Genomic DNA, 51,591 nt, shown 5'->3' on the forward strand with positions numbered 1-51,591 from the left:
GCCGTCCGTCGGTGTGTGCCAATTTTCCCCCCGGAAATTTCGCTGACACCCATATTGGACCCCACCGCCGACCGCTGCGCTGGACAGGGGGCGACGGTGCCCACTGCAGTGGGCACCGTCGCCGCCTTCAGGGGGTGCTTCTCGACGCCGCTTCCGCGCGGGCCCTATTCGCAGACGGTGCCGTCGTTATCCCCGTCGCGGTACCAGTCGTATTCGGCATGAACTCCGGCGACATAGGGCCCGTAACCGGCGTCCTTCGCCTTCGCACAGCTGCTGAAGCGGGGGTCCGTACCGGCCCCGACGGGAGCGGCCAGGGCCATCGGCTGCGTGGCCGGGTCCTCGAACACCGGCACCTCGGCCGTGGTGGTGGTGTTGATCCGGTAGGTGGTCTGCTCGTCGGGCAGCGGATGGTCGGGGCAGTCCGCGAGCACCCGGCCCATGGCGTCCTTCTCCGCGGCGGTCACCCACAGGTCGTAGCGGGCCTTCACCGCGATCTGCCGGGCGACGTAGTCGCAGCGGAAGGAACGGTTGGCCGGCAGCCAGGTCGCGGCATCACCGTCGCCCTTCTGCATGTTGGCGGGACCGTCGACGGCCAGCAGGTTGAGCGGGTCGTTGGCGAACTCGGTGCGTGCGGCGGTGTCGAGCTGCTGGGCGCCCTTCTGCCACGCATCGGACAGCGCGACGACGTGGTCGATCTGGACTGCCGTGGAGGTGTCCTGGCCGCGCTGGAAGTGGATCTCGGTGGCTGTGTAGGGGTCGTCCAGCACGCCGGTGAGCACCACGCAGTCGTGGGTGCCGGGGCGGAAGGTCTCGGACTCCAGGTCGCGGGCGAGGATGTCGTTGCGGGTGTCGCAGCCGTTGTGGTCGGTGTCCGACCAGGCAGGCCCGAACTCCTCACGGTCATAGCCGGTCTTCGGGGCCCGGCCCTTGACAGCGAGGGCCTCCAGCGCAGCGGCGGCACCACCGGTGGTGGCAGCGGTGCTGGTGGTGGGGGCGGGCGTGGAGTCTGTGGCCACCGGTTCGCCGGAGGTGCAGCCGGTGACGGTGAGGGCCAGAGCCAGGACGGCTCCGGCAACGGTGTGCGGTCGACGCAGCATCATGATGTTTTCCCGGGGTGGTACTGAAACTGATAACCGTTGCAGTATTCCACGCGCGGGAAACACGGAGGTCAGCGGCCACCTGCCTCCGCCTCAGTCCACGCCGACGACCTGTACCTCGGAGATCTCCGCCGGGGCGGTGAACCACACGAGGACTCCCCCGCCTGTCTGCCGTTCCAGCTCCAGGCTGTTGCGGCCTTCGTGGAGGGTGGTCTCCGCCAGCAGGGGTAGCCCTGCCGGGTCCTGCGTCTCTGCGCCCTCTGCGCCCTCCGGCACCGCGTAGACCGCCACCGGCACGTCCCCGTCCGGGACGTGGATGACCAGGTGCTGCAGTTCGGCGGGCTCCTCGAGTGTCAGGGTGACACCTGCCGGGACGGTGGTGGTGGACCAGACGGTGCCGGTGTCGCCGTCGATGAGCTCGGGGGCGGTCGCGGCGGTGACCTCCTGGACCCGGCCCAGCGGGCGGGGTGCGGTCTCGGTCGCGGAACCCTGGATCGACTCGGAGGTGACCGGGGATTCCTCCCTGCCGCCGCTGAGGAAGCTGACCAGGTAGGTGGTCAGACCGGCGACGAGGACGACCGCGCCGATGGAACCCACGGCGAGCAGCGTGGCTGATTTCCGCGAGTAGGCCTTGGCGCCGAAGCCACCGGACTGGTCCTCGGGCTGCGGGTCCTCATCGTCCTCGACGACGAGGGCCTCGGGCTGTTCGTCGTCCACGCCGGCGAAGGCACGGAGCCGGGCGGCGAGCCTGCCCATATCGGTCTCGGTGGTGAAGTCCTCCAGGCCCGAGCAGGCCCCGGAGAGTAGTTTCAGGGCGGAGGTGACGGCGGCCTGGTCGCGTTCGACGGTGGCGTCGGTAAGCACCGCCGGGAAGGCCAGGACGGCCTGCCCGTCCGTGGAGATGCGGATCCGGGCCCGGTTGTCCAGGCCGATGGGGCGGGTGCCGGTGGTGGCGTCGGCGAGCGGGGCGATCGCCGCGGCGACGGCGTGCGGGTCCAGGGGGCCACCGTCAGCCACCACCCGCAGCGCGGAACCCGGTACCCAGTCGGCCACGACGAGGCAGCCGTTGCGGTACGCCAGGACCTCGATGTTGCCGGCCACACCCGGGGTGCCGGCAATGTTGCGGGTGCGGCGGGAGACCTCGGCGGCGGCGCCGGCGGCCGCGGCCGGGGAGGCCGGGGCCAGTGGTGCGTTGCCGGAGGTGTCCACGAAGGTCAGTGCCACCTCACGGCCGGTGGCCTGCTCGCGGGCGTGCCAGAAGCGGGCTCCCGGCACCGAACCGTGGTCGGCCAGCAGGCGGAACCGGCCGTCGGAGACCGGCGCACCGGGTACCAGCCGCGGGCCGCGGACGATGCCGGCGGACATGGGGGCCGGTGGCGGAGAGGAGTTGAAGGGGTCCATCGCCACGTACTGGGCGGAGATCTCCTGGGGGTCCGGCTCCTCGACCTTGATCTCCTTGCTCGTGTCCGGCCGGATGAAGCGGGAGGCACCCGGGATGCGGGTGAGGGCCCGGCCGAGGTTCTGCACCTCCGGCAGGCCGGAGAAACTCAGTGCGATGCCGGTGGCGATGAGGAAGATGATGCCGTCGATGCCCACGCGGACCAGCACGCCGAGGGAGCCCAGACCGTCCAGCGGGCCTGCGGCGAAGGTGCGCAGGAGGAAGTCGGCGAACAGGGCCACGGCCACACCGATGAGGGAGGCTGCACCGGCCCACATCGTCGTGCGGATCTGGGAGCGGGTGCCCAGGTGGCCGAGCTTGCGGCGCAGCAGCAGTGCACCGATGACCGCACCCGCGACGAAGCCGAAGCCGTTGGCCGCACCCAGCAGGATGACCACCCGGGAGGGTGAGGTGGCCACCAGCGGGGCCAGCAGGGAGAGGACGATCTTCGTGGCCGTGATACCGGCGATGATGAAGGTCGGGGTCCAGGCTTCCTCGCGGGCGTAGAAGACACGCAGGTGCAGCAGCACCAGGGCGTAGGGCAGCAGCGTGAAGGCGGAGAAACTGAGTGTCAGGCCCAGCAGGGTGCCCGATTCGGTGTCGAAGTTCCGGTAGGAGAACAGCGCCACACCGATCTGCGGGCCGAAGGCGGTGAAGAAGAAGACGATGGGGATGAGCGCGATGAACGTCAGCTTCGTCGACAGGTTGAGGTCGTCGACCACCGCGCGGTCGTCACCGTCGGCGGCGTTGCGCGACAGGCGCGGCATGATGGCGGTGAGCAGGGTGACGCCGATGATGCCGTAGGGCACCTGCAGCAGCAGCCACGCCTGCTGGTAGATCAGCGGGGCCGCCTTGTCGGACAGGGAGGCGATCTGGGTGGTCACCGCGTAACCGACCTGGGAGATGGCCACGTAGACCACGATGGCCAGGGCCATGCCGCCGAACTGTTTGAGGCGGGCGTCCATCCCCCACAGCGGGCGCAGGTCGACGCCCGCCTTCTTCAGGTAGGGCAGGAGAATCAGGGCCTGCACCACCACGCCCAGCGTGGTGCCCAGGCCGAGCAGGAGGACGTGCGGGTCGGTGATGCCGGCGGGGGCGTCGTCAAGCAGGGCCCCCGGCAGCGTCATGTAGGCAAGCAGCACGGTGATGGACACGACGTTGTTGGCCACCGGCGCCCACGCGCCGGGTTTGAAGATGCCGCGGGTGTTGAGCACCGCCATGAACAGCGCGAAGATGCCGTAGAAGAAGATCTGCGGCAGCAGCAGGTAGGCGAAGGACGTCGACTGGACGATGTTGACCTCACCGTCCGGGTTCAGCAGCATCCGCGTCAGCAGGGGCGCGCCGATCACCGAGAGCAGCGTCACCGCAACCAGCAGCGTCGCGGAGAGGGTGAACAGGCGGCGGAAGAAGGCGGCACCCCGGTCGGGATCCTCCTTCTCCGCGCGCACCAGCACCGGCACCACCAGGGAGGTCAGCACCGCGCCGAGCACGATCTCCGTGATCAGGTTCGGCAGCGTGTTCGCCGTGTTGAAGGCGGAACCCACAGCCGGTCCCAGTGTCGCACCGATGAGCAGGTTGCGGATGAAGCCGGTGATCCGCGAGATGAGCGTCGCGATCGCCATGGAACCGCCGGCGCGCACCACATCCGCATCGGAGGCCACCTTCGTACTTCCGGTGGGGGCCTCCTCGACGGGTGCGCCGGGTGCGGCCGTCAGCCGCGAGCGGTCAGGGGCGGGGGCCGGCGGCGGCGCCGGCACCCGTTGCTCCGGCACGGGGGACGGAGGTTCCGGGATGACGAAGCGTGACCGCTGGCCGGATGAGAGGTTGTCGGTGGAATTCACTCACAAAGCCGTTCTAAAGGTTTTCAGGGGCGCTGCCGGTTGCCGCGGCGTTGGCGGCCGAGGCGGAAGAGCAGCGCCAGGGACAACCCCACCACCAGGAGCAGGGCGATGCCGTAGGTGCCGACGATACCGGTCCGTGTCTGCACCGTGATGTCCACCGCCGTGGAGATGGGCGAGCCGTCACGGGTGGCCAGCCACAGCGTCAGCTGCGTCTGATCCTGATCGGCGGGCAGGTCCGCGGTCATCTGCACCGTAATGGATCCGTGCGCCGGAATATGCACCCGCCCGGGCACGTCGACAGTCGCCCCCGGCGGACCGTCATGGACCAGCTCGGTATCCACCGGCAGCGGCAGGCCGTTCTCCGCGACGATGAGCAGTGGTGAACTCTCCGAGGCCCGGGTGTAGACGTTGCCCGGCGGGATCAGCGCCACCGAACCCCGCAGATCCTGCAGGGTCCGCCGGTTGCCGTCCAACCGCCGGTCCGTCGCCGCCACCGCCGCCTCGTGGTGCCCGAGGCTGCTTCTCGACGTCGCCGACAGACTCATCAGCACGTCGCGGCGCAACGGCAGCGTGAAACCATAGCGGGTGAGGTTGATACCCCGGTCGTTGACCATCATCCGCGTGAGATCATCGGTGTAGCGGGCCTGCTGGCTCGCGCGCAGCACCTCCGTGTCACTGAACACCGCCGGATCGGCGTAGGGCGAACCGAAACGCGTCACCCCCAGCGTCGGCGGGGACAACGGCTGCGCGTCCAGCGTCTCCGCCTGCTCCCGCGCCGGGGTCACCGCCTGGTCCAGCGGCAGCGGAGTCGCCGCATCCTCGGCGAGCAACCCCGCCGTGGCGGTCAGGAGAGCGGCGGCGGTGGGGGCGTCGATAAGCGAGGCCGGGAGGATGAGCACCGGCTCCGGTGACTGCGCCCAGTCGGCGGGCAGCGTCTGCTCCGCCACCGCCAGCCGCACCGCCGAACCGGCCGTCAGCGCACGGGCGAGGGGGGAATCGAGGCGGGCGTCGAAACGTGCATCCGGGTTGGAGTAGCCCGCGGTCTGCGGTTCCGGGCCCGTCGCCGCCAGCAGTGCCCCCAACGCGCCGGGGTAGGTCACCGCGTTGATGCCCGGGGCCAGGCGGGCGATATTGTCCACCTGGGGCACCCCCCAGACCGTGTTGTCGGCCACGAGCACCTGCACCGGGGTCTGCGGCACCGGCGCACCCGGCTCCTCCGGCAGCACCGGGGACTCCAGCGAGGAATGATCCGCCCCCGCCTGCTGCGGTGCCCGGCGCGCCACCGCGGCCTCCCACGTCGCCTGCATCCCATCCTCCAGCACCGTCGAACCCGTCTGGTCCGCCCAGCCCAGGGCCGTGGCCGCCTGCTCGGTGACGTAGCCGACGGCGGGGATGACGACATTGCCGGAGGGGGCGGCACCCAGCTCCGCCTGCAGGGTGGCCGGGCCACGCTGCACGGCCTCCCGGAACAGCCATTCATCCTCCGTGGCGGCCACGGCGTTGAGGTCCGCGTTCGCCCAGGGCAGCGCCACGGTGCAGCCCGCACCCGCGGTCGTGCTCAGCCGTGTCAGCCACTCCTGCGCGTCCGCCGCACCCCGGCCCGGCTCCCCCGGATCGGATTCACCGGCGGAACCCCAGCTGTCGCGCAGCCGCTGGGCCTTCTTCGTCAGGGAGGGTCGTTCCGGTGACACGGTATAACCCTCCGCCATACGCGCGACGGTGTCCACCAGGGCCGGGTCAATGGCCAGGCAGGCGCCCTGGCTCAGCTCCGCCGCGTTCGGACCCGTGGTCGTCGCCGTAGCGTAGGTGTTGAGCAGGTCATTGAGCCGCCCACCGGGGGCCAGCTGGTCCGCGAGCTGCTCCGATTCGAGGATCAGCGGGGGATCCTCCGCCGCCCGGCCCGTCTCACCGGGAACGATGTCCACCGGGGCGGTCAGCGGCACGATGAGGCTGACATCCGGGACCTGGGCCTCCTGCCGCTCCCCGGCCGTCGTGGTGAACAGCATCCGTTCCGTGCCCAGCTGTCCCACCCCCTGCTGCCCCACCGCACCCGTCAGCGCGAACATCAGCGGGTAGGTCGCGCCCGGCTGCAGCGCCAACGGATCCACCGGGATGGACACCTCCCGGCGCTCCCCCGCCGCCAGCTCCCCACCCAGGGGCCGGGCCGTGCCGAAATAGGGGTACGCATCCCTGCCCAGGGCGAGGATCCGGCGGGCATCGCCCACCGTGGCGGCGGCGTCCGCGCGCCGGGGCGTGACCGTGAGGTCCGAGACCGTTTCCCCGGAGTTGTTGAACACCGAGAGCACGACCCGCGCGGCATCTGCCTCGACGAGTTCCACACCGACGTCGGTGGGCTCGTCCGGGCGGGCGAAGGGATTGGCCCACTGGGCGGCGACGGCGGGGTCCGTCGGGGAGACCGGGGTGGGGAGGGCATGGGCGGGCATCGACAGGCACAACGCCGCCGCGACCAGCAGCCCCCCGACCCTACGGATCACCGCGGGGTCGCCCTTCCTGCGGCCTTCTCCTCCCGCGCCAGGTCCGGCAGAAGATCATGCGCGGTGCGCGCCAGTTTGCGTTCATCCGCATAGGCCAGATGCTCGATGAGTTCGGAGACCGGGATCCACGCCACCTCGGTGACCTCCGGGTCCTCGTCATTGAGGTCGCCGTCGATGAAACGCAGCAGATGGTGGTGCACCGTCTTGTGGATGCGTACCCCCTCGGAGACGAACCAGTAGTCGATCACGCCGAGATCCGCGAAGGTCTCACCGTGGACACCGGTCTCCTCCCACACCTCACGTTCGGCGGTGGCGCGGCGGTCCTCCCCCGGCTCGACGTGGCCCTTGGGCATCGACCACAGCAGGCGTCCCCGGCGGTCCAGGCGGCCGATCAGTGCCACATAGATGCGGCTGAGATCGACCTCGCCGGCGTCATTGACGGCCTCCGCCAGGCCGGAGACCACCAGGCCGCCGGCGGAGGTCTCATCGCGGGTGACCATCCGGTTGTTCTGTTGCGCGCGGTTGGGCGAGCGGTGCTGCGACTTCTGCGGGTTACGCTGCGGGCGGCGCCGGCTGTTGCGGCGGCGGCCCTGCTGCGGCTTCTGCTCACCGTCCGACTTCTGCTGGGGTGCCTTCTGCTCGCCGGACTGTTTCTGCTGCGTCTGCGCTGTGCCTGACTGATTTCCGGAACCACGACGACGCGAGCGGCGACGGCGCCGACGCTTGGGGCTCTGGGAATCATTCTCAGTCATCCCCATGATCGTATCCGCTGGACCCCCCTTTCGAAATTCCCTGGCCGGGGCGTGTCCCGCTAGACTCAGCGGGTGTGACTCCCGACGAATCTCTGACTCCCCTGGCACTCCTGGCGAAGGCCGAGCAGGCGATCTCGTCTCTGGAGGATGTGCTCGTCGACCTCGTCGCCGAGTTCGCCGCCCGTGACCTGCCGCTCTACCTCGTCGGTGGTTCCGTCCGCGACGCCCTCCTCGGCCGTCTCGGCAACGACCTCGACTTCACCACCCCCGCCCGCCCCGAGGTCCTGACCGAGATCCTCAGCTCCTGGGCCGGCACGGTGTGGGACACCGGCATCGACTTCGGCACCGTCTCCGCGCAGCACCGCGGCCAGCAGATCGAGATCACCACCTTCCGCTCCGACACCTACGACGGGCAGAGCCGCAACCCCGAGGTCGTCTTCGGCGACACCCTCGAGGGTGATCTGGTCCGCCGTGATTTCCGCATCAACGCCATGGCCGTCGAACTGCTTCTCGACGACACCGGCTCCCTCACCGCACGCTTCCATGATCCGGTCGGCGGTCTCGAGGACCTCGTCCACCGGCGCCTGGACACCCCCGACACCCCGGAGATCTCCTTCCGCGATGACCCGCTGCGCATGCTGCGCGCCGCCCGCTTCGTCTCCCACCTGGGTTTCGGCGTCGCCGGGCGGGTGCAGCAGGCCATGGTGGACATGGCCGAGGAGATCAACCGCATCACCGTCGAACGCATCCAGCAGGAGCTGAACAAGCTCATGGAGGGCACGGAACCCTGGACGGGGCTGGACCTGCTGGTCAGTGCCGGCATCGCGGCGCACATCTTCCCCGAGATCCCCGCCATGCGGGACATGCAGGACGAACACCGCCAGCACAAGGACGTCTACGCCCACTCCATGCAGGTGCTGCGCCAGGCCATGGACCAGGAGGAGGACGGCCCCGACCTGGTCCTGCGCTGGGCTGCCCTGCTGCACGACTGCGGCAAGCCGCAGACCCGCGCCTTCAACGAGGACGGTCGCGTCACCTTCCACCACCACGAGGTCGTCGGCGCGAAACTCGTCCGCCGTCGCCTGCGCACCCTGAAGTACTCCAAGCAGATGGTCGCCGACATCAGCCAGCTCGTCTACCTGCACATGCGCTTCTACGGCTTCGGCGAGGGCCAGTGGACCGACTCCGCCGTGCGGCGCTACGTCACCGACGCCGGCCCGTTGCTGCCCCGCCTGCACAAGCTTGTCCGGGCGGATTCCACCACCCGCAACCAGCGCAAGGCGGCCCGCCTCCAGCGCACCTACGACCACCTCGAGGAACGCATCGCCGACATCGCCGCCCGCGAGGACCTGGCACGCGTACGCCCCGACCTCGACGGCAACGAGATCATGCAGATCCTCAACCTGCCCCCCGGACCCCAGATCGGCCAGGCCTGGACCTTCCTCAAGGAACTGCGCCTCGAGCGCGGCCCGCTGGAGCGGGAGGAGGCCATCGGGGAGCTGAAGAAATGGTGGGCCGAGAAGGGTGAGTAGGACCGCCGCAGAGATCCGGGGCGGGATCACCGAGACCTGGGCGGTGGGCCTCGGCCTCATCCCGCTGGGTCTGGCCTTCGGCCTGCTCATGGTGCAGTCCGGCTACGCCTGGTGGTGGACGCCGATCTTCTCCGTCATCATCTACGCCGGTTCAATGGAATTCCTCGCCATCGGGCTGATCTCCGGCGGCGTCGGCCCCTTTGCCGCGGCGCTGACCGGGCTGATGGTCAACTTCCGCCATATCTTCTACGGGCTGACCTTCCCCCGCCACATCATCGCCTCCCGGGCCGGAAAGGCCTACTCCACCTACGCGCTGACCGACGAGTCCTACGCCATCGTCTCCGCCCGGCCGCCAGGCAGGATCAGCGGCGTCCGGGTGCTGACGATCCAGCTGACCTGCCAGTTACTGTGGGTCATCCCCGGCATCATCGGCGCGGTGGCCGGTCAGGCCGTCCCCGATGATGTGCAGGGCATGGAATTCGCGCTGACCGCCCTCTTCGTGGTCCTGGCCTGGGAGTCCTTCGCCAACAGCCGCGACCTCTCCCTGCCCCTGATCGCCGCAGGACTGGCCATCGGCTCCGCCTTCATCGCGCCGGCCCAGATGCTCATCATCGCCCTGAGCCTCTACTTCCTCCTCCTGCTCGTCCGGTTCCGGATGCCGCGTCTCGACGCCGCCCTGACCCTGCACATCGGAGGCGCCGACCGTGGGTGAATTCGGCCTGCCCGAGGGCGTCACCCTGGCACAGGTCTTCGGCGTGCTCATCCCCGTCGCCGTCCTCACCGTCCTGCTGCGCCAGCTGCCCTTCTCCGCACTGAAGCTGCTGCGCACCAGCCACCTGGTCGGTGCGCTGGGCACGACCATGCCCATCGGGGTGATGACGGTCCTGGTCATCTACACCCTCGTCTCCCAGGTGGAGGCCCCCGGCGGGCTGCTGGCATCCCTGCTCGCCGTCGGCGTCACCGTCGTCCTGCACTGGTGGCGTCGCTCTGCCGGATTGTCCATCGTGGGTGGCACCCTGGCCTACATGCTGCTGGTCAACGTGGTTTTCTGAAGCCGGATTTTCTCAGCCGACACCCTGTTGAGGGCTGCTCCCGCCCGGTAGCATGAGCCCCATGACCAAGAACCTCATCCGTAAGATCGGCGCCGTCGCCGTGGCCCTCGCCTTTTCCTTCGGTGGGGTAGCCACCGTCACCGCAGCCCCTGGTTCCGCCATCGTCGAATCCGTCGGTTTCGCCGGCACCTGGACCGCCGACGGGCCCAAGACACCCCGCGTGACCTTCAACGTCGACGGCACCTACGGCGGCAACGACGGCTGCAACACCATGAGCGGCCGCTACACCGTCGTCGACGGCCGCGTCCACCTGGGCGACGCCATCAAGACGAAGATGTACTGCGGTGATGACGTCTGGTTCGAGAAGGCCGACAGGCTGGAGCGCGACGGCGATCACCTCCGTGTCCTGGACAAGGAGGGCAGGGGGATCGGCACGCTCAAGCGCGACGGCGATGCCCCAGATCCCATCCGCGGTCTCTCCTCCGAGATCCTCAAATTCTAGGAGACATCATGAAAACCTCCCGTATCGGCCGCCTCGGTGCCCTCGCTTTCATCCCGCTGCTGCTCGTCGGCTGCGCCACCGAATCCTCCGCCGTGGAACCCGAGGGCACGTGGGGCACCGAGGCCCAGGGCGAACCCCACCTCGTGCTCGCCGGGGACGGCCGCGTCAGCGGCAGCGACGGCTGCAACCGCCTCACCGGAACATGGGAGCTGGTCGATGACCAGGTGGAACTCGGACCCCTCGCGTCCACGATGATGGCCTGCGAGGGTGTCGAGACCTGGCTCGGCGGTGCCGAGACCCTGACCTTCGACGGCGACACCATGCACGTCCTCGACGGGCAGGGTGCGGAGCTGGGCACCCTGGAACGGCAGTAGCCCCGATCCCTTTGCAGAACTTCACCTGTGATGGGAAGCTGGATACTCATAAGTCAAGCCCCCACAGGAGGTAGTCGCCGTGTCGATGTCAGATTTCTACGCCGACCGTCTCTTCAACGCCCTGGAACGCAACGATCCCGCCCCCGGCATGCTGCTGGTGGCGGCCCCGGGCATGCTCTCCGACGAGTTCAGCCGTTCGGTTGTGCTCGTCATCGAGCACAACGAGAACCTGACCTTCGGCGTCAACCTCGCCTCCCGCAGTGACCTGGCGGTGTTCAACGTCATGCCGGACTGGCTGCCGGCGGTGTCCAAACCGCAGGCGCTGTATATCGGCGGCCCCCTCAACCAGCAGTCCGTCGTCGGCCTTGCCATGACCAAGGCGGGCGTCGACATGGATGAGGCCCCCCAGCTCAACCGCCTGGCCAACCGCCTGGCGCATGTTGACCTGCGTGCCGATCCGGGCGACATCGTCGACCTGGTCGAGGGGATGCGCCTGTTCGCGGGCTATGCCGAATGGGCGCCCGGGCAGCTGGCCGGGGAGATCGAGCGCGGCGACTGGTTCGTCACCCCGGCGCTGCCGACCGACGTGATCGTGCCCGGCCGGGCGGATCTGTGGGGCGACGTGATGCGCCGCCAGCAGATGCCCCTGCCGTTGTTCTCCACCTTCCCCTCGGACCTGGTGGACAACTAGAAATCAGGGAAGGCAGCCATCGCCTCAGCCCACAGTCCCTCGAATTCCTCGGCGCTGAGCGCCCGGTGTTCGATGTCCGGGAAGTCGGTGTAGGTGTCGGGGTGGGGCACCACCGGATTCGGGGCGTTGGCCATGCCGACAGACTTCTCCTGGGTGGCGCAGCCACGGATGGTATCTGCGGGATCGAGTTCGATGATGCGGACCAGTGCGCAGGTCTGCGCATCCATCTCCGCGAGCTCAGCCACGTGGATGACCGAGCCGGCCCCGGGGATCGACAGTTCAATGCGGACGTGGATATTTTGCTTCACGTCGAACATGGTGCGTCGCGGGGCGTCGAAAAGCAATCAGGCGAGCTGGCGCGCATAACGCGCGGCGAGCCACGAGCACATCATCAGCTGAACCTGGTGGAAGATCATCAACGGCAGGATGAGCAGGCCGATGCTGGCGCCGCCGAAGATCACCGAGGCCATCGGCAGGCCCGTCGCCAGCGACTTCTTCGTGCCGCAGAACTGGATGGCCTTCATGTCCTTCTGGTTGAAACCCAGACGCAGCGACACGGAACGCGTCAGCCACAGCATGATCGCCACCAGGACGATGGAGAAGACGATGAGGAAGATGATCTCACCCACCGTCACCTCCGACCACACACCCGCGACCATGCCCGCCGAAAAAGCCGAGTACACCACCATCGTGATGGAACCCCGGTCGACGATCTTCGTGGCCTTGTTCGCGGCGATGCCCTTGACCCACCTCCGCAGGAGCTGACCCAGGACGAACGGCAGGAGCAGCAGCACCGCGATGTCGAGGAACACCTGCGTGTCCACGTTGATGCCGTTACCGGTCGACATGAACAGCATCACCAGCAGCGGAGTGAGGAACACACCCGCCAGGTTCGAGGCACTCGCCGCCACGATCGCCCCCGCGTAGTTGCCCTTCGCGATGGAGGTGAAGGCCACCGAGGACTGCACCGTCGACGGCACCAGGCACATGAAGAGGATGCCCATGTACAGCTCATCCGAGATCACCAGCGTCAGCGGCCGCAGCGCCAGCCCGACCAACGGGAACACCAGGAAGGTGAAGGCCAGGATCAGCAGGTGCAGACGCCAGTGCATCAGGCCCTTGAACGCCTCCCGCGTGGACAGGCGGGCACCGTAGAGAAAGAAGAGCAGGGCGATGGCGATGTTGGTTGCGGTGGCGAACCACTCCGCGAAACCACCACGGGCGGGGACGATGATCGCCACCACCACCGCCAGAACAATCAGGAGGATCAGCGGGTCAGTCCGCTTGAGGAGGGACAGCATGACTTGCAGTGTACGACCCACCCTAGAGTGGGTCACATGACCTCACTCTTCGAACCGATCCGACTCCGCGACCTGGAAATCCGCAACCGCATGTGGCTGTCGCCCATGTGCCAGTACCACGCCTTCGACGCCGACGGCACGCCAGAGGACTGGCACACCGTCCACTACGGGGCGCGCGCCGCCGGGGGTTTCGGTCTCATCATCGCGGAGTCCACCGGTGTCACCCCGGAGGGCCGGATCTCGCCCCTGTGCACTGGTCTGTGGAACGACCGCCAGGAGAAGGCCTGGGCGCGGATCGTGCAGTTCGCCCACTCCCAGGGAGCGAAGATGGGCATCCAGCTCAACCACGCCGGGCGAAAGGCCTCCAGCGTCCCCGCCCGCCCCGGACAGGAGCCTGTGAACGACACCGACACCATCCCCGTCGGCCACGGCGGCTGGGAGATCGTCGGTCCCTCCGCCGTGGCAAACGACGGCCTGGCCGTCCCCCGCGAGATGACGGTCGAGGAGATCGAGGCCCTGCCCGGACAGTTCGCCGCCTCCGCCGAACGCGCCGTCCGCGCCGGTTTCGACACCATCGAGCTCCACGGCGCCCACGGTTACCTGCTCCACCAGTTCCTCACTCCCCTGGCCAACCGGCGCATCGACGACTGGGGCGGCTCCTTCGACAACCGCACCCGTCTGCTCCGGGCCGTGGTGCAGGCCGTCCGCGAGGTCATCCCCGCGGGCATGCCGTTGCTCGTGCGTCTGTCCGCCACCGACTGGATCGACGGTGCCTGGGACCTCGACCAGACGGTGGAACTGGCAAAACTGCTCAAGGATGACGGCGTCGACCTCATCGACGTCACCACCGGCGGTGCCGCCCACGCGCAGATCCCCGTCGGGCCGGGCTACCAGGTCCGCTTCGCCGAGGAGATCCGCGAGCGCGCCGGCATCCCCACCGCGGCCGTCGGCATGATCACCGAGTCCGGTCAGGCCCAGGAGATCGTCACCGATTCGCTTACCGACGCCGTCCTCATCGGCCGCGCCGCCCTCCGCGACGCCTCCTGGCCCCTGCGCACCGCCCACGAGCTGGGGAAGACCCGCGAGGAGATCCCCTATCCGGGTTCCTACTGGCGTGCCGCCTGGCGCTAACCGCCGATGCTCAACGTCCCGCCTGTCTGTTCCAGATTTGCCGGCGTGAGCGGGTCACGGGCGATCCCTGAGATGACGGAACCGTCCCGGATGTCGAATACCGAGTTGTGGTACGTGCAGATCACGGTGTCCCCCTCGACCTCCGTGATGGGGTTGCGCTGGTGCGGGCACTGCTGGGACCAGGCGACGTAGGTGCCGGCGGTGGGCTGTGCGATGATGAAGCCGTCGAAGATGACGGCGCTGCCCACCGGCACGTCCGCCGCGGCGACCTCCACAGGCGGTGCGGCGCCGCAGGCCGCGAGAAATGCCCCCACGAAGGTGGTCGCGGTGCCCAGCAGGAACATACGGCGGCTGCAGGTGGAGCGGGACTCAGTCATGATTTACATTATGCCCCGACAGAAAGTTCCGGACGGGGCAAATGGTCAGACGGTTCCAATGTGGGGTACACCGGCTGTCTGCTTGGACAATGACAGGACTTCCCTATCTTTGGTTGATGGGCAAGTTCCCGGGGCCGGGAATTAAGTCACTGTGACTTTATGCTTCCGGCCCTGAGTTGGGTCAGTAGATCTCCCTCTGCCGGGCCCCGAGGAGCCCCAGGCCGGTGAGCACCACTGCCACCACCCCCATGCCCAGATGAACCGCCCAGGAACCGCTCTCCACTGTGACGCCGTACTCGAAGGGGGAAAGATCGATGAGCCACTGGGGTGCATTGAGGATCGGCCCGAACAACGTGAGCACCGCCGCCGTGATCACGGGTGCCCACGCGAAGTGGGCTAACCGTGGGAGAAGTCCCACGAGTGCTACGGCCACCGCAGTGAGCAGAAGCGCCGGGCCCAGTTGGGACCAGGCTGCCAGGAGAAGGTTGTCATAGTCCCCCGCCGTCGTCGATTCCTGGGACCAGAGGCCGTACACCCCACCCGCCATGGTGGCCGTGGTTCCGGACAGGACGGCAATCCATCCGATGAGTGCGGCAGATCCGAGTGGCACCCACCGCCGGATGCCGGTGGAACGCTGGAGATCCACCGTCCTGTCGATCTCCCCGGAGCGGTACGTGACGATCGCCTGGATTCCCATCGTCGCCACCAGGATCCCGCAGAGCTTCGCCACGTAGGTGATGAACTCCGTCTTCATGTCACCGGTGTCGAAGATGTCCTTGAAGATCTGACCGATGTTCTCCTCCGCTTCCATCCACTCGCTCAGCGAACCGGTGATCGCGATGAAGAAGGCTGCGAGGGCCGCGACCACCAGGGTCCAGGCCACGATCGTTCCGCGGTTGAGCACCATCGACAGATGCGCCGGCCCCCGGACGCGGCGGACCCGTCTCTGTGGCAGCACCGGCAGCCGGAAGAGAGCCTGACCGTATTCACGGTGACGTTCGGCGAACAGCGCCGCCGCGGAACCGAGGAGACACATGGCCGCTATGGCGGCGAGCGCTGCCCAGTCATCATGGACGAAGGGACGGACCAGCGTTTTCCAACCCAGTGGGGACAACCAGTTGAGCCATTCGATCCGTTGCGAATCCGCCGTGGCCCGCACGATGACGGAGGCGGCGATGGTCATCAGTCCTACCCTGGTCAGAGCCGCGGGGTTATCGACGAACAGTAGCACCAGCTGGGCCAGAAGCGCGGACCCGAACATGACCAGGGCAAAGGTTGCCCCGGCCACCACCGCCCCCTGAAGCGGCATCTCATCCACATACAGACCCGAGACAGCGAGGGCCACCCCGCTGCCGGCCCCCACGATGAGGGAGGTGACAGCGGTGGTCAGCAGCGCCGCGGCTGCCGGCGCCATCCGGTTGATGCCGGTGGACAGTCGCAGCTCCATCTGCCCCTGGTGCTCCTCCTTGCGGTGCAGTCCGACCATCATGAGCACGGACATGACCGAGGCAAGGATGCTCAACAGTGATCCCGCCTCCCACATGACAATCTGCCCCAATGAGGCCGGTGTCTCCAGCGGCCCCCATATGGCCGTCATGCCGGCATTCTGCTGGATGCCGGTGAGGAAGGCTGTCCGGTCCGCCGGGGTCGGATAGTAGTTCTCGTAGGCGGGAGGGAAGATCGCCAGGAATGCCCACAGACACACCGACCAGATGATGAGGAAGTTTCTCCGCAGGCGGAAATTAAGCCGGATCATTCCTGCCCTCGCTTCTCCACGTCCCCGTAGTGCGAGAGGAACATCTCCTCGATGCTCGCGGGTCGCGAAACAATGTCCTCGCCCCCGGCGTCGAGAATGATCCGCAGGATCTCGGAGACCTGTTCGCGGGCAGCGGTGACCTGGATGAGATGACCGTCCAAGGTGGCATCGGTGAGTGAGAGGAGGGCAGGTGTTTCACGTGAAACCCTGGCGGTGATCTCATGGGTGGAAAGGTGCTTCAATTCGGCCATGCTGCCCGTCTCGACTGTGCGGCCGTCCCGGATGATGGTCACGTCGTCGCAGAGCTTCTCAACTTCACTCATGATGTGGCTGGAGAGCAGGATGGTGGCCCCCCGCTCTCGCTCGCGACGCAGTTCCTCCACGAAGACCTGCTCCATCAGAGGGTCGAGTCCCGCGGTGGGCTCATCGAGGATGAGAACTTCGGCAGCGGCGGACAACGCGGCAACAAGGCTGACTTTACGTCGGTTGCCGGTCGAGTAGTCGCGGCACTTCTTGTTCGGGTCGAGTTGGAAGAGGTCGATGAGTTCCTCCTCCCTGTCTTTGTCGACGGGGCGACCCCGGAGTGATTCGAGGGTGCGGAATACCTCGCGTCCCGTCAGGCCCGGCCAGAGGGCGACGTCGCCCGGGATGTAGCCAATGCGTTTCAGTACGGAGGGAGTGCGGCGCGGGTCCTCCCCCAGGACCTCGGCGGTCCCGGAGCTGGCGTGGAGGACCCCCAGGAGGGTTCGGATGGTGGTGGATTTGCCGGATCCGTTGGGGCCGAGGAATCCATGAATGGTGCCTGGCCGGACACTCAGATTGAGTCCATCCAGAGCGCGGAACGTGCCGAACTTCTTGACCAGGTTGCGCACTTCAATGGCGGAAGGCATGCCGGTCCCCTCCCCGGAGTTTCACGTGAAACATGGCTCGTCGACGGTCGCGTGGAGCTATGGGTCTGTTTCTCATGCCCCCAGCATGCCTGTTCGGATCACTCCGGTGGTGGGTCGTTACCATCCGCCAGCCGGGCGCTCTCCCGTCTCTTCCTCTCCTGGGATTCCGTCCGGATCCGTTCCCGCCGCTTATGGATTCTCTGGGTCACTGTCTGGAGCCAATGACGTTCCTTCGGTGCCAGGGGGCCGGTGGGTTCGGCGGAGACCCAGCGCCCGTCCTCGAAGAGCCAGAATTTCTCCCGGGTGGCGGGGTCGATGATGTAGCGGACCCGGCCGTCCGTCTTGATGTTGTGGTGGTGCTGGCAGATGGCAGCCAGGTTCGCTGCAGTGGTGGGACCGCCGTCCTCGAAGTCGATCCGGTGGTCCATCTGGGCCCGGATTCCGTGGCAGAGGCAGCCGGGGAAACTGCAGCCACCGTCCCAGCCGATCACCACCGCGCGGATATCTGCAGGCGTGGCGTAGGAGCCGGAGACCTTGTCATAGAGCTGGTCCATGTCCCGGATGGTGGCTGCCTGGGTTGCGAGCCGGTCGGCCTCCCGGACGCTGAGCCAGCCGATCCCGGAGATCCAGCCGGGAGCGTCCTTGACATCATGTGCCCGGTAGATATTGAGGACGATGTTGGTGGTGCCCTCCCCGCGGACGAGTTCCGCGAGGGCCTGGGCGAGACTGATCTCCCGGGTGGCGGCATGCTGCCGCACCCGCTCATCGATCTCGTGGGCCGTCACCGCATCGGTGACCACATCGATGAAACCCTGCGCCCCGTCGATGCCGACGGAGAACGCCTCCCCCACTCCCCCGGCGGGTGAATCGTCGACGGAGATCGAGGTGTCGAGCGTGAGGATGATGGCATTCAGCTTCCGCCGGATCGCGCCGGCGGAGGGCAGGTTCTGGTTGGGTCGGGTGGGCGTTAGGTAGGTGGTGAGTTCCCCATCGACGATGCGCATGTGCTCAGTGATGTCCGCGTCAATTTTGCACAGCACGGTGTCGATGGCCTTCAGACGGCTGAGGTCCAGGTGGAAGAGACGCTCCTGGAGCTGCTTGAGCCGGGGCAGTTCACGCAGTCGGTGGTGGGCGAACAACGCCTTCTCGATGTGTGGTTCGCCGTAGCCGGTGGAGCGCCGCAGCGCCGCCAGCACCTGCTCGATGTCCTCGATGTCGTCGGGCACATAGGACTGCCACAGCTCGTGGTCCTCCCGCCGGATCCGCGTCGCGCGGATGGCGGCGGGATCATGGGGCGAGCACGCCGAGTAGTAGTTCCTCGGGTACAGCAGGTCCCGCAGCGTCCGGTCGACGACCGACTCCAGTATGTCCATCACATTCCCCCCGGTTGTATGTTCGAACTCCACGTTAGAACAGCTGTCCGATATCCGCAAGGGCTGGAAAAGAAAAAACCCGCCCACTGGTGGGTGGGCGGGTGTCAGGATGGACGAGCTACGCGCGCTTCGTCGCTGCCTTCATGGCGGAGACGAACTCAGCGAGTTCAGCCTTGAGTGCGGCCAGATCGGTGATCTGGCCCGGCTCGGGGTGGTCCCCCACGACGTAGTTGTCGATGATCTTGGTGATCGCGGAGCCGGAGATGGCTCCCGCGGCCCCCGCGGCGATGGCATCGGCAACATGCTCCGGGGTGGAGATGCCGAAACCGAGGAGGATCGGGGGACCACCGAAACGTTTCACGTTGGCCACGACCTCGGCGAGGCCGGTGATCTCCGATTCGCGTTCGGTGCCGGTGACACCGTGGCGGGAGACGGCGTAGATGTAGCCCTTCGACTGGGCGGCGACACCGGCGAGGGTCTTCTCGGCGGCCTGGGCCGGGGCGATGAAGATGGGGTCGATGCCGACGGCCGCGGCGGCGGTGGCGAAGGGCTGTCCCTCGCGGACGGGGACGTCGGGAAGCAGGACGGAGTCGGCACCGGCCTCCGCGAACTCGCGGTAGAAGGTCTCCAGTCCACGGGTGAAGGGGACGTTGCCGTAGATGAGCATGCCGATGGGCAGGTCCGGGAACTCCGCGCGGATGGTGCGGATCTGCTCCAGGGCACCGTCCACGGTCGCTCCCCCGTCGAGGGCGCGGATGTGTGACTTCTGGATGGTGGGGCCGTCGGCCACCGGATCGGAGAAGGGGACGCCGAGCTCGAGGGCGTCGGCACCCGCCTCGACGACCGCGCGGACGATCTCCAGGGCGTCCTCCGCGGTGGGATCACCGAGCATGAGGAAGGGGACGAAGGCGCCTTCGTTGCGCTTGTCGAGGGCGTCGAAAAGCTTCTCGTAACGGGTCATGACTACTGCGCCTCCTTGGACAGGACGAGCTCGGGGTTCTCCTCGAGGGTGCGGCGGACGTGGTCGACGTCCTTGTCTCCGCGGCCCGACAGGGACACCAGGATGGTGATGTTCTCGCCGTTCTCCTCGGCCAGCTTCGCGCGCTTGAGGGCGTAGGCCATGGCGTGGGAGGACTCGAGGGCGGGGATGATGCCCTCGTGGAGGGAGAGCAGCTGGAAGGCCTCCAGGGCCTCCGCGTCGGTGATGCCGACGTAGGTGGCGCGGCCGGAGGCGTGGAGGTGGGCGTGCTGCGGGCCCACACCCGGGTAGTCGAGGCCGGCGGAGATGGAGTATGACTCCTCCACCTGGCCGTCGGAGTTGCGCATGAGGTAGCTGCGTGCGCCGTGGAGGATGCCGATCTGGCCGTTGTTGATGGTCGCGCCGTGTTTGCCGGAATCCAGTCCCAGGCCGCCGGGCTCAGCGCCGACGAGCTCGACGCCCTCCTCGTCGATGAAGTCGGCGAACATACCGATGGCGTTGGAGCCGCCGCCGACGCAGGCGACGACGAGGTCCGGCAGGCCACCGGTGCGCTCGATCATCTGCGCCTTGGCCTCCTGGGAGATGACGCGGTGGAATTCCCGGACGATCGTCGGGAAGGGGTGGGGGCCGGCGGCGGTGCCCAGCAGGTAGTGGGATTCGTGGAAGGTGGCGGTCCAGTCGCGCAGGGCCTCGTTGACGGCGTCCTTGAGGGTGCCCGAGCCGGTGTCGACGGGGATGACCGTGGCGCCCATGAGCTTCATGCGGAAGACGTTGGGCTGCTGACGTTCGACGTCCTTGGCGCCCATGTAGACGACGCACTCGAGGCCGAGCAGGGAGCAGGCCAGGGCGGTGGCGGTACCGTGCTGGCCGGCGCCGGTCTCCGCGATGATGCGGGTCTTGCCCATGCGCTTGGCCAGCAGCGCCTGGCCGATGACCTGGTTGGTCTTGTGGGCGCCGCCGTGGACGAGGTCCTCGCGCTTGAGGAAGATCCGGGCGTGGCCCCTCCCCTCCCCCGGCAGGGGCAGGTTGGAGCATTCGGTCAGGGGAGTGGGGCGGCCGAGGTAGTCGCGCAGGTAGGTGGCGAGCTCCTCCCGGAAGGAGGGGTCGTTCTGCGCGTCGACGAAGGCCTGCTCGAGCTGGTCGAGGGCCGGGATGAGGGATTCGGGGACGAACTGTCCGCCGAATTCACCGAAGTAGGCCGGCAGTACGGTGGCGCCGCCCTCGCGATCTGTGGTGGTGGTCATGAGTGTTGATCCTATTGGTAGCTGAAGCTGCGGATGGTGGCGAAGGCCAGGCGGAGGGCACCGGCGTCCTTGCGGCCGGGCTGGCCGGGGTACTCCACGCCGGAGTTGAGGTCGAGGCCGAGGCAGCCGACGGCGAGTGCGGCAGTGAGGTTGGCGGGGTTCAGGCCACCGGCGAGCAGGCTGTGCTGCTTCACCTCGGCGGGGATGGTCGACCAGTCGAAGGTGGTGCCGGTGCCGCCGTCGCCGGAGTCGAGGACGAGCTTATCGACGTCCCCCGCAATCGCCGCGGCCACCTCTCCCCCGGTCGCTGTGGTCATGGAGACGGCCCGCCAGACCTCTGTGCCCTCGGGCACCTCGGCACGGGCGGTGGCGATGAGGGCGCGCTCGGCTGCCACGGAGCCCTGGTACGGGGCGTGGAGCTGGACGGCCGCGACACCGTCGAGGCAGAGTTCCGCAAGACCGGAGGTGCGGCGCGAGACGACGACGTACTTCAGGCTGCCCTCCGAGCTGATGATCTGCTCCGCAGTTTCACGTGAAACATTGCGCTTCGAGGTCTCATCGAAGATGAGCCCGCCGTAGACGGCGCCGGCTGCGGCGGCGGCCTGGGCGGCGGTCGGTGAAGTGAGTCCGCAGACCTTGTTCGGTCCGTAGACGAGTTCGCGGGCGGCCAGGTCGATGTCCGGCTGGGAGGTCAACTGCGAGCCCACGAGGAAACCGTTGGAGTGGCCGCCGAGCCGGCGGACGGTCTCGCTGTCGCGGATTCCGGACTCGGAGACAACGACGGCGTCCGCCGGGAGCAGCGCCGCCAGTCGGGCGGAGCGGTCCAGGTCGATGGACAGGTCGTGGAGGTTGCGGTGGTTGATGCCGAAGATCTTCGCACCGAGACGGACGGCACGCTCGGTCTCCTCCTCGTCGATGACCTCGGTGAGGATGTCGAGGTCGTAGCGGGCGGCGACGTCGGCAAGCGCGGTGTACTCCTCGTCGGAGAGCACGGAGAGCATGAGCAGGATGGCGTCGGCACCGAAATAGCGGGCGGCGTGGATCTGGACCTCGTCGATGATGAAGTCCTTGCACAGCACCGGCAGGTGCGAGGAGGAGGCGACGGTGGCCAGGTGGTCGTAGTCGCCGCCGAAGCGGTCGGGCTCACAGAGCACGGAGATTCCCGAGGCATAGCGCGAGTAGACGCGCGCGATGGCGCCCGGCTCATAGTGCTCGCGGATCATGCCGAGGGAGGGTGAGGAGGACTTGCACTCCATGATGAAGCGGTTGCCCCCGCGGCCGTCGGCACGCAAGTTGTCGTAGAGGGAGCGGGTGGACTTCGTCAGGGTGGACAGGTCCACGTGGGCGATGCGCGCCCGGATCTCCCCGAGATGGCCGCGGCGGCCCTCGACGATGCCCTCCAGAACGGTCGGAAGTTTATGCGCCATAATCGGTCCCTTCATGCTTGTTGAGCCACTCCCCCACTGTCCCGTCCGCGATGAGCCTGAGCGCCAGTTCGGTGCCCTCGCGCAGGGAGTCGACGCGGGAGTTGAGGTAGAACATTGCACCGGCGTTGACGGCCACGGCGTCGCGGTGCGCGGTCGGGCCCGTGCCGTCGAAGATCGCGCGCATGTGACGGGCGTTCTCCTCGCCCTCACCGCCGACGAGACCCTCGAGCGAACACTTCTCGACGCCCAGTTCCTCCGGCGTCACCTCGTAGGTGATGATCTCCCCGTCCGCCTGCAGCTCCCACACGGTGGTGGTGCCGTGGACGGCGATCTCATCGGTGCCGGCCCCGTGGACGACCAGGGCGCGGGAACGGCCGAGCTCCCGGAAGACCTCCGCGAGCATCTGGCCGTGGGCGGGGTTGGCCACGCCCATGATCTGGAATTCGGGGCGCACCGGGGAGAGCAGCGGGCCGAGGACGTTGAAGAGGGTGGGCACCTTCAGCGCCTTGCGCACCGGCTGGGCATGCGCGATGGCCGGATTGTAGGCCGGGGCGAAGAGGAAGGTGAAGTTGGAGGCCTCGAACTGGCGCAGTGCACGTTCCGGGTCCAGATCGAGCGGGATGTTGAGTGCCTCGAGCACGTCCGCGGACCCCGACTTGGAGGAGACGGAGCGGTTGCCGTGCTTGATCACCTTCAGTCCCCCGGCGGCCGCGACGAGGGAGGCGCCGGTGGTGATGTTGATGGTGTTGGCGCCGTCGCCGCCCGTGCCGGCGGTGTCGAGCACGCCTTCGCCGATGACCGGGAAGGGGCGGCCGGCGTTGAGGAAGGCCTTGGCGGCGCCGGCGATGTCGGCGAAGGTCTCGCCGCGGGTGCGGATGGTCGCCAGCAGCGCCGCGATGTGGACGTCGTCGTATTCACCGATGGTCATGGGGGTGAAGACCTCGACGGCGTCCTCGACGGTGGGGGCCGGGTTGTCCAGGTACCTGATCAGCACCTGCAGGTTGTCGGGATGGGTCATCAGCGGGAACCTTCCTTCTGGGAAATACTGAGCAACTGGCTGACGCAACGTGTCAGGATGATCGGGCCGGAGGGGCTGAGCACACTCTCGGGGTGGAACTGCAGGCCGATGGCCATGCCGTCCGGGGTCTCGGCGGCCATGACGACGTCACCGATCTCCGTCTCCGTGGTGGCCAGCGGGTGCATGCCCGCCGCCTCGCGGCAGCCGAGGGAGTGGTAGCGGGCGACCGGCACGAGGCGGCCGACCTTGCCTGGGAGGTCAGCGTCGATGGCCAGTCCGGCGAAGACGGGGTGTTCCACGCCGGCGTCGGTGAGCGTCATCGGCACGGAGACACCGTGGACGGGACCACAGGGTTCGACCTTTCCGCCGTGGTGTTCGAGCAGGGCCTGGAAACCCAGGCAGATGCCGAGCACCGGAATCTTACCGATCACCCGTTCGACGATCGCCGGCAGGTTGCCGGCGGTGGCCGGGTAACCCGGGCCGGGTGAGAGGCAGATCAGGTCGGGCTCCGCCGCGAGGACCTCCGCCACCGTGACGGTGTTGCGGAAGACGGTGCAGCGGTAGCCGGCCTCGGCGAAGGCGTCGACGAGGTTGTAGACGAAGCTGTCGTGGTTGTCGATGAGGACGATGTGCGTCATCGGATGACCTCCAGGGTGGAATCCGCGGCGAGCGCGATGGCGTTGAGCACGGCATAGGCCTTCTGCAGGGTCTCGTCGGCCTCGGACTGGGGGTTGGAGTCACGGACCACACCTGCGCCGGCCTGGACGGAGGCGGTGCCGTCCTGGACGAAGGCGGAGCGGATGACGATGCAGTTGTCCATGTCGCCGTTGCCCCGGATGTAGCCGATGGCCCCGCCGTAGGAACCGCGGCGGCGTTTCTCCACGCCCCGCAGCAGTTCCATCGCGCGGATCTTCGGGGCGCCTGACAGGGTGCCCATGTTCATGCAGGCGCGGTAGGCGTCGAGCGCGTCGAGCTCCGGGTCCAGTGTCGCGGTCACCCGGGAGACCAGGTGCATGACGCGGGAGTAGCGGTCGACCTGCAGCAGGTCGGCGACCCGGCGTGTGGCCGGGACGGCGACGCGGGCGAGGTCGTTGCGGGCGAGGTCAACGAGCATGGTGTGCTCGGCGATCTCCTTGGCGTCGGTACGCAGCTCGAGTTCCATGCGGATGTCGAGTTCGTCGTTGATGGAGCCGTCCGGGTTCAGGCCGCGGGGGCGGGTGCCGGCGATGGGATAGAGCTGGACCTCGCGGGTGGCGGAGTCGAATTTGAGGTTTGATTCCGGGGAGGCTCCGAACAGTTCGAAGGGCCGACCGTTGGTGCCGGTGCCGCGCTGGTAGAACATGTACGGGCTGGGATTGGTCTCCCGCAGCTGCCGGTAGGCGGCGAAGGCGTCGGGGCAGGGCGCGGTGAAGGTCCGGGCGGGCACGACCTGGTAGATGTCACCGTTGTGGATGTTCTGTTTGAGTCCCTCCACCTGGCCACGGAATTCCGCGTCGGGGATGTCGGTGGTGACCCGGAGGACGTCCGAGTGATGGACGGTGGGCTGGTAGGTGTGCTCGGCGGCGTCGATGAGCGCGGCGAGTTCGTCGAGGCGGTCCGCGAGATCGTCCTCGGCGAGGGAGACACCGGTCAGGTGCGCGGTCTGGTCGCCGTGGTTGATGGTGAGCACGATCTCGGCGAGCACGAACTGGTAGTCCGGGTAGGTGTTGGTGCTCTCCCCTACCGCGGGAAGTTCCTCGAATGTCTCCAGGAAGTCGAAGGCGATGCCCCCGGTCAGCATGGGCAGGGTGTGGGTGGGGTCCTCATAACCGGCGTCGCGGGTCAGGGCGCGCAGGGGTTCCACGGGGCTGACGGCGGTGAGTCGCTCGCGTTCGTTGACGGCGTCAGTGCGCGGGAAGGTGAAGGTGTCGTGGCCGTAGTCGGCCAGCTGTCCGTTGAGCTTATCGACGATCACCTCACCCGAGGCCGTCAGCGGCGTCGCCGTCACCGACTGGCCATGGCAGGTCAGCCGCACAGAGGACGTGAGCACCGCAACGGAGGAGATCCCGGACTTCGTGGTGATGTCGGCGGATTCCAGGAGAATGGAATCCTCCGCGGTGGTGCCGCCGAGGTGGGCGAACAGGCCGGAGGCGTCGGCGTGGTAGCGCACCTGACGGGTTAGCACCACTGGTGGGGAACTGCTGGTCATCTGGGTATTCTACTTTCCTGGGGGCGGGTGGGTCATTCGTGCTTCCCGCTGCCGGCCAGGTGGTGTACCCGAGAAAAATACAGGGCCCGCAGCGCTTCCTGGGAAGACGGCGGGCCTGGGATGGAGTGCAACACGTGTGGCTCGCCGGTTAAGCGCGCCACCACCACTGGGTGCTTCGGAGAGAAGTCGAGTTGTTCACGTCACAGACGTTAATGCGCTGTCGGGCAGGGCGCAACTCCACCGGGGGTGAGGGCCTACTGCTGGTCTGCCTGGCTGGCGGCACGACGCAGCGCGTCGATGTCCACTTCGGGGGTTTCGGCGGGGGCACCGCAGTTGCAGTTTTCACCACAGCCGTGGGAGTCCTCCGCCTCGGCGTCGAGAAGCGAGGCCTTCTGCGCACCGACGTGGGCACCCAGGCTCATGGCCACCAGGGCGACGAGGATGGTGAAGAGCGTGAAGAGCCACATCCAACCCCCCGAGACCAGGCCGATGAGGCCACCGAAGAGGAGGGCCACGCCACCGAAGGTCCAGACCGGGCCGGCGGCGGAGTGCGCGGCCCGCCACGTCTCCTCCGATTTGCGGACCTCGGGGATCCGCATACCGATGATCGAGTTGCCCGGCAGCTTCTTCGTCCAGGAGACCACTCCGAACAACAGCAGGCACAGGGCGAGGATGATCAGAACCAAAGCGATGACCGTCATAACGGGTCAGTCTATCCGGTGCAGTAGATTTTCTGGTATGGACCTCAAGCGCCTCACCTCATCGCTGCTGTTCTGGGTGGTCGTCGCGATCATCCTGGGCATCATCTGCAGCCTCTTCTTCCCGGAATGGTTGGCCCGGGTTTTCATCACCTTCAACAGCCTCTTCGGCGGTTTCCTCGGATTCTTCGTCCCTGTACTCATCTTCGCCCTGATCACTCCCGCGATCGGGGGCCTGGGCCGGGGGGCCGGGAAGTGGTTGGCCATCACCACCGCCATCGCCTACGCCTCGACGATCCTGTCGGGTCTGCTCGGCTACGCGGTCGCGGTCGGTCTCTTCCCCAGCCTGCTGGCGGGGCAGACAGTGAACACCGTCGAGGAGTCGGAGTCGGCCCTCACCAGCTACTTCTCCATCGAGATGCCGCCACCCTTCGAGATCATGACCGCCCTGCTGCTGGCCTTCTGCCTGGGTGTGGCCATGACGGTGGTCAAGTCCGACACCATGTACGCGCTCAGCCGGGATCTGGAGCGGGTGGTCATGAAGGTGATCTCCGCCTTCGTCATACCGCTGCTGCCGGTGTTCATCTTCGGCATGTTCCTCTCCCTGGGCATGGACGGCAACCTCGGCGCGACGATGGTGGCCTTCGGCAAGGTGATCGTGGTCGCCGTGGTCATGACCTTCATCTTCCTTGCCGTGCTCTTCGGGGTTGCGGGTGCCGTCGCGAAGGTGAACCCCTTCGTGGCCTTCAAGAACATGCTGCCCGCCTACGCCACCGCGCTGGGCACCTCCTCCTCCGCCGCGACGATCCCGGTCAGCTACAAGTCCACCCTGCGCAACCGGGTCGACCCCAACGTCGCCGGTTTCGTCATCCCGCTGTGCGCGACCATCCACCTCGGCGGCTCGATGATGAAGATCGTCCTCTTCGCCTTCGCCATCGTCCAGATGGCCGGCATCGAGGTCTCCCCGGGCATGGCCATCGGCTTCCTGCTCATGCTCGGCGTGACCATGATCGCGGCCCCCGGTGTGCCGGGTGGGGCCATCATGGCCGCCGTCGGTCTGCTCTCCTCCATGCTGGGCTTCACCGACGCCCAGGTGGCGCTGATGATCGCCGCCTACATCGCCATCGACTCCTTCGGCACCGCCGCCAACGTCACCGGTGACGGCGCGATCGCGCTGATCATCAACCGCTTCGCCAAGGGGAAGATCAACAAGGTCCGTGAGGTCGAGACCGTCGAGCCTGAGCCCGTACAGTAGCTCTCCCCATACTCCTCCAGGACCGCGAGTTTCTCGCGGTCCTTTTCTTTGTTCGCCCTATTCCCCGCGGATCGTGCACCCGCTCGGGCCGTCCCAGCTCGGGTAGATGGGCTGGACATCACCGGGGCCCGGCACCCGGAGCAGGTTGACCGAGGTGTAGAGCGCGGGTACGTCGGCGGTGTTCTCGATGGCCTGCAGTTTCACGGCGGCGTCGTGGAACTCCCGCAGCTGCTCGGGATCGTGGTTCCACACCCGGTGGATCTGCTCGTCCATCTCGAAGATGAGCCAGTGCCCGTCCTGTCCGAGGACGGTGATCTGTTTGATCTCGCCGGGCTTTTTCCAGGACAGCCCGGCCTGGATCCAGTGGACGGCATGGCCGGGACGGTAGTTGGTGCATCGGTGGTGCATGGGAGTTCTCCCCGTGATCGCATGTTTCCCGCACCGGTTCCTCCGGTGGGGCGGATCTTCCCTCGAGGGCACCGGTGGGCGATTCCACGGTTGCCAGTCAGCGTGTCGGGGGGCTTGTCGCTGAGCTTCTGGATCCTGGGGACACGATAGCACAGATCTAGACCAAGCTGTCTGAAGGGGGAGGGCGCTACCCTGACCGGTATGGAGAATTTCGTGCGCGTCGCAGCCGTGGAGGACCTCTCCCCCGGCTCCACCCTGCGGCTGGTGGATTTCGATCCGCCCGTCACCCTCGTCCGTGATCTCGGTGGTGACTTTCACGCCCTCGATGATGCCTGCCCCCACGTCGGTGCCTCCCTCGTGCGGGGTGTCATCCACGAGGACGCTGTCATCGAGTGCCCCCTCCACCACGGCCTGTGGTGCCTGCGGACGGGTGAGCCGAGGAAGTATCCGGCGCGGGTCCCGGCCACCGTCCACCGCGTGGAGGTGCGCGACGGGGGCGTCTGGTTGTCTGTCTGAGAAAACAGCGGCACCCCGCTGAACCGGGTGTGGTTCAGCGGGGTGCCGTGTGACGGGGCGGGTCAGTTCTTCGTCTCCACCTTCTCACCGGCGAAGATCGGGGCGAAGAAGTCGGCCAGGCCCTGGGTGTCGGTCAGCGGCAGGACCGTGGCCACGTACTGGTCGGGGCGGACCACGACCACCGCGCCGTCGCGGCTGATGCCGCGTGCCTCGAAGATGTTCTCCTCCGGGAGCGCGGACCAGACGTTCTCGAGGTCCTTCAGCTTGTGCGGTCCGACCTTCGGCAGGAAGGCCTCGGGGGCGTCGGTGACCTCGAAGTCATGGTGGTGCTGCTGGTAGATGACCTTGACGTCGAACCAGGCGTTCTCGTCGCCGTCGGCCGGGGTGTAGGCGCGGACCGGGGACTCCGGGGAGTTGAGCCACTCGGCCCAGTCGGTCAGCTTCGAGGGCTGACCTGCGGCCGGGGCATCGGCGAAGGCGTAGATGCGCCAGCGGCCGTCGGCACGGTGCTCGTGGCCGATGTGCAGATCGTGGGCGTCGCAGCGGCGCATCGCCCGGTAGGACTTGAAACGGCGGCCGACGGGGAAACCGGTGGCGAGATCCTGGTGTTCAGTGGTACCGGTGATGAGGTTATCCGCGTACTCCGTGAGGAAGCCGGCGGCGAACTCCTCGGCCTCGACATAGAACCTGGCGATGTCGTCCGGGTTCTCCAGCTGGTCGAGCGGGGTGGCCATGAGGGTGGACCACTCCTTGTCGAAGTTGATCAGGTTCTGAGCGGCCGGCTGACGCTCACCGTGGTAGGTGTTCAGCAGGTCGACGGGGGCACGGCCGTCGACGACGTGGCCGAGCTTCCAGCCGATGTTGAAGCCGTCCTGCATGGAGACGTTCATGCCCTGGCCGGCCTTGGCGGAGTGGGTGTGGCAGGCGTCGCCGGTGAGGAAGACGCGCGGGTGGCCCTCGTCGCCGTCGATATCGTCGAAGGCGTCGACGAGGCGGTGGCCGACCTCGTAGATGGAGTGCCAGGCGACATCCTTGACGTCCACGTAGTACGGGTGGAGGATGTCGTTCGCCTTCTTGATCACCGTCTCCAGCGGGGTCTTGCGGACAGTGCCGTGGTCGCCCTCCGGGACCATCCCGAGGTCGACGTACATGCGGAAGAGGTAGCCGCCCTCACGCGGGATGTGGAGGATGGAGCCGGCCTTGGAGTGGATGGCGCACTTGGTGCGGATGTCCGGGAAGTCGCTGTCGGCCAGCACGTCCATGACGCCCCAGGCCTGGTTCTGCTGGTCACCCTCGAGGTGGCGGCCGATGGAGTCGCGGACGCGGGAGCGGCCGCCGTCGCTGCCGACGACATATTTGGCGCGGACGGTGCGGATCTCCTCCGGCTGGCCGGGCATGACGCGCTTCAGCTGCACGGCGACGGGGTACTCCCCCTCGTCGGTGACCTGCAGGTCAATGAACTCCCAGCCGTAGTCCGGCACCAGGCGGGACGGGGAACGCTGGGCGAATTCGGCGAAGTAGTCCAGCACACGGGCCTGGTTGACGATCAGGTGGGGGAACTCGGAGATCCCGAACTCATCGTCGAGGGGACGGTCGGTGCGGATGATGTTCTCGGGCTTGTCCGGGTCCTGGTTCCAGAAGGACATCTCGGTGATGCGGTAGGCCTCATCGGTGATCTCGTTGGCGAAGCCGAAGGCCTGGAAGGTCTCCACGGAACGGGCCTGGATGCCGTCCGCCTGGCCCAGTTCGAGGCGACGGGGGCGACGTTCGATGATGCGGGTGTGGACGTCGGGGAACATGGATAGCTGGGCGGCGGCGATCATGCCGGCCGGGCCGGAGCCGACGATGAGCACGTCCATCTCGTCAGGCAGCTCCTCGGGGCGGTTGAGACCGATACCGGCGGCGTTGAGGCAGCGGGGGTTTTCGGAGACGTATCCGTAGTGGTGGAACTGCATGGTGACCTCCTGGGGTTGGGACGAAGGGACACTGTCCCGGCTGTTTATGTGATGGGGAGCGGGGTGTAGATGAAATATGATCCAGATCATCTGTTGAAGTGGATCATATATGAAATCCTTCTATTTGGCGGAGATCTTCTCAGTCCGGTTCTGACCGAAGGTGAAATGCCCCTTCGACTGGATCTCCTCATGGTCCGGTCCCAGCGGGATTCCGGTGCGGTCCCGCAGCAGCACCGCGGCGATGAGTCCGACGGTGACCATGGTCAGCAGGTAGATGGTGACGGAGGTGGTGGTGCCGGTGGCCTCCACGAGGGCGGCCGCGATGGAGGGGGCGAAGGCACCGCCGACGATGGAACCGATTGCGTAGGTGATGGACACACCTGAGAATCGGATCGAGGCCGGGAAGAGCTCCGCGTAGGTGGCGGCCTGCTGGCCGTAGGTGAGTCCGAGGCCGACGGTCAGCAGGATGAGGGCGACGTACAGGATCGCGAGACTACCCGTGTTGACCAGCGGGAACAGGGCTGCCGCACCGATGCCCAGCGCGATGTAACCGATCAGGTAGGTGTTGCGGCGGCCGATGTGGTCGGAGACCCAGCCCGCGAGCAGAGTGAAGAACATCCAGGTGGCCGCGGAGAAGGTGACGGCCAGCAGCACCGGGCCGCGCTCCATGGCCAGGCCCTCCGGGTTGGTGGCGTAGTTCTGGATGTAGCCGCCGGTGGTCATGTAGCCCACGGTGTTCTGGCCCGCGAAGAGCAGGGCGGCGGTGATGACCAGCGGGGTGTACTTGCCGAACAGCGTCTTGACGGGGTTGGCCGTCGTACCCTTGCGCTGTGCGATCTGCGCAAACACCGGGGACTCGTCCACACCCATGCGGATGAAATAGCCGATGAAGACCAGCACGATCGACAGCAGGAACGGCACGCGCCAGCCCCATTCGAGGAAGGCGTCACCCGGGGCGATGACGTTCATGAGGGCGAGGATGCCGGAGGAGAGCAGCAGGCCGGCGGGGACGCCGACCTGGGGGCCGGAGCCGAAGAGTCCGCGCTTGTTGTCCGGTGCATGCTCGACGGCGAGGAGGACCGCACCGCCCCACTCGCCACCAGCGGAGATGCCCTGGATGATGCGCAGCAGAATCAGCAGGATGGGGGCGAGGATGCCGACCGTCTCATAGGTCGGTAGGAGGCCGATGAGGGCGGTCGCGCCACCCATGGCGAACAGGGTCACCATGAGCACCACGCGGCGGCCGTAGCGGTCACCGAAATGACCGGCGAGGAACGCGCCGAAGGGGCGGAAGAGGAAGGACAGGCCCACGGTGAGGAAGGCCACGATCGTCGCGCCGCCGGTGCCGAGCGGGCTGAACATGAGCTGGTTGAAGACCAGCCCTGCGGCAGCGGCGTAGAGGAAGTAGTCGTACCACTCGATGGCGGTGCCGATGGTGGTCGCGGCGACGACCCGACGTTGTTCCCGCCGTGCTGCGGCGGTCTTCTGGGGTGCGGTTGTGCTGGGCAAGGTGACTCCCGGTTGATTGTGTGGGTTGCCATAGGCGACTTCGTTATGTGAGCCGAAGCACTTGCAGGCTTGGAGCAAATGATATACGATCTAGTCAGAATTGCAAGAGCGTTCCTGATCAATCCGATAAAAAGGGGGTCCCGTGGCACCTATCTCCGCGTTGCCAGTGCAGCCAGGCAAGGTCATCGCCGTCCACCTGGCTTTCGAATCGCGCGCCGCCCAGCGCGGGCGTCGTCCGAAGCAGCCGTCCTACTTCATCAAGGCCACCAGTTCCCTGTCCCCCTCCGGGGCCGAGGTTGTGCGCCCTGAGGGGACCGAACTGCTGGCCTTCGAGGGTGAGATTGCGCTCATCATCGGGGAGCCCGCCCGTAACGTCCCGCTCGAGCGGGCGTGGGAGCACGTCTCCCACGTCACCGCCTCCAACGATCTGGGCATCTACGACTACCGCGCCCAGGACAAGGGCTCCAACACCCGCTCCAAGAGCCGGGACGGCTACACCCCGATCGGCCCCGAACTCATCGACGCCCGCGCCATCGACCCGAAGGCCCTGCGCCTGCGCACCTGGGTCAATGGCGAGCTCGTCCAGGAGGACGGCACCAGTGACGAGCAGATGATCTTCCCGCTCGCCCAGTTCGTCGCCGACCTGTCCCAGCACATGACCCTGGAGACCGGGGACATCATCCTCACCGGCACCCCGGCCGGTTCAACCGTCGTGCAGCCGGGCGACGTCATCGAGGTCGAGGTGGACGCCCCCACCGCGCCGGGCGTCCCCACCTCCGGGAAGCTGCGCACCCCCGTGGTCTCCGGCCCCGGCGATTTCGACGGCTCCGTCGGCATGCTGCCGAACATCGACGACAAGCAGAGCGAGGAAGCCTGGGGCGACCGCGCGGCCGCCGGCCTGCCGGCGGACCCCAACGCCATCAGCGCTGAGCTGCGCGCCAAGCTGGAGGCCGCACCCACCGCCGGCCTGTCGGCCCAGCTGCGCAACCGCGGACTGAACCAGGTCGTCATCGAGGGGGTCTACCCGCAGACCCGCGGCACCAAGATGGTCGGCGTCGCCCGCACCCTGCGCTTCCTGCCGGAACGCGAGGACCTGTTCAAGACTCACGGCGGCGGCTTCAACGCCCAGAAGCGGACCTTCGACGCTGTGAAGCCGGGTGAGGTCCTCGTCATCGAGGCCCGGCGCCAGTCCGAGTCCGGCACCATGGGCGACATCCTGGCGCTGCGCGCCAGGTTCCGCGGCGCCGCCGGCGTGGTCACTGACGGCGGCGTCCGGGACTACGAGGAGGTCAAGGAGATCGGCCTCCCGGTCTTCACCCAGGGCGCACACCCGGCGGTCCTCGGGCGTCGTCACGTGCCGTGGGACCACGACCTGGCGATCGCCTGCGGCAACGCCACCGTGGTACCGGGTGACATCATCGTCGGCGACGATGACGGTGTCATCGTCATCCCGCGCAACCTGGCCGAGGAGGTCGCCGACGCGGCCCTGGTCAAGGAGCACGAGGATGCCTGGGTCGCCGAGCGCGTCGCCGAGGGTGGTCCCCTTGATGGCCTGTTCCCGCCGACCGGCGCCAACAAGGAGGCCTACCAGGCCTACCTCGCCGCGAACCCGGTCGAGTTCCCCACACCGGGCGGGGGAGGGAGTTGAGCCATGACGGAGCCTGACCGGTTGAACAAGGCCGAATACGCCTACGTCTGGCTGCGGGACCGGATCCGCAGCCGCGAGTACGAGCCCGGCCACCGGCTGGTCCTCAGCAGCATCGCGGCCGAACTGGAGGTCAGTCCGGTACCCGTCCGCGAGGCCATCCGGCAGCTTGAGGCCGAGGGCCTGGTCACCTACGAGCGCAACGTCGGGGCGCGGGTCTCCACCCTCAACCAGGACGCCTACTTCGAGACGATGGAGACCGTCGCCCTCCTCGAGGGCCGCGCCACCGCGCTGTCCATCCCCCACCTCGGGCCGGGGCAGCTGGCCAAGGCCCGGGAGCTCAACGAGAAGATGGAGGCCACCCTCCAGGATTTCGATCCGCAGGCCTTCACCGAACTCAACCGCAAATTCCACCGGACCCTGTTCGGGGCGTGCCCGAACAAACGTCTGCTGGAGCTGCTCTACGAGGAATGGGACCGCCTGGACTACTTCCGGGACTCCACCTTCAGGTTCATCCCCCAGCGGGCCCGGTCCTCGGTCGCCGAGCACTTCCAGCTGGTCGGACTCATCGAGGCCGGGGCGGACCCCACCTACGTGGAACAGAAGGCCCGGGACCACCGCCTGGCCACCAGCACCACCTACCGCAACATCATCGAATCCACCGACTCCCCTTCCACCGCACACGATTAGGAGCCACCCCATGGTGAACAACGACGCCGCCAAGCCCAACGACCTGCCCGAGAAGATCCGCCACTACATCAACGGCGAGTTCGTCGACTCCATCGACGGCGATGAGTTCGATGTCCTGGACCCGGTCACCAACGAGAACTACATCAGGGCCGCCTCCGGCAAGCCCGCCGACATCGACGCCGCCGTCGCCGCCGCCAAGGAGGCCTTCGACAACGGCCCGTGGCGCCACATGCTCCCCCGCGAGCGCTCCCGTGTCCTGCACAAGATCGCCGACATCGTCGAGTCCCGGGAGGACACCCTCGCCGCCTGGGAGTCCTTCGACTCCGGCCTGCCGATCACCCAGGCCAAGGGACAGGCACGCCGTGCCGCCGAGAACTTCCGCTTCTTCGCGGACCTCATCGTCGCCCAGATCGACGACACCTACAAGGTGCCCGGCCGTCAGGTCAACTACGTCAACCGCAAGCCGATCGGCGTCGCCGGCCTGATCACCCCGTGGAACACCCCGTTCATGCTCGAGTCCTGGAAGCTCGCCCCGGCGATCGCCACCGGCAACAGCGTCGTCCTCAAGCCGGCCGAGTTCACTCCGCTGTCCGCACAGCTGTGGGCCGGCATCTTCGAGGAGGCAGGCCTGCCCAAGGGTGTGTTCAACCTCGTCAACGGCTTCGGCGAGGAGGGCTACGCCGGCGACCCGCTGGTCAAGCACCCGGACGTGCCGCTGATCTCCTTCACCGGTGAGTCCCGCACCGGACAGATCATCTTCGGCAACGCCGCCCCGTACCTCAAGGGCCTGTCCATGGAACTCGGCGGCAAGTCCCCGGCGGTCGTCTTCGAGGACGCCGACCTGGAGGCCGCCATCAACGCCACCGTCTTCGGTGTCTTCTCCCTCAACGGTGAGCGCTGCACCGCCGGCGCCCGCATCCTGGTCCAGCGCAGCGTCTACGACGAGTTCGTCGAGCGCTACGCAGCCCAGGCCAAGCGCGTCAAGGTCGGTCTGCCGTCCGACCCGGCCACCGAGGTCGGCGCCCTGGTCCACCCGGAGCACTACGACAAGGTCGTCTCCTACATCGAGATCGGCAAGTCCGAGGGCCGCCTCGTCGCCGGCGGCGAGCGCCCGGAGGGCTTCCCCGACGGCAACTTCGTCCAGCCCACCGTCTTCGTCGACGTCGACCCCTCCGCCCGCATCTTCCAGGAGGAGATCTTCGGCCCCGTCGTCGCCATCACCCCCTTCGACACCGAGGAGGAGGCACTCGAGCTGGCCAACAACACCCGCTACGGCCTGGCCGCCTACATCTGGACCTCCGACCTCAAGCGCGCCCACAACTTCGCGCAGAACGTCGAGGCCGGCATGGTCTGGCTGAACTCCAACAACGTCCGTGACCTGCGCACCCCCTTCGGTGGCGTCAAGGCCTCGGGTCTGGGCCACGAGGGCGGCTACCGCTCCATCGACTTCTACACCGACCAGCAGGCCGTCCACATCAACCTCGGCGAAGTCCACAACCCGGTCTTCGGCAAGGCCGAGGACGCCGAGCTCATCGACGGCTAAGCCCCCGCGGCGTCGAGAAGCACCACCCCACACCCCGAAAGGAACCCCACCATGTCCGAGAACATCACCGCCCCCGACATCCTGCGCTGCGCCTACATGGAGATCGTCGTCACCGACCTCGCGGCCTCCCGCAAGTTCTACGTCGACACCCTGGGCCTCGTCGTCACCAAGGAGACCGAGGACCGCATCTACCTGCGCACCTTCGAGGAGTTCATCCACCACAACCTGGTGCTGACCAAGGGCCCCGAGGCCGCAGTCGCCGCCTTCAGCTTCCGCGTCCGCTCCCCGGAGGACCTCGACCGCGCCGAGGAGTTCTACCGGGCCCGCGGCTGTGAGGTCCGCCGCAACAGGGACGGCTACGTCGACGGCATCGGCGACTCCGTCCGCGTCCAGGATCCGCTGGGCTTCCCCTACGAGTTCTTCCACGAGGTCGAGCACGTCGAGCGTCTGGCCTGGGCCTACGACATCCACATCCCGGGCGCCCTGGTCCGCCTCGACCACTTCAACCAGATCACCCCGGACGTGCCCACCGCAGTCGGGTACATGACTGACCTGGGTTTCCGCACCACCGAGGACATCCGCGACTCCGAGGGCACCGTCTACGCAGCCTGGATGCGCCGCAAGCCGACCGTCCACGACACCGCCATGACCGGCGGCGACGGCCCGCGCATGCACCACATCGCCTTCGCCACCCACGAGAAGCACAACATCATCGCCATCTGCGACAAGCTGGGTGCCCTGCGCGAATCCGACCGCATCGAGCGTGGTCCGGGCCGCCACGGCGTCTCCAACGCCTACTACCTCTACCTGCGCGACCCGGACGGCCACCGCGTCGAGATCTACACCCAGGACTACTACACCGGCGATCCGGACAACCCGGTCGTCAGCTGGGACGTCCACGACAACCAGCGCCGCGACTGGTGGGGCACCCCGGTCGTCCCGTCCTGGTACCGCGACGGCTCCCGCGTCCTGGACCTCGACGGCAACCTGGTCCCGCTGGTCGAGCGCACCGACGCCTCCGAGCTGGAGGAGACCATCGGCGCCGACGGCTTCTCCTACACCCGTGCAGAAGAGGGCGAGGAATCCATGCCGGAGTGGAAGCAGGGCGAGTACAAGCTCGGCCACTCGCTCTAGTCAGAACCTGACACACCTAACCCAAGGAGAAGCGGAACATGTTGGATAAGGCGCAGATCACCGCCATCGCCGACGAGCTCGCGGAAGCGGACCGGACGCGGACGATGATCCCGCTGCTCACGCAGCGTTACCCGGAGATGACCGTGGAGGATTCCTACGCGGTCCAGAATGAGTGGATGCGACGGGGCGTGGCCGCCGGCCGCCGGCTCGTCGGACGCAAGATCGGCCTGACCTCCAAGGTCATGCAGGAGGCGACCGGCATCACGGAGCCTGATTACGGTGCGATCTTCGAGGACATGATCTTCGAGAACGGTTCCGTCATCGAACATGACCGCTTCTCCAGCGTGCGCATCGAGGTGGAGCTGGCCTTCGTGCTCAAGGATGAGCTCAAGGGCCCCAACGTCACGATCTTCGATGTCCTGCGCGCCACTGAGTATGTCGTCCCGGCGCTGGAGATCCTCGACTCCCGCATCGAGATGAAAGGCCGCACCATCGTCGACACCATCAGCGACAACGCCGCGATGGGCGCGATGGTCTACGGCGGCAACCCCGTCGCCCCGGACGCAGTCGACCTGCGCTGGATCTCCGCGCTGCTCTACCGCAACGAGACCATCGAGGACACCGGCGTCGCCGCGGCAGTCCTCAACCACCCGGCGATGGGTGTGGCATGGTTGGCCAATAAGCTGCACGCCCACGACGACCACCTCTCGGCCGGCGACATCATCCTCGCAGGATCCTTCACCAAACCGATGTGGGTCTACCCCGGCGACACTGTCCACGCTGACTACGGAGATCTCGGAGCCATCACATGCCGATTCGTCTAGAACTTCCCCAGACCTTCCACAAGCTGATCCTTGAGCGCCAGGCCACCCAGGTGGGTCTGTGGGTGTGCTCGGGTTCGGCCACCGCCGCCGAGATCGTCGCCTCCTCCGGCTGCGACTGGGTGCTGGTCGACGGTGAGCACTCCCCCATCGGCCTGGAGTCCACCCTGGACATCCTGCGTGCCATGAACGCCTACCCGGCGGTGCCGGTCGTGCGTGTGCCGGTCAACGACACCGCACTGATCAAGCAGTTCCTGGACCTGGGTGCGCAGAACATCATGGTCCCGATGGTCCACACCGTCGCCGACGCGGAGAAGGCCGCCGCCGCCATGCACTACCCGCCGCGCGGTGTGCGCGGTGTCGGCAGCGCCCTGGCCCGTTCCGCCCGCTGGAACCGCGTCGAGGGTTACCTGCAGAACGGTTCCGATCACGTCAGCCTCACCGTCCAGGTCGAGTCGGCGGAGTCCGCGGAGAACGCCGAGGCCATCCTCGCGGTCGAGGGTGTCGACGCTGTCTTCATCGGCCCCTCCGACCTGGCCGCCTCCATGGGCCTGCTCGGCCAGCAGAACCACGAGGATGTGGTCGCCCACGTCCTCAACACCATCAGGGCGGCGAACGCGGCCGGCAAACCGGTCGGAGTCAACGCCTTCAACAACGAACAGGCCCAGCAGTACATCGACGCCGGCGCGGACTTCGTCGCCGTCGGCGCGGATGTCCAGCTGCTGGCCGCCTCCACCGCCGCACTCGCCGAGAAGTTCGGCGCCTACAACACGAAGGGGTGACCCCAAGATGACCGTCAATATTGAGGAACTGCTCGCCAAGGTGCCCACCGGTCTGCTGATCGGTGACAGCTGGCGCGACGCCGGCGCAGGAGAGACCTTCACCGTCGAGAACCCCGCCACCGGGGAGACCATCGCCACCCTGGCCTCGGCCACCTCCGACGACGCGATGGCCGCACTCGACGCCGCGTGTGCGGTCCAGGATGAGTGGGCGCGGACGTCGGCACGCGAGCGCTCCGACATCCTGCGCCGTGCCTTTGACCTGGTTCACGAACGCGCCGAGGAATTCGCCACGCTGATGACCCTGGAGATGGGCAAGCCCATCGCCGAGGCCCGCGGCGAGGTCACCTACGGCGCGGAGTACCTGCGCTGGTTCTCCGAGGAGGCCGTGCGCGACTACGGCCGCTACGCCCCCACCCCGGAGGGCAACCTGCGGATGATCACCGTGCGCAAACCCGTCGGGCCCTGCCTGCTGATCACCCCGTGGAACTTCCCGCTGGCCATGGCCACCCGCAAGATCGCCCCGGCGGTTGCCGCGGGCTGCACCATGGTGCTCAAGCCGGCGAAGCTCACCCCGCTGACCTCCCAGTACTTCGCGCAGACCATGCTCGATGCCGGTCTGCCGGCGGGTGTGCTCAACGTGGTGTCCTCCTCCAGTGCCTCCGGCATCTCCTCGCCGATCATGGCGGACCCGCGCCTGCGCAAGGTCTCCTTCACCGGTTCCACCCCGGTGGGCAAGACCCTGATGAAGGCCGCGGCGGACAATGTGCTGCGCACCTCCATGGAACTCGGCGGCAACGCCCCGTTCCTGGTCTTCGCCGACGCCGATCTGGATGAGGCCGTCGAAGGTGCGATGGGCGCGAAGATGCGCAACATCGGCGAGGCGTGCACCGCCGCGAACCGTTTCATCGTCCACGAGTCCGTCGCTGAGGAGTTCGCCGCGAAGTTCGCCGAGCGCATCGCGGACCTCACGGTGGGTAACGGCCTCGACGAGGGTGTCACCGTCGGTCCACTGGTCGAGGAGAAGGCCCGGGATTCCGTGGCCTCGCTTGTCGACGACGCCCTGGCTTCCGGTGCCCGCGCCGTGGCAGGCGGGAAGAAGGTCGACGGCCCGGGGTATTTCTACGAGCCGACCGTGCTCATCGACGTGCCGGCGGATGCGCGCGTGGTGCAGGAGGAGATCTTCGGCCCCGTCGCCCCGGTGATCACCTTTAACACCGAGGAGGAGGCGATCAAGCTGGCGAATTCCACCGAGTACGGCCTGGCCTCCTACGTCTTCAGCGGTGACCCGAACCGGATGTGGCGTCTGTCGGACGGCCTCGAGTTCGGCCTCATGGGCTTCAACTCCGGCGTCATATCCAATGCCGCGGCACCGTTCGGTGGCGTCAAACAGTCCGGCCTCGGCCGTGAGGGTGGGGCTGAGGGCCTGGACGAGTACACCACCGTCCAGTACATCGGCATCCGGGACCCCTACAAGAAGTAGTCCCAGGTAGTTCCAGGATCCGGGTGCGGGCCGTGCGTGGCCTGCGCCCGGATTTTGTGCTTTCCAGGCCGAAGTTGGCCGGGATCTCCCCGGGTCCCGATCACCCCGCCTACTTCGCCTGAGCGCGAAATCACCTATCTTTGCGTAAGACCCGTCACAACAAGGAGTGAGACATGACCCAGGCAACGATCGAGGCCTTCACCTCCGTCGAGAAGCTTCTCGACGCCGTGCGCGACCCCGCCGGCCGGCCCATCCACGACCCGGCCACCGGTGAGCTCATCGCCCACGCCCCCGAGCACACCGTTGCCGACCTGGAGGCCGCCGTGCAGCGCGCCGTCGACGCGAAGCAGCAGTGGGCCGGGCTGAGCGACAAAGAACGCCGCGATTTTCTCCTGCGTCTGGCCGACACCATCGACACCGTCGCCGAACCCCTGGCCCAGCTGCTCTCACGGGAACAGGGCAAACCCCTCAACGGACCAGGCGCCCGCTTCGAGGTCGGTGCCTGTGCCGCCTGGCTGCGCGCCACCGCCTCCTTCGACCTCGACGAACAGACCCTGGTCGACGACGGCGAGACCCACGCCGTCCTCAACTACCGCCCCCTCGGTGTCGTCGGTGCCATCGGGCCGTGGAACTGGCCGATGATGATCACCATCTGGCAGATCGCCCCCGCCCTGCGCATGGGCAACACGGTCGTGGTCAAACCCTCCGAATACACCCCCCTGTCCGTCCTCGCCCTGGTGCATGTCCTCAACACCGTCCTGCCCGGCGGGGTGCTGAACATCGTCTCCGGCGATGGTGGGGTCGGTGCCGCCCTGGGCACCCACGAAGACATCGCCAAGATCATGTTCACCGGTTCCACCGCCACCGGCCGGAAGATCATCGAGGCCTCCGCCGGCACCGTCAAGCGCCTGACCCTGGAACTGGGCGGCAACGACGCCGGCATCATCCTCGACGACGTCGACCCGCAGGCCATCGCCGAGGACGTGTTCTGGGGTGCGTTCATCAACACCGGCCAGACCTGTGCCGCCCTCAAGCGCCTGTATGTCCCCGACGCGATCTACGACCGGGTTGTCGAGGCCCTGGCCGAGGTCGCCGAAGCCATGCCCATGGGCGTGGGCCTGGACGAGGACAATGTGCTCGGCCCGCTGCAGAACAAGGCCCAGTACGACATCGTCGCCGACCTGGTCCAGGCCGCGAAGGATTCCGGGGCCCGCATCGTCACCGGCGGTGATCCCGACCAGAACCAGCCGGGGTTCTTCTACCCCACCACCCTGGTCGCCGACATCGAACCGGACAACCCGCTGGTCATCCAGGAGCAGTTCGGGCCTGCGCTGCCGATCATCCGCTACCACGATGTGGAGGAGGCCATCGCCCACGCCAACAGCCTCGATGTCGGCCTCGGTGCCTCGGTGTGGTCGGCGGACACGGCGCGTGCCCGTCAGGTCGCGGCACGTCTGGAGGCCGGCACAGTGTGGATCAACAAGCACGGTGCGGTGGACCCGCGGATCCCCTTCGGCGGGATCAAGGGCTCCGGCTACGGTCTGGAGTTCGGGGTGGAGGGCCTCAAGGCCCTCGGCGTCCCGCAGGTCATCAGCGGGTGACCTCCTCCTCATGCTTCTGCAGCTCGGGTGTGCCCTTCGGCCGGAGCGTGAGGATGTGCACCGTGACCATGGATGCGATGACCGGCAGCACGATGGCGGGGATCGTGCGGCCGGACCAGAACAGGAATGCGCAGGTCAGCACAATGCTGAACCACAGCATGCCCACCGTCCGCAGCTTGTGCGCGCGGGTCATCTCCTTGTTGTAGTAGTTCGAGATGTACTCCCCCAGCACCGGGTGGTTGACCAGGTAGGTGTGCAGGCGCTCCGAACTGCGGGCGAAGAGGAAGGCGGAGAGCAGCAGGAAGGGGGTGGTCGGCAGCACCGGGAGGAAGATACCCAGCACGCCGAGGACGAGACTGATCCCGCCGACGGTGATGAACAACAGCCGGATCATGCGAGCAGCCTGAGCATCCGCTGGTGGTACATCTCGGGCATGCAGGCGGCGTCGACCACACGCCGGGCGGCCTCCTTGTCCCCCTGCGCGGCGCGGAAGGCGGTGAGCATGTCGACGTCGTGGGAGGGGGTGCCCAGAAGCGCGATCTCATCGCCCGCGCTGATCCGCCCCGGGACGGCGACCCTGAAATAGGCGCCGCAGTACCCCCGCCGACTGAACTTCCGCACCCAGCCGGGTTCACCCACCCAGCCAGCGAAGGTGCGGCAGGGTTGGCGCACCACGGAGACCTCCAGTTCGGCGGTGCCGATGCGCACCCGCTGGTTGATCAGCACGCGCGACAGGTCCCAGCCGGTGACGGTGAGGTTCTCCCCGAAGGCACCGTTGTCGAAGGTGCGGCCCAGCTCAGCGCCCCAGTGGTCCAGTTCCGCACGCTCGAAGGCGTAGACCGCCTTCTGCGCTCCCCCGTGGTGTTTCACATCCCCGATCAGGTCCCCGGCGACACCCGAGCCGTCGCCGTAACTGGGGCCGGGCGCGGCGACGTCGATGGACGGCCGGGGTTGCTTGTCGATGCCGCTCAACCTTTCGGCCCCACCCGGATCGGGGCGGGGGACGGCAATATTTGTGGAGAGGACCCGGAAAACCATAACAACCAGGTTAATTGTTTTGTAGGTTTAGGGGAACAGGAAGGTTCGGGAAGAAAACGAGTTTTGGGGAAGGGGTGGTGCGGGTGACTGTCCGTCGCGCCGCGCTCACGGGCTTCGCCCTGATCCTCCTGTTGGGTATCCTCGTCGAGATCGTCGCCGCGAGGTTCTTCTCGCCTTCCTACGACTGGATCCGCAACACCGTCAGCGATCTCGGGGTGACCACCTGCACGACGCTGCACAACTATTACGGTGCGGTTGAGCTGTGTTCGCCGGCGCATGCCTGGGTGAACGCCAGCATGGCAGTTGGCGGACTGGCGATGATCGGCCTGGCCACGGTCCGTGTACATACCGCCGGCTTCGACCGTTTCGCTGGTCTGTCCTGGGTGGTGGCCGGTGTGAGCACCCTCGCCATGGCCCTGGTGCCCCAGGATGTCAGCCCGGAGCTGCATGCCTTCGTCTCAATCCCCCAGCTGGTGGCTCTACCCCTGGCGGTCTTCATCGGCTCCCTGAAATACCGGGGTGTCATCGGTGGCGCCGGCCGGGTGGTCGGTGCGGTGGGGCTGGGGGCCGGTCTCTGGCTGCTTCTCGACGTCAGCGTCTACACCCACGCCGGCCTCCTTGAGCGGATGATCCTCTGGCCCGCCTTCCTCTGGGCTGTCTTCGTCTCCGCCTTCGGGCGCCTGCGGGAGCGCAGGCTGCTGGCAGTGGCCTGAGCCCCGTCAGTCTGGATGACCGACGGGGCTCTGGTGTGCAGCTGGGATACTACTCGTTGCTGATGCCGATGGTCAGGTAGTAGTTGTCCTCGTCGGAGGAGACGACCAGGCCGTAGCCGTCGTTGGAGTTGGCCGCTTCGCGGCGCTCGAGGAACTCCAGGAGGACGTCGAGATCCTCCTCAGCGACCTTGAGGAAGGTGCCCTTGTCGAAGTCCATGCCGACCCACATGCCATCGTCGCCCTGGCCCTCGATGTCGAAGTCCTCGTACTCACCCTCGACGGCGAGCTTGTGGATATCCTGAGCGTTCTTCAGCGCCTCCTCGGACTGCTCAAGCTCGTGCGCCTCAGCCCATGCCTTAGCAGCGTCCCAGATCTGCTCCTCTTCCTCGGAGAGCTTGTGCTCGTCCTGCTTGGAGGAGACGCCGCTGATCTTGGAGCTGGAGAACAGGTTGCCCAGCTTGATGTCGGAGGAAGCGGCGGATGCGACACCGGTGCCGGCGAAGGCGACGGTGGTGGCAACCGCGACTGCGGTCAGGGAACGGGTGATTTTGCGCATTTCCGCACCCTAACAGGAAATCAGGGCAGGACTCAAAATGGCATTCTCTTTATACTTGTGCGAAGGGGTAAGGATTATCCGCCCGCGCACGCTCGTGGCGGGGACCACCGGATCGCCCCATCCCGGTCTCGGGCGCTGCACCGATTAGACTGGTCGACCATGAGCACTCCGAACGACGGCACCGCATCGACCCCCGCGTTCCGTTACACCCCGCAGCTGGCCAACGGCATCGAGCGCAGCTGGCAGCAGTACTGGGTGGACAACGGCACCTTCAACGCCCCGAACCCGGTCGGTGATCTCGCCACCGACGGCCCCCTGCCGGAGGACAAGCTCTTCGTCCAGGACATGTTCCCCTACCCCTCCGGTGCGGGTCTGCACGTCGGGCATCCCCTGGGTTACATTGCCACGGACGTCTACGCCCGCTTCAACCGCATGCTGGGTAAGAACGTCCTGCACACCCTGGGTTATGACGCCTTCGGCCTGCCCGCCGAGCAGTACGCGATCCAGACCGGTACCCATCCGCGCACCACGACGATGGCCAACATCGAGAACATGCGCCGCCAGCTGGACGCCCTGGGCCTGGGTCATGACCGCCGCCGTTCCGTCGCCACCACCGACCCGGAGTACTACCGCTGGACCCAGTGGATCTTCCTGCAGATCTACAACTCCTGGTTCGATGAGACCCAGCAGAGGGCCCGCCCCATCGCCGAGCTGATCACAGAGCTGGAGGCCGGGACCCGCACGACGAAGGGCGGGGCGGACTACCGGGAGCTGAGCAGCGCGGACAAGCAGCAGGCCCTGGATGAGTTCCGCCTGGTCTACCGCTCGAACTCCATGGTCAACTGGTGCCCCGGCCTGGGCACCGTCCTGGCCAATGAGGAGGTCACCGCGGACGGCCGTTCGGAGCGCGGGAACTTCCCCGTCTTCCGCAAGAATCTTTCGCAGTGGATGATGCGCATCACCGCCTACTCCGACCGTCTCATCGATGACCTGGAGCTGCTCGACTGGCCGGAGAAGGTCAAGTCCATGCAGCGCAACTGGATCGGCCGTTCCCGCGGCGCTGAGGTCGACTTTGCGGCCCAGGGCCACACCCTCCGCGTGTTCACCACCCGCCCGGACACCCTCTTCGGTGCGACGTACATGGTTCTCGCCCCTGAGCACGAGCTTGTCGACGCCCTCGTGGCCGGCGGCACCGGCTCCTACGACGGCGTCGATGAGCGCTGGACCAGCAACGCCGCCACCCCGGCCGAGGCGGTCGCCGCCTACCGCGCCGCCATCGCCGCGAAATCGGACATCGAACGCCAGGAGAACAAGGAGAAGACCGGCGTCTTCCTCGGCGTCTACGCCACCAACCCGGTCAACGGCGCACAGATCCCGGTGTTCATCGCCGACTACGTGCTCACCGGCTACGGCACCGGCGCCATCATGGCCGTGCCCGCCCATGACGAGCGCGACCACGAGTTCGCCACCGCTTTCGGCCTGCCCATCGTGGAGGTCGTCGCCGGCGGTGACGTCTCCGAGGCCGCCTGGACCGGCGACGGCACCCTGGTCAACTCCGCCAACACCTCCGGCCTGGACATCAACGGACTGAACAAGGCCGAGGCCATCGAGCGCACCATCGCCTGGCTCGTCGCTGAGGGCAGGGGTGAGGAGAAGATCCAGTACAAGCTGCGTGACTGGCTGTTCGCCCGCCAGCGTTACTGGGGCGAGCCCTTCCCCGTCGTCTACGACACCGACGGCCAGGCCCACGCCCTGCCCGAGGAGATGCTGCCCGTCGAGCTGCCCGAGGTCGAGGACTACAAGCCGGTCTCCTTCGACCCGGAGGACGCCGATTCCGAGCCCCAGCCCCCGCTGGCCAAGGCGAAGGAGTGGGTCGAGGTCGAACTCGACCTCGGCGACGGCCCGCAGACCTACTACCGCGACACCAACGTGATGCCGCAGTGGGCGGGTTCCTCCTGGTACCAGCTGCGCTACATCGACCCTAACAACGCCGAGAAGTTCGTCGACCTGGAGAACGAGCGCTACTGGACCGGCCCGCAGTTCGAGGGTGACTGCGGCGGCGTCGACCTCTACGTCGGCGGCGTCGAGCACGCCGTGCTGCACCTGCTCTACTCCCGTTTCTGGCACAAGGTCCTCTTCGACCTGGGCCATGTCACCTCCGTGGAGCCCTACCGCCGCCTGTACAACCAGGGCTACATCCAGGCCTACGCCTACACCGATGCCCGCGGCGTCTACGTCGAGGCCTCCGAGGTCGAGGAGAAGGACGGGAAGTTCTTCCACAACGGTGAGGAGGTCACCCAGGAATACGGCAAGATGGGCAAGTCCCTGAAGAACGCCGTCGCCCCGGACGAGATCTGCGAGAACTACGGCGCCGACACCCTGCGCGTCTACGAGATGTCCATGGGACCGCTCGACACCTCCCGCCCCTGGGCGACGAAGGACGTCGTCGGGGCGCAGCGTTTCCTGCAGCGCCTGTGGCGCCTGGTCGTCGACGAGGAGACCGGTGACGTGCTCGCCCGGGACCTCGAGTTCAGCGATGAGGACAATAAGCAGCTGCACCGCACCATCGCGGGTGTGAGCGACGACTACGCCAACCTGCGCGTGAACACCGTGGTGGCCAAGCTCATCGAGTACGTCAACTACCTGACCAAGACCTACCCGGAGGCCGTCCCCGCGGCCGCCGTCGAGCCCCTGGTCATCATGACCGCGCCCGTCGCCCCGCACATCGCGGAGGAGCTGTGGAAGCGCCTCGGCCACACCGGCACCGTCACCTTCGTCGACTTCCCCACCTTCGAGGAGAAGTGGCTGGTCGACGACGAGATCGAGCTGCCCGTCCAGATCAACGGCAAGGTCCGCGCCCGAGTGAAGGTGCCGGCCGACGCCGACCAGGACGCGGTCGTCGCCCGCGTGCTGGAGGAGCCGAACGTCGCCGCCCACCTGGAGGGTAAGAACCTGGTCAAGCAGATCGTCGTGCCGGGCCGCATGGTCAACCTGGTGGTGAAATAAGCGGGACGTCGATAAGTGGGCTGAGTCACAGCATTCATGCCCATTTCCGCACATGGCGGCGCACCGCGTTCTAGATTGAGGGTGTGACGATCCTCCGCAACTCACTCCGCGCCCTCGCCACTGTCCTCGCCGCCGTCATCGCGGGGACGGGGACGGCAACCGCCGCCCCAGTCCTGCCTGCGCTGCCCGCGCAGTCCTCCCTGCCCAGCCACCCGGCTATCAACCCGGTCTTCAACGACCCCTCCTGTATCCCCTCCCCGGCCCATCCGAATCCGGTCGTGTACTTCCACGGCACCGGCACGGACTCCAATGACTTCGTCGACGGGGCACATTTCCTGCGTAGTCAGGGCTTCTGTCTGTGGACCCATCACTACGGGACGGGATCAGACACTCTCCGCAACCTCGTCCCCGGCCACCGCGGGCTCGGGCCCATCGATCAGTCGGTGGAGGAGCTGGCCGACGTCGTCGACGGGGTGCTGGCCACCACCGGGGCACAGAAGGTGGACGTGGTGGGTTATTCCCAGGGTGGGATGCTGACCAAGGCCTACACCCAGGGCCGGGGAGCGGGGAAGGTCGGACGTGCGGTCTCCATTGCCGCCACCTTCCGGGGCACCACCATAGACGGTGTCGTGCCGGTGATCGGTTCGGCCGTCAACGCCAACCGGGCCTCCTCGGAGCACCTTGTGGGTGCCTCCACCCTCGACCAGTTCGCTGATTCCGACTTCATCGGGCGCATCAGCGCGCTGCCCGACACGACGGCCGGGATCATCTACACCGCGCTGTACACCCCCTCGGACACCGTAGCCACCCCGTACCAGACCTCCATGCTGGAGGCCGTCGACGGCGCGGACGTGGCCAACATCAACATCGAGGCGGTCTGCGGCCGTGGTTTCGCCCACCAGGGGCTGCCCCGCACCACCGAGGTCATCCATCTGGTCCACTGGGGTCTGACCCGCGCGCCGGGTCAGACCACGGCGACACCTGAGAACTGCCGGGCCTGACCATGAACCCCGGGATCCCGACGATGTCGGTGGAGCGGAGGAAGGCAATCGCGCCGTTCGTGGTGGCGCTCGATGTGGGGTCGACCGCCTCGCGGGGTGGTCTCTACGACGCCACGGGTCGTCCGGTCGCAGGTTCCGGGCAGCGCATCGCGCACGAGTTCACCACTGCCGGTGACGGCACGAGCACCATCGACGCCGATCAGGTGGTTGCGGAGTGCCGGGAGATCATCGACGAGATCGTGTGGTTCGCGCAGGAGAAGGGGTTGGCCGCTCAGATCGCGGGCGTCGCCATGGACTCCTTCGCCTCCTCCCTCATCCTCGTCGACGCGGATGGTCACGCACTGACCCCCTGCTACACATATGCGGATTCCCGTTCCCGCCGGCAGGTCCACGAACTGGGCGAGCTCATCGATGAGGCCGGTTACCGCTCCCGCACCGGTGTCCGTCTGCACACCTCCTACCACCCGGCCCGGTTGCTCTGGCTGCGCACGGAGAAGCCGGAGCTCTTCGCCCGGGCGGCCTCGGTGATGACGGTCGGCGAGTACGTCTATCTCCGCCTGGCGGGCATCCGTGGCCTGGCCACCTCACTTGCGGCGTGGTCGGGGATCATCGACGTACGCACGGGCGAGCTTGACCTGCCGATTCTCCAGGCATGTGGGGTGTCCCCGGAGTTGATCTCCCCCATCATGGATCCCAACCAGCCTGCCCGTCCGACGTCGAGTCTGTGGCGGGAGCTTCGCCACGTCGACTGGTTTCACGCTATCCCGGACGGCTGGCCCTCCAACATCGGTCCGGGCGCCGTCGACAGCGCCACTGTGGCGGTCGCCGCCGCGACATCGGGTGCGATGCGTGTGGTCCTCGACGAATGCCCGGTGGAGATCCCGCCCGGGCTGTGGTGCTACCGCCTCTCGCGTGAACGCTGGATCGTCGGCGGCGCACTCAATGACGTCGGCCGCGCCGTCACCTGGCTCGAGGGGACGGTCGTTTCCCCCGGCGAGGGCCTGCCCGGGGTGCTCACCGGTCCCCCGCTTTCCGACGCCCCCTCCGTCCTGCCCTTCTTCAGCGGCGAGCGCGCCACCGGCTGGGCACGTGACGCCCGCGCCACCTTCCACGGCATCACCACCGCCACCGGCCCGGAGGAGCTGTGGCGGGGTGTCTTCGAGGGGCTGGCGCTCTCCTACCGCCGGGTCTGGGACCAGCTCAATGTCGCCGGAGCGCAGCCGGAGCGCGTCGTCGCCTCAGGCCGGGTCTCCCTCGACCATCCCACCTGGCTGCAGCTGCTGGCTGATGCGCTCGAGGTCCCCGTCCTCCCGCTCACCATGAAACGGGCGACGTTGCGCGGCACCGCACTCATCGCCCTGGACACCCTCGCCCCTGGGGTGGAGCGGGCGACACCTCCCTTCGGGGAACCGTGGCTGCCCGTCAGAGAGCATCTCCCCCATTACCGGCAGGCGATGCGCGATTTCGAGCGGCTCTACGACGTGCTCGTGGCGGAATAGCTGCGCAGCTGCGCACTCTTCACCCTCTCTGAACTGCAGGAACATCCGCGAAGCTGTCCTGGGCCTCCCAGACCTGCAGCAGGTCCTCATCCCCCTCGGGCACCGGCCCGTGGTCGTAGCTGTCGGACCACCGCCCCAGCGCGGCGTCGAACATCGGGGGTTGCCGGTCGGTTGAGGTGTAGCTCTCCCCGCCGGCGAAACGGAAGCGCAGCAGGGAGGGGTCCACCGCATCGGGCACGATGACCAGCTCGTCGTTGCCCAGCATGATGTGGTGGGCGGTGCACAGCGGGATGAGGTTATCCAGGTTCGTCTCCCCGCCCTCGGCCCAGGACCGGATGTGGTGGAACTGCAGCCAGCGGTTGTGCCCGCAGCCCGGGCTCGCGCAGCGCCAGCCCCAGCGGGCGAGCAGCGCCTTCTCCTGGGCGGCGGTGACCACCCGGGCGCGGCGGCTGAGTTTGAGGTGGAGGCCGCGGGCGTCGAGAAGATGCACCCGCATCTCCCCGTTGAGCGCGGTGCGCAGCACATCACCGGTCTGCCCGCCGTGGTGGCCGGGGATGTAGGCGCGGTTATCCAGCGTCATCAGCACGTTGACCTGCGCGCCGGGGGCGGTGACCCGACTCTGCGGGCTGCTGCGGACGATATGGCACATGGCCACGAAAGCGCTGTCCAGGCCGGATGCGACGGGCGGGCCGAAGCGGGTGCTGGCGGACTGCCCGTCAGCGTCCCCCTCCCCGCTCTCCTCCTTCTGGGAGAGCTCGGCGATCTTCAGCGCCGCGAGGAACTCCGCCCCCCGCTCCGGGTCGAGGCTGCCCCAGAAGCGGACTCCCCCGGTCTCCGGGTCCACGGTCACGGAGAGGCGGTTCCTCGTCTTCTTCTTCCCGCCGTCGACGCGGTCGCGGCCGGCGAGCAGGGTCTCCAGTTCAGTGAGGGGGTGGGCGAGAGCCAGGGACAGGAGTTCGGACTCATTATCGGTGGTCATGTAGCGCAGCAGGAGCCGGAGTTTGGAGTAGGTGATCCGTCCGTCGAGAAAGGCGGTGGCGAGCAGCGTGAACGGGCGGAGGCGGGTGCCCACCTGGATGTACTCCACGGCGGTGCGCCGGGCGATGTCCTGCGTGCGGGCGGCCCAGTCGGCGGTGGAGGTGGCACCGTGTCTGCGTGCCAGCCCACGGTCGTGGAATTCCGCGAGGGTGACGATGAATTCAGCCTTGAGGCGGGTCAGTGAGAGGTGGGTGTCGGTGATGGATCTGGCGAGTTTCTTGGCTCTTCCGTTTTTAGAGTGCGTTGATCTTCCCCTGCAGCTGTCCAGAGTGGATCAGGCACCGCAATATGTAGTGGTTGAGGTTCCTGAAGCCCAGGGCGATTCCCCGCAGGTGCTCGAGCCTGCCGTTGATGGCCTCGACCGGGCCATTCGACGCACCGATATCGAAGTAGGCCAACACGTCCTCACGCCGACGCCACAAGGTGCGCCCCAGTTGGGCGAGCTCCTCCAGACCTGCAGGTAGTCCCTTACGCAGGCTGTTGATCACCCTGCTCATCAGCTTCTTGCCCTCTGACTTCTTCGGATGCCCGTACGCCGCAATCATGTCCTGATAAAACAACCACGTCACCTCCAGTGCCACGTAGTCATCATCAGTGGCCCACAACATGTCGAGTCGTTGTTTCTGCCGCTGCGTGAGGTAGTTCGTCCTGGTCAACAAGGTCCGCCGGTACTTGTACAGCGGATCATCTTTGCGCCCACGGCGTCCGGTGGTCTCCCGTTGCAGTCGCTGCCGACACCCGGTGAGCTTGTCCGCAGCCAGATGGACTACGTGAAACGGATCCATCACCTTACGGGCATCAGGTAGTGCCTGGTCCACGGCGGAGGCGTAGCCGGTGAACCCGTCCATGGTCACCACCTGCACCTGGCTGCGGAAGCTGGGGTCGCGTTCCTGCAGCCACGTGCGCAGCACTTCTGCGCTGCGTCCAGGCCGCATGTCCAGCAGTCGGGCGGGCCCGCGGCCGTCGACCAGGGGGGTGAGGTCGACGAGGATGGTCACCAGGTTCGAGGGCTGACCTGGCTTTCGGGTGTGTTTCCAGACGTGCTCATCGACGCCGAGGATCCGGACGCCGTCCAGGTGGGAGGGGTTGTCGTAGACAAGCTGCCGGCAGGCATCGAGTGCGACCTGGTTGACCAGGTCCCAGCCGATTCCCAGTGCTTTGGCCGTGGCAGACACGCTCATCCGGTCAATCGCCAGGCGTTGGAGGATCCAGCGGGTGACCCGGTGGGTGAGCTTGGATCCGTCA

The 51,591-nt window shown here is 67.3% G+C and carries 47 protein-coding genes and 1 riboswitch (1 of these 48 cut by a window edge); of the genes, 21 read left to right on the plus strand and 26 right to left on the minus strand.

Annotated elements, in window-relative coordinates; genetic code table 11:
- The 5 genes from EAH68_RS10700 to EAH68_RS10720 form a co-directional block, all read right to left on the minus strand.
- On the minus strand, positions 1 to 22 hold the beginning of the coding sequence (locus EAH68_RS10700) for an RNA polymerase sigma factor (RefSeq protein WP_126121330.1). 542 nt of this gene lie to the left of the window's left edge; 22 of the gene's 564 nt are visible here — the first part of the coding sequence; the start codon lies at positions 20 to 22; its stop codon lies off the left edge, out of view.
- Between the two features lie 142 nt (positions 23 to 164).
- Positions 165 to 1,097 carry a GmrSD restriction endonuclease domain-containing protein gene (locus EAH68_RS10705; RefSeq protein WP_126121369.1) on the minus strand — a complete coding sequence of 311 codons (933 nt, stop codon included), beginning with the start codon at positions 1,095 to 1,097 and terminating at the stop codon, positions 165 to 167.
- A gap of 93 nt (positions 1,098 to 1,190) precedes the next feature.
- Complete coding sequence (locus EAH68_RS10710) at positions 1,191 to 4,376, minus strand: murein biosynthesis integral membrane protein MurJ (protein ID WP_126121331.1); 3,186 nt, start codon at positions 4,374 to 4,376, stop codon at positions 1,191 to 1,193.
- Positions 4,377 to 4,399: 23 nt separating this feature from the next.
- Entirely contained in the window at positions 4,400 to 6,871 is a 2,472-nt protein-coding gene (locus tag EAH68_RS10715; protein WP_126121332.1) for a hypothetical protein, read from the minus strand.
- Entirely contained in the window at positions 6,868 to 7,623 is a 756-nt protein-coding gene (locus EAH68_RS10720; RefSeq protein WP_439647627.1) for an NUDIX hydrolase, read from the minus strand. The genes EAH68_RS10715 and EAH68_RS10720 overlap by 4 nt, the downstream gene beginning before the upstream one ends.
- Before the next feature lie 74 nt (positions 7,624 to 7,697).
- On the opposite strand from EAH68_RS10720, the gene EAH68_RS10725 reads away from it, so the two are divergent.
- From EAH68_RS10725 to EAH68_RS10750, 6 genes are all read left to right on the plus strand, one after another.
- Entirely contained in the window at positions 7,698 to 9,155 is a 1,458-nt protein-coding gene (locus tag EAH68_RS10725) for a CCA tRNA nucleotidyltransferase (RefSeq protein WP_164546471.1), read from the plus strand.
- Complete coding sequence (locus EAH68_RS10730; RefSeq protein ID WP_277600475.1) at positions 9,148 to 9,867, plus strand: AzlC family ABC transporter permease; 720 nt, start codon at positions 9,148 to 9,150, stop codon at positions 9,865 to 9,867. The genes EAH68_RS10725 and EAH68_RS10730 overlap by 8 nt, the downstream gene beginning before the upstream one ends.
- Entirely contained in the window at positions 9,860 to 10,207 is a 348-nt protein-coding gene (locus EAH68_RS10735; RefSeq protein ID WP_126121333.1) for a branched-chain amino acid transporter permease, read from the plus strand. Before EAH68_RS10730 ends, EAH68_RS10735 begins: the two co-directional genes overlap by 8 nt.
- A gap of 61 nt (positions 10,208 to 10,268) precedes the next feature.
- Positions 10,269 to 10,709: an META domain-containing protein gene (locus EAH68_RS10740; RefSeq protein WP_164546472.1), complete on the plus strand. Its 441-nt coding sequence runs from the start codon at positions 10,269 to 10,271 to the stop codon at positions 10,707 to 10,709.
- 8 nt (positions 10,710 to 10,717) lie between these two features.
- The gene (locus EAH68_RS10745; protein ID WP_206436398.1) at positions 10,718 to 11,083 is read left to right on the plus strand and encodes an META domain-containing protein; all 366 of its coding nucleotides are present in this window, start codon (positions 10,718 to 10,720) and stop codon (positions 11,081 to 11,083) included.
- Positions 11,084 to 11,168: 85 nt separating this feature from the next.
- A complete protein-coding gene (locus EAH68_RS10750; RefSeq protein ID WP_126121373.1) occupies positions 11,169 to 11,774 on the plus strand; it encodes a YqgE/AlgH family protein in 606 nt (201 codons plus the stop codon).
- On the opposite strand, the gene EAH68_RS10755 is transcribed toward EAH68_RS10750, so the two are convergent.
- Together EAH68_RS10755 and EAH68_RS10760 are read right to left on the minus strand one after the other, a co-directional pair.
- Complete coding sequence (locus tag EAH68_RS10755) at positions 11,771 to 12,091, minus strand: hypothetical protein (protein ID WP_126121335.1); 321 nt, start codon at positions 12,089 to 12,091, stop codon at positions 11,771 to 11,773. The genes EAH68_RS10750 and EAH68_RS10755 overlap by 4 nt on opposite strands.
- 27 nt (positions 12,092 to 12,118) lie before the next feature.
- The gene (locus EAH68_RS10760) at positions 12,119 to 13,075 is read right to left on the minus strand and encodes a bile acid:sodium symporter family protein (RefSeq protein WP_126121336.1); all 957 of its coding nucleotides are present in this window, start codon (positions 13,073 to 13,075) and stop codon (positions 12,119 to 12,121) included.
- A 36-nt stretch (positions 13,076 to 13,111) separates the two neighbouring features.
- On the opposite strand from EAH68_RS10760, the gene EAH68_RS10765 reads away from it, so the two are divergent.
- Positions 13,112 to 14,206: an NADH:flavin oxidoreductase/NADH oxidase gene (locus EAH68_RS10765; protein WP_126121337.1), complete on the plus strand. Its 1,095-nt coding sequence runs from the start codon at positions 13,112 to 13,114 to the stop codon at positions 14,204 to 14,206.
- On the opposite strand, the gene EAH68_RS10770 is transcribed toward EAH68_RS10765, so the two are convergent.
- From EAH68_RS10770 to EAH68_RS10820, 11 genes are all read right to left on the minus strand, one after another.
- Entirely contained in the window at positions 14,203 to 14,550 is a 348-nt protein-coding gene (locus EAH68_RS10770) for a Rieske (2Fe-2S) protein (RefSeq protein WP_126121374.1), read from the minus strand. The two genes, EAH68_RS10765 and EAH68_RS10770, sit on opposite strands and share 4 nt — an antisense overlap.
- A gap of 214 nt (positions 14,551 to 14,764) precedes the next feature.
- Complete coding sequence (locus EAH68_RS10775; protein WP_126121338.1) at positions 14,765 to 16,339, minus strand: efflux permease Rv1217c-related protein; 1,575 nt, start codon at positions 16,337 to 16,339, stop codon at positions 14,765 to 14,767.
- Positions 16,336 to 17,229 (minus strand): ABC transporter ATP-binding protein, encoded by an 894-nt coding sequence (locus EAH68_RS10780; protein WP_126121339.1) that lies wholly within the window; start codon positions 17,227 to 17,229, stop codon positions 16,336 to 16,338. Before EAH68_RS10780 ends, EAH68_RS10775 begins: the two co-directional genes overlap by 4 nt.
- Before the next feature lie 98 nt (positions 17,230 to 17,327).
- Positions 17,328 to 18,602 carry an HNH endonuclease signature motif containing protein gene (locus EAH68_RS10785; RefSeq protein WP_126121340.1) on the minus strand — a complete coding sequence of 425 codons (1,275 nt, stop codon included), beginning with the start codon at positions 18,600 to 18,602 and terminating at the stop codon, positions 17,328 to 17,330.
- Between the two features lie 118 nt (positions 18,603 to 18,720).
- Positions 18,721 to 19,563 carry a tryptophan synthase subunit alpha gene (gene trpA / locus EAH68_RS10790; RefSeq protein WP_126121341.1) on the minus strand — a complete coding sequence of 281 codons (843 nt, stop codon included), beginning with the start codon at positions 19,561 to 19,563 and terminating at the stop codon, positions 18,721 to 18,723.
- 2 nt (positions 19,564 to 19,565) lie between these two features.
- Positions 19,566 to 20,825 (minus strand): tryptophan synthase subunit beta, encoded by a 1,260-nt coding sequence (gene trpB, locus EAH68_RS10795; protein WP_126121342.1) that lies wholly within the window; start codon positions 20,823 to 20,825, stop codon positions 19,566 to 19,568.
- A gap of 11 nt (positions 20,826 to 20,836) precedes the next feature.
- On the minus strand, positions 20,837 to 22,267 hold the full coding sequence (gene trpCF, locus EAH68_RS10800) for a bifunctional indole-3-glycerol-phosphate synthase TrpC/phosphoribosylanthranilate isomerase TrpF (protein WP_439647628.1): 1,431 nt from the start codon (positions 22,265 to 22,267) through the stop codon (positions 20,837 to 20,839).
- Positions 22,242 to 23,270: an anthranilate phosphoribosyltransferase gene (gene trpD, locus EAH68_RS10805; RefSeq protein WP_126121343.1), complete on the minus strand. Its 1,029-nt coding sequence runs from the start codon at positions 23,268 to 23,270 to the stop codon at positions 22,242 to 22,244. The genes trpCF and trpD overlap by 26 nt, the downstream gene beginning before the upstream one ends.
- Positions 23,270 to 23,908, minus strand: a complete 639-nt coding sequence (locus tag EAH68_RS10810; protein ID WP_126121344.1) for an anthranilate synthase component II — start codon at positions 23,906 to 23,908, stop codon at positions 23,270 to 23,272. Before EAH68_RS10810 ends, trpD begins: the two co-directional genes overlap by 1 nt.
- The gene (locus tag EAH68_RS10815) at positions 23,905 to 25,458 is read right to left on the minus strand and encodes an anthranilate synthase component 1 (RefSeq protein WP_126121345.1); all 1,554 of its coding nucleotides are present in this window, start codon (positions 25,456 to 25,458) and stop codon (positions 23,905 to 23,907) included. Before EAH68_RS10815 ends, EAH68_RS10810 begins: the two co-directional genes overlap by 4 nt.
- Positions 25,459 to 25,712: 254 nt before the next feature.
- Entirely contained in the window at positions 25,713 to 26,159 is a 447-nt protein-coding gene (locus tag EAH68_RS10820) for an SdpI family protein (protein WP_126121346.1), read from the minus strand.
- 37 nt (positions 26,160 to 26,196) lie between these two features.
- On the opposite strand from EAH68_RS10820, the gene EAH68_RS10825 reads away from it, so the two are divergent.
- Positions 26,197 to 27,411 (plus strand): dicarboxylate/amino acid:cation symporter, encoded by a 1,215-nt coding sequence (locus tag EAH68_RS10825; RefSeq protein ID WP_126121347.1) that lies wholly within the window; start codon positions 26,197 to 26,199, stop codon positions 27,409 to 27,411.
- 57 nt (positions 27,412 to 27,468) lie between these two features.
- On the opposite strand, the gene EAH68_RS10830 is transcribed toward EAH68_RS10825, so the two are convergent.
- Positions 27,469 to 27,819: a hypothetical protein gene (locus EAH68_RS10830; protein ID WP_126121348.1), complete on the minus strand. Its 351-nt coding sequence runs from the start codon at positions 27,817 to 27,819 to the stop codon at positions 27,469 to 27,471.
- Positions 27,820 to 27,835: 16 nt separating this feature from the next.
- Positions 27,836 to 27,954: riboswitch (SAM riboswitch) on the minus strand.
- Positions 27,955 to 28,020: 66 nt separating this feature from the next.
- On the opposite strand from EAH68_RS10830, the gene EAH68_RS10835 reads away from it, so the two are divergent.
- Positions 28,021 to 28,335, plus strand: coding sequence for a Rieske 2Fe-2S domain-containing protein (locus EAH68_RS10835; protein WP_126121349.1), 315 nt, complete (start codon positions 28,021 to 28,023; stop codon positions 28,333 to 28,335).
- Positions 28,336 to 28,397: 62 nt separating this feature from the next.
- Here the strand turns inward: EAH68_RS10835 and EAH68_RS10840 are convergent, their stop codons facing one another.
- Both EAH68_RS10840 and EAH68_RS10845 read right to left on the minus strand, forming a co-directional pair.
- Positions 28,398 to 30,290, minus strand: a complete 1,893-nt coding sequence (locus EAH68_RS10840; RefSeq protein ID WP_126121350.1) for an FAD-dependent monooxygenase — start codon at positions 30,288 to 30,290, stop codon at positions 28,398 to 28,400.
- A gap of 120 nt (positions 30,291 to 30,410) precedes the next feature.
- Complete coding sequence (locus EAH68_RS10845; RefSeq protein WP_126121351.1) at positions 30,411 to 31,799, minus strand: MFS transporter; 1,389 nt, start codon at positions 31,797 to 31,799, stop codon at positions 30,411 to 30,413.
- A gap of 142 nt (positions 31,800 to 31,941) precedes the next feature.
- Here EAH68_RS10845 and EAH68_RS10850 point away from each other — a divergent pair, with 142 nt between their 5' ends.
- From EAH68_RS10850 to EAH68_RS10885, 8 genes are all read left to right on the plus strand, one after another.
- A complete protein-coding gene (locus EAH68_RS10850; protein ID WP_126121352.1) occupies positions 31,942 to 33,447 on the plus strand; it encodes a fumarylacetoacetate hydrolase family protein in 1,506 nt (501 codons plus the stop codon).
- 3 nt (positions 33,448 to 33,450) lie between these two features.
- Positions 33,451 to 34,134 carry a GntR family transcriptional regulator gene (locus tag EAH68_RS10855; RefSeq protein ID WP_126121353.1) on the plus strand — a complete coding sequence of 228 codons (684 nt, stop codon included), beginning with the start codon at positions 33,451 to 33,453 and terminating at the stop codon, positions 34,132 to 34,134.
- A gap of 10 nt (positions 34,135 to 34,144) precedes the next feature.
- Positions 34,145 to 35,677 (plus strand): 5-carboxymethyl-2-hydroxymuconate semialdehyde dehydrogenase, encoded by a 1,533-nt coding sequence (gene hpaE / locus EAH68_RS10860; protein ID WP_126121354.1) that lies wholly within the window; start codon positions 34,145 to 34,147, stop codon positions 35,675 to 35,677.
- A 51-nt stretch (positions 35,678 to 35,728) separates the two neighbouring features.
- A complete protein-coding gene (gene hpaD, locus EAH68_RS10865; protein WP_126121355.1) occupies positions 35,729 to 36,811 on the plus strand; it encodes a 3,4-dihydroxyphenylacetate 2,3-dioxygenase in 1,083 nt (360 codons plus the stop codon).
- Between the two features lie 38 nt (positions 36,812 to 36,849).
- Positions 36,850 to 37,635, plus strand: a complete 786-nt coding sequence (hpaH, locus tag EAH68_RS10870; protein ID WP_126121356.1) for a 2-oxo-hept-4-ene-1,7-dioate hydratase — start codon at positions 36,850 to 36,852, stop codon at positions 37,633 to 37,635.
- Positions 37,620 to 38,414 (plus strand): HpcH/HpaI aldolase family protein, encoded by a 795-nt coding sequence (locus tag EAH68_RS10875; protein ID WP_126121357.1) that lies wholly within the window; start codon positions 37,620 to 37,622, stop codon positions 38,412 to 38,414. The genes hpaH and EAH68_RS10875 overlap by 16 nt, the downstream gene beginning before the upstream one ends.
- 7 nt (positions 38,415 to 38,421) lie before the next feature.
- Positions 38,422 to 39,894, plus strand: a complete 1,473-nt coding sequence (locus EAH68_RS10880) for an NAD-dependent succinate-semialdehyde dehydrogenase (protein WP_126121358.1) — start codon at positions 38,422 to 38,424, stop codon at positions 39,892 to 39,894.
- A gap of 173 nt (positions 39,895 to 40,067) precedes the next feature.
- Entirely contained in the window at positions 40,068 to 41,495 is a 1,428-nt protein-coding gene (locus EAH68_RS10885) for an aldehyde dehydrogenase family protein (protein WP_126121359.1), read from the plus strand.
- Here the strand turns inward: EAH68_RS10885 and EAH68_RS10890 are convergent.
- Both EAH68_RS10890 and EAH68_RS10895 read right to left on the minus strand, forming a co-directional pair.
- Entirely contained in the window at positions 41,485 to 41,889 is a 405-nt protein-coding gene (locus EAH68_RS10890) for a YbaN family protein (protein WP_126121360.1), read from the minus strand. The genes EAH68_RS10885 and EAH68_RS10890 overlap by 11 nt on opposite strands.
- Complete coding sequence (locus EAH68_RS10895) at positions 41,886 to 42,533, minus strand: MOSC domain-containing protein (protein WP_126121361.1); 648 nt, start codon at positions 42,531 to 42,533, stop codon at positions 41,886 to 41,888. Before EAH68_RS10895 ends, EAH68_RS10890 begins: the two co-directional genes overlap by 4 nt.
- An 83-nt stretch (positions 42,534 to 42,616) precedes the next feature.
- Between EAH68_RS10895 and EAH68_RS10900 the strand changes: the two genes are divergently transcribed.
- A complete protein-coding gene (locus tag EAH68_RS10900; RefSeq protein WP_164546474.1) occupies positions 42,617 to 43,246 on the plus strand; it encodes a DUF998 domain-containing protein in 630 nt (209 codons plus the stop codon).
- A gap of 49 nt (positions 43,247 to 43,295) precedes the next feature.
- Here EAH68_RS10900 and EAH68_RS10905 read toward each other — a convergent pair whose 3' ends face one another.
- Positions 43,296 to 43,802, minus strand: coding sequence for a hypothetical protein (locus EAH68_RS10905; RefSeq protein WP_126121363.1), 507 nt, complete (start codon positions 43,800 to 43,802; stop codon positions 43,296 to 43,298).
- Positions 43,803 to 43,961: 159 nt separating this feature from the next.
- On the opposite strand from EAH68_RS10905, the gene leuS reads away from it, so the two are divergent.
- The 3 genes from leuS (at position 43,962) to EAH68_RS10920 (ending at position 49,308) form a co-directional block, all read left to right on the plus strand.
- The gene (gene leuS / locus EAH68_RS10910; RefSeq protein ID WP_126121364.1) at positions 43,962 to 46,808 is read left to right on the plus strand and encodes a leucine--tRNA ligase; all 2,847 of its coding nucleotides are present in this window, start codon (positions 43,962 to 43,964) and stop codon (positions 46,806 to 46,808) included.
- 83 nt (positions 46,809 to 46,891) lie between these two features.
- Entirely contained in the window at positions 46,892 to 47,809 is a 918-nt protein-coding gene (locus tag EAH68_RS10915; protein WP_241228417.1) for an esterase/lipase family protein, read from the plus strand.
- A gap of 2 nt (positions 47,810 to 47,811) precedes the next feature.
- Entirely contained in the window at positions 47,812 to 49,308 is a 1,497-nt protein-coding gene (locus tag EAH68_RS10920) for a gluconokinase (RefSeq protein ID WP_241228418.1), read from the plus strand.
- 19 nt (positions 49,309 to 49,327) lie between these two features.
- Here EAH68_RS10920 and EAH68_RS10925 read toward each other — a convergent pair whose 3' ends face one another.
- Complete coding sequence (locus tag EAH68_RS10925) at positions 49,328 to 50,380, minus strand: HNH endonuclease (RefSeq protein WP_126121366.1); 1,053 nt, start codon at positions 50,378 to 50,380, stop codon at positions 49,328 to 49,330.
- 199 nt (positions 50,381 to 50,579) lie between these two features.
- Positions 50,580 to 51,591: ISL3 family transposase (locus EAH68_RS10930; RefSeq protein ID WP_126121367.1), on the minus strand; the 1,012-nt coding region annotated here is incomplete at its 5' end.

The sequence above is a fragment of the Corynebacterium hylobatis genome, assembly GCF_003955685.1.
GTDB classification, from domain to species: Bacteria; Actinomycetota; Actinomycetes; order Mycobacteriales; family Mycobacteriaceae; genus Corynebacterium; species Corynebacterium hylobatis.

Bases quoted from the DNA above. Each gene is read 5' to 3' on its own strand.
- EAH68_RS10705 (WP_126121369.1), bottom strand. From the start codon at position 1,097: ATGCTGCGTCGACCGCACACCGTTGCCGGAGCCGTCCTGGCTCTGGCC.
- EAH68_RS10755 (WP_126121335.1), bottom strand. From the start codon at position 12,091: ATGTTCGACGTGAAGCAAAATATCCACGTCCGCATTGAACTGTCGATC.
- EAH68_RS10720 (WP_439647627.1), bottom strand. From the start codon at position 7,623: ATGACTGAGAATGATTCCCAGAGCCCCAAGCGTCGGCGCCGTCGCCGC.
- trpB (WP_126121342.1), bottom strand. From the start codon at position 20,825: ATGACCACCACCACAGATCGCGAGGGCGGCGCCACCGTACTGCCGGCC.
- leuS (WP_126121364.1), top strand. From the start codon at position 43,962: ATGAGCACTCCGAACGACGGCACCGCATCGACCCCCGCGTTCCGTTAC.
- EAH68_RS10890 (WP_126121360.1), bottom strand. From the start codon at position 41,889: ATGATCCGGCTGTTGTTCATCACCGTCGGCGGGATCAGTCTCGTCCTC.
- EAH68_RS10740 (WP_164546472.1), top strand. From the start codon at position 10,269: ATGACCAAGAACCTCATCCGTAAGATCGGCGCCGTCGCCGTGGCCCTC.
- EAH68_RS10885 (WP_126121359.1), top strand. From the start codon at position 40,068: ATGACCCAGGCAACGATCGAGGCCTTCACCTCCGTCGAGAAGCTTCTC.
- trpD (WP_126121343.1), bottom strand. From the start codon at position 23,270: ATGACCCATCCCGACAACCTGCAGGTGCTGATCAGGTACCTGGACAAC.
- EAH68_RS10840 (WP_126121350.1), bottom strand. From the start codon at position 30,290: ATGCAGTTCCACCACTACGGATACGTCTCCGAAAACCCCCGCTGCCTC.
- EAH68_RS10835 (WP_126121349.1), top strand. From the start codon at position 28,021: ATGGAGAATTTCGTGCGCGTCGCAGCCGTGGAGGACCTCTCCCCCGGC.
- EAH68_RS10855 (WP_126121353.1), top strand. From the start codon at position 33,451: ATGACGGAGCCTGACCGGTTGAACAAGGCCGAATACGCCTACGTCTGG.
- EAH68_RS10775 (WP_126121338.1), bottom strand. From the start codon at position 16,339: ATGATCCGGCTTAATTTCCGCCTGCGGAGAAACTTCCTCATCATCTGG.
- EAH68_RS10920 (WP_241228418.1), top strand. From the start codon at position 47,812: ATGAACCCCGGGATCCCGACGATGTCGGTGGAGCGGAGGAAGGCAATC.
- EAH68_RS10785 (WP_126121340.1), bottom strand. From the start codon at position 18,602: ATGGACATACTGGAGTCGGTCGTCGACCGGACGCTGCGGGACCTGCTG.
- EAH68_RS10815 (WP_126121345.1), bottom strand. From the start codon at position 25,458: ATGACCAGCAGTTCCCCACCAGTGGTGCTAACCCGTCAGGTGCGCTAC.
- trpA (WP_126121341.1), bottom strand. From the start codon at position 19,563: ATGACCCGTTACGAGAAGCTTTTCGACGCCCTCGACAAGCGCAACGAA.
- EAH68_RS10750 (WP_126121373.1), top strand. From the start codon at position 11,169: ATGTCAGATTTCTACGCCGACCGTCTCTTCAACGCCCTGGAACGCAAC.
- hpaH (WP_126121356.1), top strand. From the start codon at position 36,850: ATGTTGGATAAGGCGCAGATCACCGCCATCGCCGACGAGCTCGCGGAA.
- EAH68_RS10895 (WP_126121361.1), bottom strand. From the start codon at position 42,533: ATGGTTTTCCGGGTCCTCTCCACAAATATTGCCGTCCCCCGCCCCGAT.
- EAH68_RS10880 (WP_126121358.1), top strand. From the start codon at position 38,422: ATGACCGTCAATATTGAGGAACTGCTCGCCAAGGTGCCCACCGGTCTG.
- EAH68_RS10780 (WP_126121339.1), bottom strand. From the start codon at position 17,229: ATGCCTTCCGCCATTGAAGTGCGCAACCTGGTCAAGAAGTTCGGCACG.
- hpaE (WP_126121354.1), top strand. From the start codon at position 34,145: ATGGTGAACAACGACGCCGCCAAGCCCAACGACCTGCCCGAGAAGATC.
- EAH68_RS10905 (WP_126121363.1), bottom strand. From the start codon at position 43,802: ATGCGCAAAATCACCCGTTCCCTGACCGCAGTCGCGGTTGCCACCACC.
- EAH68_RS10810 (WP_126121344.1), bottom strand. From the start codon at position 23,908: ATGACGCACATCGTCCTCATCGACAACCACGACAGCTTCGTCTACAAC.
- EAH68_RS10760 (WP_126121336.1), bottom strand. From the start codon at position 13,075: ATGCTGTCCCTCCTCAAGCGGACTGACCCGCTGATCCTCCTGATTGTT.
- EAH68_RS10770 (WP_126121374.1), bottom strand. From the start codon at position 14,550: ATGTTCCTGCTGGGCACCGCGACCACCTTCGTGGGGGCATTTCTCGCG.
- EAH68_RS10765 (WP_126121337.1), top strand. From the start codon at position 13,112: ATGACCTCACTCTTCGAACCGATCCGACTCCGCGACCTGGAAATCCGC.
- hpaD (WP_126121355.1), top strand. From the start codon at position 35,729: ATGTCCGAGAACATCACCGCCCCCGACATCCTGCGCTGCGCCTACATG.
- trpCF (WP_439647628.1), bottom strand. From the start codon at position 22,267: ATGAAGGGACCGATTATGGCGCATAAACTTCCGACCGTTCTGGAGGGC.
- EAH68_RS10820 (WP_126121346.1), bottom strand. From the start codon at position 26,159: ATGACGGTCATCGCTTTGGTTCTGATCATCCTCGCCCTGTGCCTGCTG.
- EAH68_RS10745 (WP_206436398.1), top strand. From the start codon at position 10,718: ATGAAAACCTCCCGTATCGGCCGCCTCGGTGCCCTCGCTTTCATCCCG.
- EAH68_RS10825 (WP_126121347.1), top strand. From the start codon at position 26,197: ATGGACCTCAAGCGCCTCACCTCATCGCTGCTGTTCTGGGTGGTCGTC.
- EAH68_RS10875 (WP_126121357.1), top strand. From the start codon at position 37,620: ATGCCGATTCGTCTAGAACTTCCCCAGACCTTCCACAAGCTGATCCTT.
- EAH68_RS10830 (WP_126121348.1), bottom strand. From the start codon at position 27,819: ATGCACCACCGATGCACCAACTACCGTCCCGGCCATGCCGTCCACTGG.